The sequence below is a fragment of the Thermogemmatispora sp. genome, assembly GCF_042408735.1.
GTDB lineage: Bacteria > Chloroflexota > Ktedonobacteria > Ktedonobacterales > Ktedonobacteraceae > Thermogemmatispora.
This window is the reverse complement of record NZ_JBHOQV010000014.1, coordinates 1-57671: the sequence shown is the minus strand read 5'-3', so window position 1 is coordinate 57671 and position 57671 is coordinate 1. Positions and strand designations below refer to the sequence as shown.

The 57671-nt window shown below is 62.0% G+C and carries 45 protein-coding genes (1 of these 45 running past the window's edge); 20 read left to right on the top strand and 25 right to left on the bottom strand.

Translation table 11 applies throughout. The features are described 5' to 3' along the window. The 4 genes from dnaK to ACFMO7_RS01065 form a co-directional block, all read right to left on the bottom strand. Positions 1-601, bottom strand: partial view of a molecular chaperone DnaK gene (gene dnaK / locus ACFMO7_RS01080; protein WP_376793692.1) — the start only. 1307 nt of this gene lie to the left of the window's left edge; the window shows 601 of its 1908 coding nt (coding positions 1-601); it begins with the start codon at positions 599-601; the stop codon falls past the left edge of the window. A 269-nt stretch (positions 602-870) separates the two neighbouring features. Further along, positions 871-1440 (bottom strand): nucleotide exchange factor GrpE, encoded by a 570-nt coding sequence (locus ACFMO7_RS01075; protein WP_376793691.1) that lies wholly within the window; start codon positions 1438-1440, stop codon positions 871-873. A 408-nt stretch (positions 1441-1848) separates the two neighbouring features. Next, positions 1849-2451, bottom strand: a complete 603-nt coding sequence (locus ACFMO7_RS01070) for a MerR family transcriptional regulator (protein WP_376793690.1) — start codon at positions 2449-2451, stop codon at positions 1849-1851. Between the two features lie 286 nt (positions 2452-2737). Then, the gene (locus ACFMO7_RS01065; protein ID WP_376793689.1) at positions 2738-3538 is read right to left on the bottom strand and encodes a hypothetical protein; all 801 of its coding nucleotides are present in this window, start codon (positions 3536-3538) and stop codon (positions 2738-2740) included. A 396-nt stretch (positions 3539-3934) separates the two neighbouring features. Between ACFMO7_RS01065 and ACFMO7_RS01060 the strand changes: the two genes are divergently transcribed. The 5 genes from ACFMO7_RS01060 (at position 3935) to ACFMO7_RS01040 (ending at position 10162) form a co-directional block, all read left to right on the top strand. Next, positions 3935-4450 carry a MerR family transcriptional regulator gene (locus ACFMO7_RS01060; protein ID WP_376793688.1) on the top strand — a complete coding sequence of 172 codons (516 nt, stop codon included), beginning with the start codon at positions 3935-3937 and terminating at the stop codon, positions 4448-4450. Positions 4451-4949: 499 nt separating this feature from the next. After that, positions 4950-6305, top strand: a complete 1356-nt coding sequence (locus ACFMO7_RS01055; RefSeq protein ID WP_376793687.1) for an MFS transporter — start codon at positions 4950-4952, stop codon at positions 6303-6305. A gap of 695 nt (positions 6306-7000) precedes the next feature. After that, positions 7001-8176 carry a hypothetical protein gene (locus tag ACFMO7_RS01050; protein ID WP_376793686.1) on the top strand — a complete coding sequence of 392 codons (1176 nt, stop codon included), beginning with the start codon at positions 7001-7003 and terminating at the stop codon, positions 8174-8176. A 247-nt stretch (positions 8177-8423) separates the two neighbouring features. Continuing rightward, positions 8424-9245, top strand: coding sequence for a ligase (locus ACFMO7_RS01045; RefSeq protein WP_376793685.1), 822 nt, complete (start codon positions 8424-8426; stop codon positions 9243-9245). Between the two features lie 65 nt (positions 9246-9310). Next, positions 9311-10162 carry a PIG-L deacetylase family protein gene (locus ACFMO7_RS01040; protein WP_376793684.1) on the top strand — a complete coding sequence of 284 codons (852 nt, stop codon included), beginning with the start codon at positions 9311-9313 and terminating at the stop codon, positions 10160-10162. An 81-nt stretch (positions 10163-10243) separates the two neighbouring features. Here the strand turns inward: ACFMO7_RS01040 and ACFMO7_RS01035 are convergent, their stop codons facing one another. Next, positions 10244-11179, bottom strand: coding sequence for a hypothetical protein (locus ACFMO7_RS01035; RefSeq protein WP_376793683.1), 936 nt, complete (start codon positions 11177-11179; stop codon positions 10244-10246). Positions 11180-11949: 770 nt separating this feature from the next. Here ACFMO7_RS01035 and ACFMO7_RS01030 point away from each other — a divergent pair. Beyond that, positions 11950-13668: a hypothetical protein gene (locus tag ACFMO7_RS01030; RefSeq protein ID WP_376793682.1), complete on the top strand. Its 1719-nt coding sequence runs from the start codon at positions 11950-11952 to the stop codon at positions 13666-13668. Positions 13669-13740: 72 nt separating this feature from the next. Here the strand turns inward: ACFMO7_RS01030 and ACFMO7_RS01025 are convergent, their stop codons facing one another. Further along, the gene (locus ACFMO7_RS01025; protein ID WP_376793681.1) at positions 13741-15369 is read right to left on the bottom strand and encodes a long-chain fatty acid--CoA ligase; all 1629 of its coding nucleotides are present in this window, start codon (positions 15367-15369) and stop codon (positions 13741-13743) included. Between the two features lie 418 nt (positions 15370-15787). Here ACFMO7_RS01025 and ACFMO7_RS01020 point away from each other — a divergent pair, with 418 nt between their 5' ends. Beyond that, complete coding sequence (locus ACFMO7_RS01020) at positions 15788-15994, top strand: general stress protein (RefSeq protein WP_376793680.1); 207 nt, start codon at positions 15788-15790, stop codon at positions 15992-15994. Positions 15995-15998: 4 nt separating this feature from the next. On the opposite strand, the gene ACFMO7_RS01015 is transcribed toward ACFMO7_RS01020, so the two are convergent. Continuing rightward, positions 15999-17396 carry a bifunctional folylpolyglutamate synthase/dihydrofolate synthase gene (locus ACFMO7_RS01015; protein ID WP_376793679.1) on the bottom strand — a complete coding sequence of 466 codons (1398 nt, stop codon included), beginning with the start codon at positions 17394-17396 and terminating at the stop codon, positions 15999-16001. A gap of 48 nt (positions 17397-17444) precedes the next feature. Then, the gene (gene folP, locus ACFMO7_RS01010) at positions 17445-18359 is read right to left on the bottom strand and encodes a dihydropteroate synthase (RefSeq protein WP_376793678.1); all 915 of its coding nucleotides are present in this window, start codon (positions 18357-18359) and stop codon (positions 17445-17447) included. Between the two features lie 392 nt (positions 18360-18751). Between folP and ACFMO7_RS01005 the strand changes: the two genes are divergently transcribed. Both ACFMO7_RS01005 and ACFMO7_RS01000 read left to right on the top strand, forming a co-directional pair. Then, complete coding sequence (locus ACFMO7_RS01005; RefSeq protein ID WP_376793677.1) at positions 18752-19246, top strand: hypothetical protein; 495 nt, start codon at positions 18752-18754, stop codon at positions 19244-19246. 29 nt (positions 19247-19275) lie between these two features. After that, complete coding sequence (locus tag ACFMO7_RS01000; RefSeq protein WP_376793676.1) at positions 19276-20403, top strand: polyprenyl synthetase family protein; 1128 nt, start codon at positions 19276-19278, stop codon at positions 20401-20403. 40 nt (positions 20404-20443) lie between these two features. On the opposite strand, the gene ACFMO7_RS00995 is transcribed toward ACFMO7_RS01000, so the two are convergent. Further along, on the bottom strand, positions 20444-21952 hold the full coding sequence (locus ACFMO7_RS00995) for an EsaB/YukD family protein (RefSeq protein ID WP_376793675.1): 1509 nt from the start codon (positions 21950-21952) through the stop codon (positions 20444-20446). A 326-nt stretch (positions 21953-22278) separates the two neighbouring features. On the opposite strand from ACFMO7_RS00995, the gene ACFMO7_RS00990 reads away from it, so the two are divergent. The 4 genes from ACFMO7_RS00990 (at position 22279) to ligA (ending at position 29992) form a co-directional block, all read left to right on the top strand. Continuing rightward, entirely contained in the window at positions 22279-24090 is a 1812-nt protein-coding gene (locus ACFMO7_RS00990) for a M28 family peptidase (protein WP_376793674.1), read from the top strand. Between the two features lie 52 nt (positions 24091-24142). After that, entirely contained in the window at positions 24143-25789 is a 1647-nt protein-coding gene (locus ACFMO7_RS00985; protein WP_376793673.1) for a putative manganese-dependent inorganic diphosphatase, read from the top strand. Between the two features lie 396 nt (positions 25790-26185). Then, positions 26186-27259 (top strand): phosphatidylserine/phosphatidylglycerophosphate/cardiolipin synthase family protein, encoded by a 1074-nt coding sequence (locus ACFMO7_RS00980; protein WP_376793672.1) that lies wholly within the window; start codon positions 26186-26188, stop codon positions 27257-27259. Positions 27260-27910: 651 nt separating this feature from the next. After that, positions 27911-29992: an NAD-dependent DNA ligase LigA gene (gene ligA / locus ACFMO7_RS00975; protein ID WP_376793671.1), complete on the top strand. Its 2082-nt coding sequence runs from the start codon at positions 27911-27913 to the stop codon at positions 29990-29992. A 172-nt stretch (positions 29993-30164) separates the two neighbouring features. Here the strand turns inward: ligA and glyA are convergent, their stop codons facing one another. Continuing rightward, positions 30165-31457, bottom strand: coding sequence for a serine hydroxymethyltransferase (glyA, locus tag ACFMO7_RS00970; RefSeq protein WP_376793670.1), 1293 nt, complete (start codon positions 31455-31457; stop codon positions 30165-30167). 984 nt (positions 31458-32441) lie between these two features. On the opposite strand from glyA, the gene fusA reads away from it, so the two are divergent. The 3 genes from fusA (at position 32442) to ACFMO7_RS00955 (ending at position 36806) form a co-directional block, all read left to right on the top strand. Beyond that, positions 32442-34499, top strand: coding sequence for an elongation factor G (gene fusA / locus ACFMO7_RS00965; RefSeq protein ID WP_376793669.1), 2058 nt, complete (start codon positions 32442-32444; stop codon positions 34497-34499). Positions 34500-34721: 222 nt separating this feature from the next. Then, positions 34722-35591 (top strand): hypothetical protein, encoded by an 870-nt coding sequence (locus tag ACFMO7_RS00960; RefSeq protein ID WP_376793668.1) that lies wholly within the window; start codon positions 34722-34724, stop codon positions 35589-35591. A gap of 345 nt (positions 35592-35936) precedes the next feature. Then, entirely contained in the window at positions 35937-36806 is an 870-nt protein-coding gene (locus ACFMO7_RS00955; RefSeq protein ID WP_376793667.1) for a hypothetical protein, read from the top strand. On the opposite strand, the gene ACFMO7_RS00950 is transcribed toward ACFMO7_RS00955, so the two are convergent. The 4 genes from ACFMO7_RS00950 to ACFMO7_RS00935 form a co-directional block, all read right to left on the bottom strand. After that, positions 36803-37465 (bottom strand): LON peptidase substrate-binding domain-containing protein, encoded by a 663-nt coding sequence (locus ACFMO7_RS00950; protein ID WP_376793666.1) that lies wholly within the window; start codon positions 37463-37465, stop codon positions 36803-36805. The two genes, ACFMO7_RS00955 and ACFMO7_RS00950, sit on opposite strands and share 4 nt — an antisense overlap. 402 nt (positions 37466-37867) lie before the next feature. Then, positions 37868-40273 carry a cysteine--tRNA ligase gene (cysS, locus tag ACFMO7_RS00945; RefSeq protein WP_376793665.1) on the bottom strand — a complete coding sequence of 802 codons (2406 nt, stop codon included), beginning with the start codon at positions 40271-40273 and terminating at the stop codon, positions 37868-37870. Between the two features lie 242 nt (positions 40274-40515). Next, positions 40516-40995, bottom strand: coding sequence for a GatB/YqeY domain-containing protein (locus ACFMO7_RS00940; protein WP_376793664.1), 480 nt, complete (start codon positions 40993-40995; stop codon positions 40516-40518). Between the two features lie 160 nt (positions 40996-41155). After that, positions 41156-42121, bottom strand: coding sequence for a hypothetical protein (locus ACFMO7_RS00935; protein ID WP_376793663.1), 966 nt, complete (start codon positions 42119-42121; stop codon positions 41156-41158). Positions 42122-42302: 181 nt separating this feature from the next. Between ACFMO7_RS00935 and ACFMO7_RS00930 the strand changes: the two genes are divergently transcribed. The 3 genes from ACFMO7_RS00930 (at position 42303) to ACFMO7_RS00920 (ending at position 46365) form a co-directional block, all read left to right on the top strand. After that, positions 42303-43550 (top strand): MFS transporter, encoded by a 1248-nt coding sequence (locus ACFMO7_RS00930; protein ID WP_376793662.1) that lies wholly within the window; start codon positions 42303-42305, stop codon positions 43548-43550. A 137-nt stretch (positions 43551-43687) separates the two neighbouring features. Further along, positions 43688-45268: an L-glutamate gamma-semialdehyde dehydrogenase gene (pruA, locus tag ACFMO7_RS00925; protein WP_376793661.1), complete on the top strand. Its 1581-nt coding sequence runs from the start codon at positions 43688-43690 to the stop codon at positions 45266-45268. 122 nt (positions 45269-45390) lie between these two features. After that, positions 45391-46365 (top strand): MBL fold metallo-hydrolase, encoded by a 975-nt coding sequence (locus ACFMO7_RS00920; RefSeq protein WP_376793660.1) that lies wholly within the window; start codon positions 45391-45393, stop codon positions 46363-46365. A gap of 156 nt (positions 46366-46521) precedes the next feature. Here ACFMO7_RS00920 and ACFMO7_RS00915 read toward each other — a convergent pair whose 3' ends face one another. Then, on the bottom strand, positions 46522-47355 hold the full coding sequence (locus ACFMO7_RS00915) for a DUF4388 domain-containing protein (RefSeq protein ID WP_376793659.1): 834 nt from the start codon (positions 47353-47355) through the stop codon (positions 46522-46524). Between the two features lie 618 nt (positions 47356-47973). Here ACFMO7_RS00915 and ACFMO7_RS00910 point away from each other — a divergent pair. Next, positions 47974-49281, top strand: a complete 1308-nt coding sequence (locus ACFMO7_RS00910; RefSeq protein WP_376793658.1) for a phospholipase C — start codon at positions 47974-47976, stop codon at positions 49279-49281. A 73-nt stretch (positions 49282-49354) separates the two neighbouring features. Here ACFMO7_RS00910 and ACFMO7_RS00905 read toward each other — a convergent pair whose 3' ends face one another. From ACFMO7_RS00905 to ACFMO7_RS00860, 10 genes are all read right to left on the bottom strand, one after another. Beyond that, positions 49355-49975, bottom strand: a complete 621-nt coding sequence (locus ACFMO7_RS00905; RefSeq protein WP_376793657.1) for an acyltransferase — start codon at positions 49973-49975, stop codon at positions 49355-49357. 122 nt (positions 49976-50097) lie between these two features. Beyond that, positions 50098-50535: a divergent PAP2 family protein gene (locus tag ACFMO7_RS00900; protein ID WP_376793656.1), complete on the bottom strand. Its 438-nt coding sequence runs from the start codon at positions 50533-50535 to the stop codon at positions 50098-50100. Positions 50536-50565: 30 nt separating this feature from the next. Continuing rightward, positions 50566-50811 carry an exodeoxyribonuclease VII small subunit gene (gene xseB / locus ACFMO7_RS00895; RefSeq protein WP_376793655.1) on the bottom strand — a complete coding sequence of 82 codons (246 nt, stop codon included), beginning with the start codon at positions 50809-50811 and terminating at the stop codon, positions 50566-50568. A 221-nt stretch (positions 50812-51032) separates the two neighbouring features. Then, positions 51033-52247 carry an exodeoxyribonuclease VII large subunit gene (xseA, locus tag ACFMO7_RS00890; protein WP_376793654.1) on the bottom strand — a complete coding sequence of 405 codons (1215 nt, stop codon included), beginning with the start codon at positions 52245-52247 and terminating at the stop codon, positions 51033-51035. Between the two features lie 20 nt (positions 52248-52267). Further along, positions 52268-52792, bottom strand: a complete 525-nt coding sequence (locus tag ACFMO7_RS00885) for an acetyl-CoA carboxylase biotin carboxyl carrier protein (protein WP_376793653.1) — start codon at positions 52790-52792, stop codon at positions 52268-52270. Positions 52793-52820: 28 nt separating this feature from the next. After that, entirely contained in the window at positions 52821-53378 is a 558-nt protein-coding gene (gene efp / locus ACFMO7_RS00880) for an elongation factor P (RefSeq protein ID WP_376793652.1), read from the bottom strand. A 13-nt stretch (positions 53379-53391) separates the two neighbouring features. Beyond that, positions 53392-54492, bottom strand: a complete 1101-nt coding sequence (locus ACFMO7_RS00875; RefSeq protein WP_376793651.1) for a M24 family metallopeptidase — start codon at positions 54490-54492, stop codon at positions 53392-53394. Then, positions 54489-54959, bottom strand: coding sequence for a type II 3-dehydroquinate dehydratase (gene aroQ, locus ACFMO7_RS00870; protein WP_376793650.1), 471 nt, complete (start codon positions 54957-54959; stop codon positions 54489-54491). Before aroQ ends, ACFMO7_RS00875 begins: the two co-directional genes overlap by 4 nt. Then, the gene (gene aroB, locus ACFMO7_RS00865; protein ID WP_376793649.1) at positions 54956-56647 is read right to left on the bottom strand and encodes a 3-dehydroquinate synthase; all 1692 of its coding nucleotides are present in this window, start codon (positions 56645-56647) and stop codon (positions 54956-54958) included. The genes aroQ and aroB overlap by 4 nt, the downstream gene beginning before the upstream one ends. Positions 56648-56730: 83 nt before the next feature. Continuing rightward, a partial coding sequence (locus ACFMO7_RS00860; RefSeq protein ID WP_376793648.1) for a hypothetical protein occupies positions 56731-57671 on the bottom strand: 941 nt, incomplete at its 5' end.

The following is a 57671-nucleotide window of genomic DNA, read 5'->3' as shown; positions in this document are numbered from 1 at the left end:
TATCGAAGGTACCACCACCCAGGTCGTAGACCGCGATGATCTCATCCTTTTTCTTGTCCAGACCGTAGGCCAGCGAGGCCGCCGTCGGCTCATTGATGATGCGCAGGACCTCCAGGCCAGCGATCTTACCGGCATCCTTGGTCGCCTGGCGCTGCGAGTCGTTGAAGTAGGCCGGCACCGTAATCACAGCCTGCGTAATCTTCTCGCCCAGCTTCGCCTCGGCATCCAGCTTCAGCTTCTGCAGAATCATGGCCGAGATCTCAGGTGGGCTGTACTCGCGCCCCCCCATGACGACCCGCGCATCGCCGTTGGGCGCCTTCGTAATCTTATAGGGCACCAGCTTCATCGTCCGCTGGACTTCGGGATCATCGTAGCGGCGCCCCATCAAGCGCTTGACAGAATAAATCGTGTTCTCAGGGTTAGTGATCGCCTGGCGCTTGGCAAGCTGCCCCACCAGTCGCTCACCGGTCTTGGTCATCGCCACCACCGAAGGAGTCAGGCGCGAGCCTTCACTATTCTCCAGAACTACCGGCTCGCCGGCCTCCATCACCGCCACCACCGAGTTGGTTGTCCCAAGATCAATGCCGATCACTTTAGCCATCGCTACAATCCCTCCTTCGCGGAGGAGAAAGCGCTCCTCACAAAGCACATTCGTGCTTGAGAGCACCCTCCCCTCACACTACTCATGCTTTCACTTCACTTCGTTCTTTGAACTCTGCCGTCGTCTTGTCTCGCTCGCTCTCTCTCGTCATCCTAACACTGTCGTAGCCATCGTCAGCCAGAGCAGGGCAGGTCTCTGTCAGTACTTGTATCACATATCACAAAAACTGTCAAGTCAATTTACCTAAACCGTCAGATATAGTCAGGCCGTCAGGGAGCAGGTGGAGAGGAAGGAGTGGACGGCGAGCCGGCCACGACCACCTGAGCCGGACGGACGATACGCTCGCCGAGCATATAGCCGGGGCGCACGATTTGCAGGACAGTGCCTTCGGCGGCGCTGGCCTGAGTATCGAGGGCCACGGCCTCGTGCAAGCGCGGATCGAACTGCTCGCCCTGGCGCCCGATCTGACGGATGCCCAACTCGGCCAGCGTACTGGCGAGGCGGCGGGCCACCAGGTGCAGCCCTTGAACCCAGGGCTGGTGAACCAGCTCCGGGGGGGTAGCACTCAGTGCACGCCCCAGATCATCGAGCACGGGCAGCAGGCGCCGCAGAAGAGCGATCTGGGCACTGAGGCTAGCCTCTTCCTGCTCTTGCCCCACACGGCGCCGGTAGTTGATAAAATCGGCCTGTGAGCGACGCAGCATATCCAGGTACTCTTCGGAGCGCCGCTGTTCCGCAGCTAGCTCGCGCTCCAGGCGACTGACCAGCTGCGCTTTATCATCCTCCACCGTCTGCTGCGGCCTGGCTTCCTGCTGTCGCTCCTGCCCTTGATGCCACATTTCCTGCCTCCTCTAGCGCGGAGACGAGGCCGGCGGCGCCCCGGCACCTCCCGGCTGCCACCGACCGGTCGCCTCGCGCATTGTCTGACCTGTAACTTTTAACTCTATCATAGTCCGTCAAATGCTCACTGAGCTGACGGGCCTTTCCTTAGCAGGAGACCAGGAAAATACCAGTCTTCTCTGCTCCTGTCCCGCCACCTCTTTTTTAGTGCCTGAATATCCCTGCCGAGGCTACCGGCTGCCTGCGCCCCAGCCAGCCCCTTGGGCTTGCTCCCTCCTCATCCCCCAGCTCGCTGGGACGAGCGCCGTTCGAGCCGGGCCGACACAGCGTGCGCACTGGCAGGCCGCCAGCCCCTCGCCCCTTGCCTCCCTTTGCCCCTTGCCGCTGATCCCGCCTCGACCCAGAGGCTAGCGTTCGCTGGCGGGATCAGCCTCAGCAGGGCGCTGGCCGGCTTGCGATAGCCTGATGCGAGTAAGGGGCTGCGACGGCGAGGATCGCCCTGCCGCATCGGGCTGATCGTCCACTGCCTCCTGTACGCCGCGCTGCTCGCTCTCGCCAGCCTGCTCGCTGAGCGCCCGGCGTACCTCGATGCGTACTCCAGCACTCTCTCCGATCTCGCCCAGCCCCAGCACTTCGAAAAGCCGACGCATCTCGCGCAATGCATTCTCAGCACGCATCTGCGCTTCTCGCGCCTCCTGTATCTCCTGCTGAAGAACGCGGACATGCTTGCGGATCTGCATGATATAGCGAATGCCGACCGCGTTCACTCCTTGCTCATATAACTCGGCCACCTCTTCCAGGATAGCCAGATCACTATCGGAGTAGAGGCGATTCTTGCCGCTTTGACGCGCCGGCTCCAGGAGGCCCGCTTTTTCTAGCTCTCCTCCATAGCGTCGCAACATGTGCGGAGGTAGCCCCAGTAGCTCCGAGACGACCCCAATAGTGTATTTGTGGATCGTGTCCCTCGGCTCACCTGGGACTCTCGCAGTTGGCCTGGATCGTCGCTTCATGCCAAGCCTCCTTCCTCAACGACCTCTGACCTGGCCCGCTGTGCCACGCTGCGCTCTCTCTGCTTCCACGCGCCGCCTCCGGTCCCCTCTCCCCTCTCCACCACCATCCTACCACCGCTTCGCTCGGGTCACGTCCGCGGTCGCGTGCTCCCCACTCCCGGGCTCTACCCATAGCATATCTTTTTTGACAATTTTTGTCAAGTGATTTGCCCAAAAATCAAAGGAGCAGCGAGGAGGGGAGCGACCCAGGTCTGTCTGGAGCAGAGACGGTCGAGAGGCCGGCTCTCTAGGACTTGAGCAGCCGTTCCAGGAGCGCCATCTGGGCGCCGAACCTGGCGAGGCGCTTCTTCTTGAGATTCTCGCGCAGAATCCAGGCGATATCTTTGTCATTCCAGGCGGCACAGGCCCGCATGAGCGCGAAGCCCTCGTCTGGGGCAGCGGCGGTTACAACGCTGAGGCTGTAGCCCAGGGTCTGGCGGAGAGCGCGAAAGGCCGCCTGACGACGCTCTGCTGGGGCCAGCCGGCGCAAGCGCTCCAGAACCTGACGCTGAATGCTGAGGGCTGCCGTCAGAAGCTCCCTCTCCATCAGCAGCGTTGGCTCGGCCAGAGCGGCGACAGCGGCCCGCTGCTGAAGGAGGCCGCCCTCGCTGGCCAGACGAGTGAGCTGGGCCAGGGTCTCGGCCCCAGCAACCGGCAGGAGCTGTTGATAAGCCAGAACCACCCCTTCACGGATACGCCAGCAAGGGGAGAGGGCCTGCTCTTCCAGGACAGCTAAGGCCCACCTTCGCCAGTCCGGCCAGGCCGCCGCACAGACACCCAGGGCAATGAGGCCGCAGAGGACCGTGAATTCGGCAGGGGTGTTGCTCTGGATGTCTTCGCGTTCCGTGCTCAGCAGATAGGTCAGGAGTTTTTCGACAGCCTGAGGGTCAGTACGAAGACGGAGAGCGAGTAGGTGCGCCAGATCATAGGCCAGCGACAGGTTGGCTCGTGGCCCCGGCAGGCGACTCTGCTCTCGCAGATAGAACTCGAGCAGCCGGGGCTGGCCACGCAGGGCTTTCTCAATCAGTGGTTCGAGTGTATCTTGCATACTGTTGCGTTCCTTTGTCCACACGGTTAAGGTCATTGCCCTGATTGTAACACAGAGTCACTGCTCTCTCTAGCTGCTCTTCACAAGACTCCGCGTTTGCTGGTCTCCCTTTCCTTAAGCCCGAGCTCCAGCCCCGGCTGCGCTCGCCTCGCGGCTCCACTGGGACCGCCCGCCTGAGACCTCTCCCTTCTTCGGCAGCCGGCACTTCCCTTAACCTTGACGTAAACGGTAAGCCTGTGCTAGAATAGCAGTGGGTATCCGGCTCAGATGGAGTCGACAGGTGAGGTGAGCTGGTTCGCCCGACGAAGGTTGCTGGCATGGGCCAGGCGGCACCGCTGCCCGATGGCAGCCGCCCGTTGTCTCGTTCTATTCGCTCGCTGGGAGGTCGCGTCAGCGATGGCTATGGCAGATGTGGAATGTTCAGGACAGCAGATTGCTGAACCTGGCGCGGGCAGACGACGCTTCTCTCCTCTTCTTACGATTGAGCAGGTGGCTTCGCGCACCGGCCTGACAAAACGTACGCTGCGCTACTACGAGGAGCTGGGCTTGCTGCGTCCGACCGGGCGCAGCGACGGGAATTACCGCCTCTATAGCGAGGGCGATGTGGAGCGCGTGGAGCGCATCAAGGAGCTGCGCGACCTGCTGGGCTTCTCGCTGGCCGAGATCCGCGCCTTCCTGGAGGCCGACGATGAGCGCGAGCAGCTCCGCGAGGCCCTCCGCCAGGAGAGCGATGTCGAGGCGCGTCTCGCCCAGCTTGAACGCTGCGATGCCTTGATTCAGCGCCAGTTGCAGCTGATCGAGCAGAAGATTGCTGGGCTGGAACAGCTGCGCGCCAGCCTGCAGGCCAGACTGGCACGCCACGCTCAACGCCGCGCCGAGCTGCTTCAGCAACTGCCAGCCCCCGAGCAGTAGACGAGACGCTCCTGGCTCCCGTTTTGCTCTAACTTTTATTATATAGGAATATTACTATTCATTAATTAATTTAGCCTGTTTCAGGGGGCAGACCTATCCCTGAGCGTAGGCAGGTCAGGGGCACGGCCACCTGACGGATGCTTGCAGGTGCAGGGGCACATGAGGTCCCCGGCATAGTGTTTCCTTCCCGAAGGAGATGTGGATCGGAGACCTGGGCAAGGGCACGCTGCCCGGCGTGGTCTATGCCAGCGATCGGGGTTCCGATCCACATCTTCTCCTTTCGTAGCAGGTCTCGCCTGATGGGTGCTGGCCTTGTCTCGTGCTGGCGGCTCTCCGCCCTGCAGCCTTCCTTCGGGCTGGCGGGCCTGGAGCACCGTGTCCTCTGGCCCGCTTCTCTCAGCAGGATAGCCTTTCTGCTCTCCACCTCCCCTGTCTATCTTTCTTTGAACGCCGTTCTCTGCTGAGTTGATTTTCTTCAAAGAAGGGATGTGTTAGCAAGATGCGTGTTTCTTCGGAGGCAGAGGCGACCTTAGCGCCGTCTGCTGTGGCAGAAGAGGTCTCTACAGCTAAGACCACTGCTGTTCCTCAACCAATATCATCACAAAAAAGTGTCTTTCGAGCTTTCCGCGCTCTGCGCCATCGTAATTTCCGTCTTTTCTGGCTCGGTCAGCTTATTTCCTTGATCGGGACCTGGATGCAGACAACGGCTCAAGCCTGGCTGGTGCTGGAGTTGGCTCACGATGCCTGGCTGCTAGGAGTGGTTGGGGCCCTTCAGTTTCTGCCTGTGCTCTTTTTCGCTCTCTTCGGAGGCATTATTGCAGATCGGCTGCCTAAAAAGCGGATTCTGGTGCTGACGCAATCGTCAGCCGCCGTGCAGGCTTTTCTGATGTGGGTCCTGGTAGCCAGCGGCACGGTTCAGATCTGGCATGTGCTGGTGTTGGCGCTGCTGTTGGGGATTACGAACGCGCTCGATATGCCGACCCGCCAGGCCTTCGTAGTGGAGATGGTGGGGCGCGAGGATCTGCCTAACGCGGTGGCCTTGAACTCATCGCTGTTTAATATGGCGCGTGTGCTAGGCCCTGGTCTTGGCGGCCTGCTGATCGCTCGCCTGGGAGTGGCTCCCCTTTTCCTGCTGAACGCCATCAGCTTCTTGCCGGTGATCATGGGCATTGCAATGATCGACTCTCGCTATCTCTACGCGCAGGCTCGCCTGCCGCTGGACGGGCAAGGGCGACCCGGCCCTCTGCAGAGCCTGCGGGAGGGATTGGCCTATGTGGCCCATACGCCGTCTGTCTTGCTGGTGATTGTAGTGGTGGGCCTGGTCTCTCTCTTCGGCATTAATTTCAATGTTTCACTGCCGCTCTTTGCTACCGATGTGCTCCATGCTGGACCGGCAGGCTTCGGCTTCATTTCTTCGGCCTTCGGGATCGGCTCGCTGCTTTCCGCGCTGTGGCTGGCTTGGGCCAATCGGCGGCCCACCCTTCGCAGCCTCCTTATGAGCGGGATCGCTTTCAGTATCCTGGAGGCAGCTTTTGCGCTCTCACCCTGGTATCTGCCTTCTCTGATTCTGATCGCTTTGACTGGCTTTACGCAGATCGCTTTCTCTGCTCTGGCCAATACAACGTTACAGGCCGTGACGCCGGACCACCTGCGCGGGCGGGTGATGAGCGTCTATATGATGGTCTTCGCCGGTAGCTCGCCACTTGGCAATCTCTATACCGGCGCTCTGGCCGCCCTTTTCGGCGCTCCTGTGGCTGTTCTGGCTGGGGCCATTCCTAGCCTGCTCGCCGCTCTGGCTGGCTGGTTCTTGCGAGGCCCCGCCGAGCGGGATTTAAAAGAGTCTCTCCACTTCTAAAGCTCTTTGCCACGTCGACCTCGGCGGGTATGGGCTTATGCTCAGGCCGTGGCCGGTCAGGTCGGTCGCCCCTCCGGAATGACGGGTGGACCACAGGGCCGACCGGCCCGCCTCTCCTCTCTCCGGGCTTAGCCAGCGGCGCTCTCCCTGAGAAACCTGGGTCGCGGCTCTGGTTCGCTGTCGAAGTGGCAGAGGGCTTGCCGCGCAGTCTTGATCAGCCTGCACAGGAGTATCTTCTTCCTTCATGCCCCCTTTACCTCCTATTCTACCTGAGATCCGGAGATGATGGGCCAGGGTTAACAGGTTGCAAGCGATCAATCTAGCAGCTATACTTCCCATGGAGGTGAAGGTCCCGCGTCGAATACCCAGTGAGAAGGACAGGGTTTGTCTTCGATGAGAGATGGAAGGAGGCTTCTGGCCTCGAGTGAACACAGAGAGTTCTCTTCAAGCGTCGGTCCTCTAGCGAACGCTTCCCATCCAGGTCTTCGCAGGAAGAACAATCCCGCCCAGACCGGGCGCGGCGGCTCACCGCAGCGGGTTCAAGTTGGCCACCGGCTCTGTCTACGGCCTTGTAGAGACCATCGGGGATATCCTCGCTTGCCTGCAGGCAGGTTGCCAGAGACGAGCGGCAACAGCTCCTTTCAACGGTGACGAGCGGAGACGCTGGCAGGGATCAGGAGAAGGAGGGACAGCCTATGCCTGCACTCCGGCAACCCGAGGAAGTTTCTGTCAGGGAGCGCCAGCAAAGGGAACAATTACGCGCTATGCGCCATCTTCGTCCAGGGACCGCCCTGCTGCACCTGGAAAGTCCTCTGGCACAAAGCTTGTTTGAGGCCTTGCTCCGGCTCTCGGATGAGCACGACCCTTTGTCCTGGCTGCAACAGGAAGGCGCCTCTGATGCCGCCCTTCTGACACTGAGCCTGACACTCGATCTGGCAATCGAGTTACACCACACTGCCCGGCAATTACCGCCCTACGGGTTATTCGGGGAAGACGCAGAGCGGGTGGTAGGCGAGGTACGCGCTGAACAGATGGCTCTCTTTGGAGAGCTTCCCCTTATTCCCGAGCACGAATTTGCTCTTGTACCACAAACCGCTTCTCTGGAGCGCGCAAAAGGGCCAGCCCTCCTGGAATCGTTTGCCAGATTGCAAGCTCAATGTCATCTAGCGCCTGAAGTGGCCCCCGAGCGCTCAGTCAGAGAACCCGATCGGCAATCGTTGCTGGCAGATCTTTTACGCCTCCCTGAAGCTCTTAATCCTCTAGAGTGGCTCCAAAGGGAGCGGAGCCGGTTATGCGCGCAGGAGGCGTTGGCCTACTGCCTCGATCAGGTCTCCCCGCTCCAGATCTTTCGCCAGGAGCAACCGAGAACGCTTCTTTCATTCTCGCCGAAGCGGCATTTTCGACTGAAGCAGCTTTCAGGACAGATCAGCAGAGTCGACCTGTTCGAGAACGGTTTTGCTATTCATCTGACGGCCCGTATTTATGCGCAGGATGCCTGGCATCGCAGGCAACAGCCGCTTCGCCCCTTAGAGGAGAACCGGTCTCCTTCAGAGCCGGAACTTTCCCCTGTCTCTCCTCTAGCGTGGTGGGAAGGCTTTGAGCGGATCACCGATAACGAGGGCTATCATTACCTTTCTCAGGTTGCTGATTACGAGATCTCGAACCAGCTCTGGTGGTGGCGGGAGCGCCTGACTCTGCTCTGCTACCCGGCCCCTGGGAAGGCACAGGAGCTTATTCTGCAGTCAGAGCCTGCGGCACTGGCCATGTACAGGATAGGGGCACTGAGCCGCACACTCATACCGGTGCCAGGCCCAACACTCGGTCCTCTGACAGTAGTCTTACGGCTGCCGCGCTCACAAACAACCTCTTGAGTGAGTGCCCGCTTATATTCGTCGGGGCTTCCCACCAGGCAGGCCCACTTTATCGCCGGCCTGTGCCCTCCTGGCAGTCTGGGAAGATCTTTGCCAGCGGGATGAGTTTCACTATATAGTAGCTAGAAAGATGGGAGGCGCGCTTCTCCCGGCTGCCTGACATCTGCCAGGCAGGAGCATCGGCCCGGGCCGGCTGGGTTCAGGCGCGCAGCCATCGAAAAAGATGCGAGGGAGTCGTACCACTTCTATGGCCCTTAGCCCTGCCGCTCTCCCCTGGCGCCTGCTCCCGCTGACCGTCGCCGACCAGCAGCTCCACCTGAACTACGGGCAGCAGCTGTTGGATGGCAGCCAGCCGCCTCAGCCACCGACGCTCTATTGGTCGCAGGCCGATCGTCCAGGTCTAGTACTGGGTCTCTCTCAGAAGGTCGCCCAATTGAACCGCGAGGCCCTGCAGCGCCTGGCGCTACCCCTCTACCAGCGTCAGGCAGGCGGCACTGCGGTGCTGGTCGGCCCCCATCTGCTGGCGCTGGACGTCTTTCTGCCCCCAGGGCATCCCTTTATTTTGCCAGATGTGGTGGAGTCCTATCGTTGGCTCGGAGAAACCTGGGTGGCGGCCCTGGCCCGCTTAGGGATCACCACCCGCCTCGTGTTGCCGACGGAGGCCCGCGCGCAGCAGGCCCTCCTCAAAGAGCCGGCAACCGCTCAGCGCGAGGCCCTGCTACGCCGCGCCTGCTATGGATCGCTCTCCCCTTACGAGGTGGTGGCGTTCGACCAGCGCAAGGTAGTGGGGCTGACGATGATCCGCCGCCGCACAGGGAGTCTGCTGCAGTGCGGGCTGCTGCTGCGCTGGGAAGTTGAGCCGCTCGCCCTGGTTTTGGGGCTGACCGACACGGAGCAGGCAGTGCTGCGTAGCGAGCTGCCGCAGCGGGCCGTAGGACTGGAGACCCTGGCAGGTCGCAGCTTCGCGGTCGCCGAGGTGATCACGGCTTTTGAGGAGGCGCTGCTGGCCCGCCCCTTCCCCTCTCGCCATGCCCAGGAAAAGCGCTCCACTTCTCCCGCTGAGACTTGACGAGAGGCCGCCCCCGGGCCTATACTAGGCAAACTCCATGAGTATACTAGCAGAGGTTTTGTGCTATGGCAGATAGGAATGCACCAGGAGCAATTGAGGTTCTGAAGGTTCCTGACTACGAGGCGATGGTCATCGGGGCCCATCCCGACGACGCCGATTTTGCCGCGGCGGGGACCAGCGCCCTCTGGGCTCGCCAGGGGAAGAAGGTCGTCTGGGTCATTATGACTGACGGCACTGAGGGCACTGAAGTGCCTGGCATGATAGACAGCGAGCTGATGGTGATCCGTGAGCAGGAGCAGCGACTGGCCTGCGAGGTGCTGGGAGTGCAGGCGGTAGAGTTCTTGCGCTTCCGGGACGGTCATCTGGTGAATAACGAAGAGACGCGCAAGGCCGTGGTGCGCCTGATTCGCAAGTATCGACCGCGCATCGTGATCACTCACGACCCGACGCAGCACATTTTTGCGCCCGACCCCGATGAGGAGCCGGACGAGACGGCCTATCTCAACCATCCTGATCACCGCGCCACGGGCAACATCGTGCTCGATGCCATCTTTCCAGCAGCCGTCAATCCTCATGCTTACCGCGAGCTACTGGTCGAAGGCTTCCTTCCCTACCAGGTCCATGAGCTGTACCTCTTCAACAGCGAGCACGATAACACCTATATTGACATCAGCGAGACGATCGAGCTGAAGGCCCGGGGCCTGCAATGCCACGTCAGCCAGTTTGGTCCCCAGGCCAACCTGTTAGAGGGAGTGAAGCGCTGGGCCGCCGAGACGGCTCGTGAAGCTCAGCAGAAGAAAGGTCTGCAGATGCAGTATGCGGAGGGTTTTCGCCGCATCAAGCTCTATATCCCTGGTAAGGAGAAAGGGGGTCAGCAGCCCGCCTCAGAAGCCCAGCAGCAACAAGCAACGCACTAGAGACCATTCTTGAGGACGGCGAACAACAGCCAGCCAGGGAAAGCCCTGAGAGAGTGGGGGGAGCCTGACGCGACGGGATGTTCAGGAAGCTTGTGGCGTCAGCACGGCGTAGAAGCCGCCCCAGAGCTGGAGGAAGCGCGAGCGGGCCATCGCGGTGTAGTTAAGGCGCGAGGAATCGACCAGAAAGACCGTACTGGCATTGCCGCCGCGCACCACCAGCAGATGACCACCGGGGAAACGGTCCGGCGGGAAGCTGACAATCACCGGGCGTCCGCTATTGGCAATGGCCAGCATCTGGTCGAGCGAAAGGTTGTGCCCCCAGAGCGTGGTGAAGTGAAAGCGAGCGGCGGTACGCGCGATGCCCACTTCTTCCAGCAAACCCTGGTCGGGTGTGATCTCGTGAAGGGCAGACTCTACTTTCAGGATATCGGCGATGCGATAGCGATGGCCATAGGCGTTGATGACCACCGTCATAGCTGCGGCGGAGCAAGCGGAATAGGCCCAGGTCTGATACTGAGCCTGCGAATCATACTGGGCAGGGTCAAGCTGATTAATGCGCATCAGGTGACTGGAGGCATCGTAGTGAGCAGTGGAGGCGGGTGAGTTAGCGGTCACGGTGGCCGCCGGCTCAGCGGTCCACAGATAGGGAAGCACAAATCCCACGCCGCGGGAGAGCAAGAGCTGCGAGCCAAGAAAGATGACGATCAGCAGCGAAATCAGGCCGACGAGAATGACCTTCCAGGGAATCTCTCGCCAGGGGAGGGGACCTGCCCCATAGACGCGCTCAGGAGCCACCGAGAGCGAGAGAGCGCCCGCGCTACGTCTTCGCGGTTGAGCCACGGTTGCCATCTGGCCCTGGCGAGCCCGTAAGCGGGGAGTGCCCGGAGCACGCAGCGGACGCGCCACAACGGCCGGACGTTGCCGTTTTCCTGCCAGGAAGGGACGGGCGGACAGGTAGAGGCCGCACAGCGAGACGGTCAAGGCGACCACAAAGAGCATGAACACGAGCATGGGCATCGATACAGGCTCCTCAGCATCGCCAGGCAGCCACCTCTCTGGACGGCTGACGCGCAGCGCTGCACTGCGCGCCATTTTCCTGGCAGTGAGTATGATCTGGCCAACAGTCTGGCTAGAAGGAAGTATAGCATAGCTCGCGCCGGTCGGACAAGGCGTATTCTGAAGAAGGGACAGGCTGCCGCCTTTTTTCTACACCAGCGCCTCCGCGGACGGCGACAGCCTCCGACGGAGGCCAGGGCAGGTGACTCCATAACGATGTGCCGCCGGGGACCCCTGGCTTCATCCAGGGAGGAAGGCGGCTCCCTCCTGAGGCTCCGTATGGGGTTGACACCGCCGTCTCTCTGGTGGGATCCTGGTCCTTGTGAGGCCAACGGCACTGACCAGCGGTCAGCAACAGCTTCACCTCACCTCGCGAGAGGGGAAGCAGGTCACCCCAGCCCAAGCGCTGGCTGTACCCTCCTAGGGGGCAGTGGGCTGCCGTCAACCAGCCCCGAAGCCCGGGCCGACGAGGCTATGGGCAGGCCCCTGACTCAAGCCAGGGGCCGTTGACAACTCAGCCCAGAACTGTGGCTATCTTCGCTCCGCGACCTGGCTCTCTCCTCCTCAGATCGTCCCCTCGCCTCCCCCATTTTTCTCCCCCCACCGAGGAAGGAAGAGCCTCCTGTGATATGATCAGTTGAGAAAGCTGCCATGAACATCAAGCGGAACGAGACAAACCAGGACCGGAACCGCTCGCGAGGAGTGGCAGCCACTAGCAGGAGCGCTTGACGATGGCCATACTGGCTGGCTGGCTCAGCAAGCAACCTGTTCCTGAGAGGGTGATCGAGGAGCGGCTGCTGCGCATGGCCGCAGTCTTGGAGCAGCATGGTGGCGAGCGAGCGCTAGTGCTGCAGCCTGGCGCAGGTCTGGTCACCTTCGCCCAGCCGTTCGCCGGGCTGACCGCTCAGCAGAAGACAGCACTTTTGGACTGGCTGCCCGGCCAGCAGACCTTTGTATATCGCCGTCCGCTTGTAGGCTGGCATCCCCTCTATTATGCGCGCGACTGGCCGGAGGAGGGAGACCTGCTCTTCGCGAGCGAGATCAAGGCACTTCTGGCGGCGGGCCTGCCCTGCCGCCTCTTTCCACCGGCTCTGGAGGTGATACGGCGTTATGGCTTTCTGCCGGCGCCCTGGACAGCCTTTACCGGCATTGAGGTGGTTCCTGCTGGCTCTCTTCTGCGCTGGCAGCAGGGGCGCACGCTCGTCAGCGAGCTTCATGACTATCGCCTGGAGATTATCGGAGCAACCGGGGAGGGCCGGCAGGCAGAGCCAGGTCCGGGTCCAGACGCTCCCCCCCTGAGCGAGCTGGACGCGGCGCTTCGTGCGCAGTGCGAGCGTCTGTTGTCTTTGCCAACCGCTCCCCTGCTGGTGCTGACCGCCGGCACAGGAGCGGCAGCCCTCTGCGCGGAGCTGTTAGCCCATTGTGCTCAGTCCCTCCGGGAGAGTCCCCACTTCTTGCAGATCGCCACCCTGGGTTTTCCGGGGCAGCGTCGGGCCTACGCGCCGGCGGAAGCGCTGGCGGAGCGCCTCGAGGCAGATTTTCTGGCGGTTCGCGGCGTCGATGCTCCAGAATACTGGCTGGCAACGCTGAGCGCCCTGGAAGCTCCTTGCTCGCAGAGCTTTCCGCTGGCCTTACACCAGGTACTGCACACGGCAGGCAGCGAAAGCGGCGCCCGCCTGGCCCTGATTGGTCTGGGAGCACGCCCTCTGCTGGCACCTCCTCCCCCACTACCAGATCGGGAGCACGCCGAGCTGCTACTTGCCTACAGCACGCTCCTGCAAGGCCCAGCCCCCAGCTCGCGCTCGCAGCCGTCTGAAGAGGTCCAGCTATGGACGCCGGAGGTCGCCCGTCGACTGGCCGAAGGCCCCAGATGGGAAGAGACCCGTCACGCCCGGCGCCTGGTCCACAAAGCCCTCCAACTCCCCCAGTCCTGGCAGCGCTGGCGCTATCTCGACCTGCATTTGCGCCTGCCCGACCTGCTCCTGCAGAGTGCCCAGCAGCTAGCCGCTTTTGATCGCCTGACACTGGTAGCCCCCTTTGTCCTGCCGGAGCTGCTGGAAACGCTAGCGGTCCTGCCACCAGGCAGCGAGCAGCCGACCAGAAGCGCCAGCCCGGGGCAGCCACCCGATCCGCTCTCGCTGGCGACCTTGCTCGCCGACTACTCCCAATCCGCGGAGCGAGCAAGCTGGCCGGCGACGGCTCTCCTCAGCGCCCCGGTGCGCTCGCTGGCTGCAGAAACAGTCAGGGAGAGAGAGATGCCGCTGAGCAGCATCGGGCAGGACCTCCTAGCCGAGACCCTGGCGCCAGCGGCTCTCGCGCAGACAGGCATCTTCACCGCCGAGACCGTCGAGAGGCTAAAAAAGCGTTCCCGCAGCGGTAGAGTGCCGCGGGAACTGGTGCTGGTCTTCACAACACAGCTGCTCTGTAAGCTCTTTGGAGCCACGCTTTAGGGCCGGAGCCTGGGTCTATTTATTTTAGTTAGATGTAGCCAGTAAGCAGCCTCGCAGTCGGCCACTTATCTGCTACGCCTGGCCCGCCAGGCGTGACTCGTACTGCGCCCGCAAGACTTTCTTATCGAACTTGCCCACGCTGGTCTTGGGAATAGCCTCTACGAAGACCACCTCATCCGGCAGCCACCACTTGGCGACCTTTGGGCGCAGAAACTCGAGGATCTCCTCGGCGCTTACCTGGCCGGCAAACTCAGGTTTAGGTACAACACAGGCGATCGGGCGCTCGGACCACTTTGGATGAGGTACACCCACGACACAGGCCTCTAAGACCTTGGGATGCCCCATAATCAGATTCTCCAGCTCGACCGAAGAAATCCATTCTCCACCGGACTTCACCAGGTCCTTGGTGCGGTCAACGAGCTGGATCATGCCATCGGCATCGACGACAGCCACGTCGCCCGTGCGCAGCCAGCCATCGACGAACTTCTCGCCGGAAGCCGCATCCTTATAGTAAGCTCGCGCCACCCACGGGCCGCGAACCTGCAGCTCCCCAAAGGTCTGGCCATCCCAGGGCACTTCTTCGCCGCTTTCGATGTTGACCACGCGGAAGTCCACGCCAGGCACAACCGTGCCCTGCTTGGCGCGAATGCGGAACTGCTCTTCGGCAGGCAGGCTCTGCTGATAGCTGCGCAGGCGTGCCACGGAGGCCAGCGGCGAAGTCTCCGTCATCCCCCAGGCGTGAATAATGGTGATGTTCTTGCGTGCCAGCCCCTCGATCAGAGACTGGGGAACCGCCGAGCCGCCACTGATAATGGCCCGCAAGGCGGAGAAATCAAATTGCTCTTTCTCTAGAACATTGAGCAGGCCGATCCAGATCGTAGGCACTCCGGCGGCCAGCGTCACACGCTCCTTCTCCATTAGCTGAGCGATGCGCAGGGGATCAAGGAAGCGTCCCGGCATCACAATGCTTGATCCCATCATGACACCCGCATGCGGAAAGCCCCAGGCATTGGCGTGGAACATCGGCACGACCGGCAGAACACGATCTTGCTCACAAAGACCGGGGCCGTCGGCCAGACCAACCCCCATCGAGTGCAGGAAGATGGAGCGATGGCTATAGACCACACCTTTGGGATTGCCCGTTGTACCGGAGGTATAGCACATGGCAGCCGCCGTATTCTCGTCTAGCTCGGGCCAGGCATAGCTCGCCGGCTGCGTGGCGATGAAGTCCTCGTAGTCAACCACGGGATGCAGCTTCTGAGGCTGATAGGGCGGCTTCCCCATCACCACATAGAGCTTGACGCTCGGCAGGCGATCTGCAATCTGCTCCAGGGCCGGCACCAGGTCGCCATCGACAAAGATCACGCGATCCTCTGCGTCGTTGATAATGTAGACCAACTGCTCGGGGAAAAGGCGGATATTGAGCGTGTGCAGGACCGCCCCATAGCACGGAATGGCAAAATACAGCTCCAGATGGCGATAGGTATTCCAGGCAAAGGTCGCCACACGGTCGCCCTGAGCAACACCCGCTTCCTTGAGGGCGTTCGCCACCTGCATGGTGCGCTTGCCCCAATCGGCATAGGTATAGCGATGGAGCCCATCCTCCGTCTGCGTCACGACCTCCTTGCGATAGAACAGGCGAGTGGCCCGATTGAAGGCGTGTTGCAACGTTAGCGGGTAGTTCATCATCAAGCCTTGCATGTGCGCATCTCCTGTCGTGGATCAAGCGTTACGACATCGTAGCGGGGCGGGGCATGGGCCGGGACCGCAACGCCCTGCTCTACAGTATTGTACGTTGCAGCCGGCCTTTTCTTCCAGAGCGACAGCCCCCTTCTTGCCAGGCCTGCTGGCCGGTCCGGCTCAATCTCTCACAAAACGTTGACAGTCTTAAAGACCGCTGAGAATTTTGGTGATTTCCATAGTTTTGCTTGCCCGAACATTTGAGCTTCTGTTATCCTGGTATACAGAAGAGCCAATACAGCGCGCTTGGCTGCTGTCGCTACCCGAGGCAGAGGCGCAATGGCGGCGGATACAAGGGGGAAGACCAGCATAGGGGCTGACACCAGCAAGCGGCAGCTATATAGAAGGGCTTGGCGTAGATCGAGCAGAGGAGCTAACCATGACGATAGGGAAAACGGGGCGTCCGCGCGGGCTGGCCGCGCTCAGCCCCGAGCGTCGACGCGAGATCGCCAGCAAAGGGGGCCGCACCTCGCAATCGCGCGGCACGGCCCACCAGTGGACAGCAGAGGAGGCCTCGGCGGCTGGCAAGAAGGGCAGCGCCCGCTACGCCCGCCGGCGCGCCGAGCTGGAAGGGAAGGCCAGCTAGCTCCCTAGCCAGGGTGATCAATGCCTTCAATGGTCGCCGCCACCTGCCGGTTGCCCCGGTCCGCTGCCCAGCGCAGCACTTCGCCGGCCAGGTAGAGCGAGCCGGCGGCGCAGACGGCATCGTCGGCTCGCGCCAGCCGTAGTGCCAGATCCATCGCCTGGCGGCTGGTCCCTGCCCGATAGAGAGGCACCTGGGGAGCGTGCAGGCTGAACTGGTCGGCAATTTCCTCGACAGGCAGCGAGCGCGGATTTGCAACGGTCGTGATGACTACGGCGTCAACAGCGGCCAGAGCCTGCACCATCCCCGCAATGTCTTTGTTGCGCAGGGTCGAGAGGACGACAATCAGGCGGCGGAACTGGAAGGTGGCCCGTAGGGATTCAACGAGGCGCTGCATCGATTCGGCAGTATGGGCTCCGTCTACCACGACCAGCGGCTGCCGCCCAATGATCTCCAGGCGAGCTGACCAGTAGACCGAGCGCAAGCCTGAGCGAAGGGCCTCCTCACTCCACTGAACCCCTTTAAGGCGCAGCGCCTCCAGCGTGGCAATCGCCGCGGTAGCATTCTCGAGCTGGTGCTGGCCCAGGAGCGATAGCTCCAGCCCCCGGTAGCTATGGGTGGGAGTCTCAACACTAAAGCGCTGCCTCTCCGTGGTGCGCTCGTCTAGCCTGTAACGGTAACGCAGCGGTGGCAGGCGGCCAGCCTGGACCTCCTCCTGCGCTGGATCGCCTTCCGCCGGCCCGACGCGGATGAGTTCAGCTCGCTGCCGCTCACTGACAGCGGCGATGGCCAGCAAAGCCTCCGGTGCCTGGGCCGAGGTGACCACCGTGCCCTGGGGCTTAATAATGCCGGCCTTCTCGGTGGCGATCTTGGTCAGCGTATCGCCCAAAACCTCCATATGATCGAAGCCAATGGAGGTAATGACCGAGACCAGGGGCAGGGTGACATTGGTGGCATCGAGCCGCCCTCCCAGGCCAACCTCGATCACGGCATGCTCGACCCCCTGGCGAGCAAAATAGAGAAAGGCCAGGGCTGTCGCGACCTCAAAGGTGATATAGGGACCAAAACGCCCCTCCCGCTCAATGCGCTCGACGGCGGCACGCAGCTCAGGCACCAGCCTGGCTACATCCTCTTCGCTGATGAGCCGCCCGTTGACGCGAATACGCTCGCGAAAGGTATGCAGGTCCGGCTGCGTGTAGAGTCCGGTACGCAGGCCCGCCTCGCGCAGAACCCGTTCGATGATGGCCGCCGTTGAGCCTTTCCCTTTCGTGCCCGCTATGAGAGTGCAGCTGTAGGCCTGGTGTGGATTGCCAACGGCCTCTAATAGACAGCGCTCGCGAGGCAGATTCTCGTTGCGGTCGCGCACGTAGCCACCGCCTCGCTCGTAGTCACTGAGGCTGTACAAGTATGCAAGAGCTTCCTGATAGTTCACGTCGATCGCTACGCCTTTCTCTCAAGAATTTGGAAGAGAAAAGGCACCGCGTACGATGGCATCGCTCATCTTGACGACGCGCATCATCTCCCGCACGTCGTGCACGCGGACGATATCGGCCCCCTGAGCAATGCCAAGCGCCACAGTCGCGGCAGTGCCTTCAACGCGCTCGTGAGGCGGAAGTCCGCCCAGCACCAGGCCGATGGTCGATTTGCGCGACGTGCCCAACAGCAGAGGACGTCCCAGGCTGCGCAGCTCACTCAGGCGCCTCAGCAGGATAAGATTCTCTTCGGGAGTGGTGCCAAAGCCGATACCCGGATCGATAATGATGCGCTCCCAGGCCACTCCCGCAGCCAGGGCGATCTCGATGCTGCCCGCCAGAAAGCGCAGGACATCGCTGACGATCTCGCGTTTGTGAAAGCCACGCATGTTGGCCATGAGGATAACGGGGACGCCGCGTTCGGCAGCCAGCGCTGCCATCTCAGGGTCGGCGCGCAGGCCCCAGATGTCGTTGATCACGTTGGCCCCGGCCTCCAACGCCTGGCGCGCGACCTCGGCTCGATAGGTGTCGATGGAAATAATGATTTCTTCGGGCAAGGCGGCCCGCAAGGCCCGAATCACCGGCAAGACTCGCTCTTGTTCCTCCGCAGGCGAAATCGGCGAGGCGCCTGGGCGCGTCGATTCGCCCCCGACGTCGATGAAGGTTGCCCCTTGCGCCACAAACTCTTGAGCCTGCGCGACAGCGCGCTGCACTACCTGGTCGCGCACGGCGGGATCACTTAAGGCACCTGCGCCCGTGGCAAGCAAGCCGTCGCCGGCAAAGGAGTCGGGGGTCACGTTAACGATGCCCATTACGTAGGTGCGCTGGCCCCATTCGAGGCGATAGCGATCCCAGATCGTCGGTGGCAAGGTTGTCGCTAGTGCTGCTACGGACATGGCTGGCTGCCCTCACACAATCCTTTCTCTTCTCTCAGTATCCTTCCTCGGGCGGATACCTGGCTGATAGCCTGATGCCTATACTATCTTATCCTCTGGCGGCATCAGGCTGCAAACGTAGTGTGACCGCCTGCCTGCCCTGCCAGTTCGAGAAGTCGCTCCCAGACAGGCACAAGCCCTGGCCCTCGCCTGCCGCCCCCCCGCCAGGTCATCCCGGTTACGATGCGGCACAGGTAGGCCCCTCATGCTATACTACACAGAGAGATAGAGATATTGCTCTCCTAGCCAGGCCAGTCGGCCAGCCAAACCAACTACCCGTGCTTCAGCAGGTAACTCGCTGATCACGCCGCTTGACTATTCAACTATAAGAAAGAGCAGAGGAAGCAGAGACGATGGAAGACCCCATTACGACGCGCCGACGCCAACAGACGCTCAGTTTGTCGCGCCGCTGCCGCGAGTGCGACCAGGAGGCGCTGGGGCGCTGCCCCGACTGCCACCGCAGCTTCTGCCAGGAGCATTTTCCGAAGCAGCAGCACTCGCCCTGCGCCGAGCGCCAGCTCCGCCTCGCCGAGATCCAGGTCTGTTATGTCTGTGGCGTCCCGGTCTATCCAGACCAGTGGTCAATCTCCCGAACTTCTCATTTTATCGATCAATACCGTTGTAAAGGTTGTGGACGTTACATCTGCGAAGAATTACATACAAGAAAGAAAGACGAAGATGTCGTTATTGTCCGCGAGGGACTGCGTGGCCATCGCTACCAATACACGATTCGCTACTGCGATCTCTGTGCCCCCCTCTCCTACGTGGGCGGCCTCAAGGGGCTGGCGCGCTGGGTGACACTGCTGGGGACCATCGCGGCTCTTGTCTTTTTTCACTTTCACCCCTAAGATAGGGAAAAAGTTTTCTGTGGAGAAGCATGGCCATCTCACCTACCGTTCAAGCAACCCTCCAGCGTTATCGCGAGGAGATTCAGGCCGCACTCCGGGAGGCCGTGGCCCGCGCCACGGCCTCTCTTGGGGAAGGAACTAGCAGTCTCCTGCAGGGTTACTATGGCCAGATGCGCTATCATCTGGGCTGGGTCGACGCGGAGCTTCGCCCCATCGCGGCCCAGACAGGCAAGCTCCTGCGCCCTACCCTGCTGCTCCTCTCCTACGAAGCTGCTGGGGCCTGGGGAGAGCTTCCCCAGGAGGATGAGCCGCGTCGCTATCTCCGGCGGGCCTTGCCGGCGGCGGCGGCCATCGAGCTAACCCATAATTTCACTCTCATCCACGATGACATCGAGGATGAGGACAGCGAGCGTCATCACCGCCCGACAGTTTGGAAGCTCTGGGGTGTGCCTCAGGCCATCAACGCCGGCGATGGCCTGTTCGCTCTCAGCCGCCTCTCCCTCTGGGGTGTGCTGGAGGCCGGGGTTGACCCCGCCCTTGCCGCCCGCCTGGCCGCGCTCCTCGACCGCACCTGTCTGACGATTGCCGAGGGTCAGTACCTGGACATGCTCTTTGAGACGCGCGTAGATGTCTCGGTCGAGGCTTACATCGAAATGATTCGACGCAAAACCGCTGCCTTGATGGCCTGCGCGGCCGAAATGGGGGCTTTGCTGGGCACACGGGACGAGGAGATCGTCGAGCGCCTGCGCCATTTCGGCGAGGCTCTTGGCCTGGCCTTCCAGGTTCGCGACGATCTGCTGGGCGTCTGGGCCAGTCTCGACGAGTTAGGAAAAAATCCCGCTGGCGATATCTATCGGCGCAAAAAAAGCCTGCCGGTCCTCCACGCCCTGGCTCACGCGCAAGCGCTGGACCGCGAGCGGCTGCTTGCTCTCTATCAGCAAAGCACGCCTCTCAGCGAAGAGCAGGTGAACGAGATTCTGGCCATTTTTGGCCGCACGGAGACCCGCCCTGCCTGTCAGGCTTTCCTGGCCGAGCAATGTCGCCGGGCGCGGGCCGCCCTGGAGGCAGTGCCCGCCCCATCTAGCCCGCTCGCCAGGCGCGCACGGAGCGATCTGGAGGCTTTTGTGGCCTTTGTCGAAGCGGCCAGCCACAACTAGGGTTCCGCGTCCTGGGAGCGAGCCGTGGCCGCCCCTCCGCTTACATGAGCTGCCAGAGAGTGACCCGATTCCCCGCCGCCGTGGCGATGCTACGCCCGTCGGCCGACCAGTGCAGGGAGAGTACCGGCGCCCCCACCCGGACACTCAAGAGCGGGGTCTGACCGCCGGCCGGATACCAGACGGCCAGCAGGCCATCGTTGCCGCCGCTGGCCAGCAACCTGCCATCGGGCGACCAGGCCAGCGCCCGTAACGGCTGCGTGTGCAGGCGTAGGCGCTGCGGTCCGTCGACGCACTGGGTGCCAAAAGCGCCTGTCCGTTGCTGCTGGCACGTCAGACCGTTCCAGAGGCGAATCTGACCGTCGTCGCCTCCGACAGCCAGTTGCATGCCCGTGGGAGCGAAGGCCAGGGTACGCAGGGTAAGCTGACCGTCCAGATAGTAGCCATGCACCTCTTGGGCGTTATCGGCCCGCCAGACACGCACCAGTCCTCCGGTGGAGGCAGTGGCAATCGTCAGGCCATCCGCCGCCCAGGAGGCGCCTTCCAGTGGACTGGTGTGGCGCCTGAATACCTGCAGGGGGCGCCAGAGCTTGCCGTCCCAGACAATGGCCAGCTTATCGAGGCTGGCCGAGACCAGGCGTGCCTGCCCATGTGGTGCCCAGGCTACAGCGGTTACGGTAGCGGCGTGTTGTCTCAACGGCTGCGTGAGTGGTGTGCCATTGTAGGGGTCGAGAAACTGCACTGCCGGACCGGCCCCCAAGGCAAGCTGTGTTCCATCCGGCGACCAGGCCAGGGTACGCACGGCAGCATTGATGGCAAAGGTATGCTGGACCTGCCCTTGAGTGTTCCAGACCAGTAGCTGCCCATCAAGCGAGCCACTGGCCAGCAACTTTCCATCAGGCGACCAGGTCAGCGCTCGCACGGTCTGTCGGTGCTGAGTGAAGACGAGAGCGGCCCGCGCGCTGGTGGGCAAGGGTGCCGTGGTCGGCGTTGGCATCTGCCTGGGTACGGCGGTCGCCGCAGGTCTGGTCTGTGGCAGAAGCATTGTCAGCCACCCTGCCAGGAGGCCAGAGCGATAGGCAGCGTAGCCCGCGCTTGCTCCCGCTGCCCCCAGCGCCGTCAGGCCGAGCAGGCTCAGGGCCAAGCGGCGCGAGCGCTTTCTTCCCACCGCTTGCCCGCCACTCTTAGAGGTCCGAGCCTCCTCCACCTCCAGCGCCGGTAAGGCCGTGGCATCGGTCAGCGTCACCGCATCGTGCAGCCCGTCCTCTACCGGCACCCTCCGGCCAGCAATGGGCTTGACAACGTAGGGCTGCAGCCGTAAGCACTCGCCCGCTTTCACTCCGGCAGCCTCCAGGCTCAACTCGCGCGGCAACTCGCTTCCACTCTGCGCCCGGCTCAAACGATAGCTCAGACGGTTGCCAGCACTATCCTCCTGTGGCAGCCTCAGCACCTTGACCAGGGCCGGCACCAACGACCAGAGCGGCGCATCGCCCGAAACCTCGACTGGATACCGCAATCCAGAGAGGCTGTCTTCTATGATGACCTCTAGCATGCTTGTCTCCCCTCTTCTGAGGATCTCTCCGCCCGTCTACGGCTTCTCTGGGGGGAATCCACGAACAAGCATGCTGCTCTTTGTGCGAGCTGGCGGTTTCCACCCAAAATGGCTATCGTCAGGAAGGGGATAAGTAAGCGTCCTTTTCTAGAGGAGGGAATGAGAGCCTGATGTTGCCGGTTCTCCGAAGAGGAAGAGCCTGGCAGCAGGGCAAGCAGGCCCAAGCAAGCGCAACGGGCTTAGAGTCAGGGCGCAGGAAGGCGGCGATCCTGTCGGCTCCAATCCTCTCCTGTGCTCAGCTAGCAGGTATCACGCGGAGGGAATCTATGCAACTACCAGCCAGGTCAGGTTTCCAGGCGTCAGGCGCTCGCCAGGCCGCCATCAGCCAATGGCTGCTCCTGGTCCTTCTCCTGCTTGGTCCGCTCTGGTTCGGCAGTCCACCGTCTCCAGCCAGGGCCGGCGCAGGCCGCCCCGAGACAGCCAGCTTTCCCACTGTAGACAGCAACTATATTTATCAGCAGCTTGCCTACCTGGCAACGCATTTCCTGCGACGCGAGGCCGGCTATGACCGCAACTTACCGCCCACTATCAACGGCCATGATGAATTTGCCGCTTACTGGAGCGCGGAAATGCTGCGCAATCTGGCCGGTTTCGATCCGCAAGTGACGCGCATGCCCTTCGCCATCCGAGGCTGGCTCAATCGTCCAGCCACGGTGCCCGCCTTCAATGTCGAGGTGAGCATCCCCGGCCTTTCGCATCCCGAGCAGATCGTTCTCATCGGCTGCCACTACGACGGCATGGCCTTCTCAACACAATCTGCCTATGACGACGCCAGCGGCTGCGCCATTGAGCTGGGCATTGCCCGCGCGTTGGCCAGCTACTGGCGCGAGCACGGGCTTTATCCGGCTCGCACGCTCCGCTTCCTCCTCTTCGATGCCGAAGAGCAGGGACTGTACGGCTCTTTCCAGGCCGTCAACGAGGCCATGAACGGCGATCTGGGGAACATCATCGCTATGATCAACGAGGAACAGAGCGGCATCGCCTACCCTGTGCGCTATCTTGGCCAGGCCGCCAATCCCTTTTTCCCTCTCTATGTCGACCTCTCCCCCTTGACGAGCAACCGCCTCTATCCAGAGCAGAGCGCCCTCCCGGGGGAGCAACGCCAGCGCATTCGCCAGTTGAGGGATCTGCTAGACCAGGCTGTCCCAGCGGTCTTCGCCGAACTCTACGCGGAGGGCTATCAGATGTTATCTTACCACGGGCAGCAGCAACAGGATATTTTCGAACCGATCTTCACTCCCGACCAGCAGCGAGAAGTGATTCGTGAGGACGATCGCCTTGGGAGCAGTGATCAGGTACCTTTCACGCTGGCGGGGATAGCCTGTGCGACTCTGGTCGGCAACTCCAGCTACTACAGCACAGCTGCCACGCCGGGATACCCCTATGACCAGCCGGAAGATACCGTTCAGCTGATGAACACGTTCGCCGACGGCAGCTCACAGCAATCTCAGGCTCTGACCTTAGCCCTGACCCTGCCAGCCATGCTCACAACCTGGCTCCTCAATCAGCCCACGCTCCTGGGGGCCTCACCCGGCGATGGTCGCCCACTGACAGCTATCGGCGACCTTGGCAGGGCCAAGCCCGGCCAGCCTCTGACCATCGAAGCTCAGACCGCTCTGCTGCCCGGCTCCCATTCGTCAGGCCAGAGCTTCAGCTACCATTGGGATTTCGGGGACGGCGAGCAGGCCATCGGCCAGCGTGTCAGCCATGTCTATCGCCAGGCGGGAGAGTATCAGCTCAGGCTTACAGTGACAGCGGCCAACGGAGCCCAGCGCCTTATCAGTAAGAGGCTCCTCGTGAGCCGCCAGCCACCGGGCTACGCCAATCCCTATGCGCGCTCCCTCGATAACGGTATGCCGTCCGGCAATCCTGGCATCAGGCTGCCTCAGCCAGATAACCGACTCAGCGACCGCGTCACTACCGTCGCCCAGGCCAGTGCCAGCACGACCGTCCCCTCAACAAGCATGGTCAATCCCACTGCGCTCACCATCGGCGTAGCTACCGGCCTGATCCTGCTTTTTGTTATACTGATAGGCGTACTACTGTTCATCTCTCGCAGCCAAGGCCGCGACCGCTAGCACGGCGGTGCTCATTCCAAGAGGGGACGCCGGCCTGGAGGAAGCAGCAAGCATGGGACAGCCAATCTACGTCATTGGACATAAACAGTCAGATCTCGACTCGATCGCCTCGGCCTACGCTTACGCGCGCCTGCTACAGGCTCAGGGGGAGGAGGCCGTCCCCGCGCGGCATGGCCCCATTAAACCCGAGGTACACTTTGTCTTAGAGCGCTATGGCGTTGAGCCCCCAGAGGCCCTGGAAGACGTTTATCTGCAGGTGCGCGACGTTATGCGGCGCGGCGTCATCAGTATCCACGTCGATCAACCCTTGCTGGAAGCCGGGCGCCTGCTGCAGGAGCACAACCGGCGGGCCATGCCTGTGATCGACGACGAGGGCCGCGTCCAGGGGATCATCGCCGTCGAAGATCTGGCCAAGCTCTTTTTCAAGGACCTCGATCCGCAGGCGGTCAATCGCGTCCCCCTGGAACGCGACAACCTGGTGCGCGTTCTCCACGGGCGAGTGCTCGTCGAGGGACGGCGCAAGTTGGGCAACCGCATCCTGGTAGGCGCCATGCAGGCAGCCACCATGCGCGAATACCTAGAGCCAGGCTGTCTGGTCGTCCTGGGAGACCGCGAAGATGCCCAACTGGCCGCTATCGAGGCCGGCGCCGCCGCCCTGGTCATCACCGGCGACTTACTGGTCTCCGAGCGCACCCTGGCCGCGGCCCGCAAACAGGGCGTGCTCGTCATCAGCACCGCCTATCACACCTTCACCGCGGTGCGCCTCATCAACCTGAGCATGAAGACCAGCGAGATTATGAATCGCGACTTCGATTCCTGCAGGCCGGAAGACCTGATGAGCGAAGTCCAGCCGCTGCTGGCCCGTCACCGCTCGCTTCCGGTGCTGGACGAAGAAGGGCGGCTGGTCGGTTACCTCTCGCGCACCGATATGCTCAACGCGCGCCCGAGGCGTATTGTGCTTGTCGATCACAACGAACGCGCCCAGGCTGTCGATGGCATCGAGGAGGCCGATCTGCTGGCCATCATCGACCACCACCGCATCGCCGACGTCCACACGAGCAAGCCCATCATGTTCCGGGCCGAGCCGGTAGGCTGCACGGGCACCATCATTGTCAGCCTGTATCACGAGGCCGGGGTACCCATTTCCCGCGAGGCCGCCGGCCTGCTGCTGGCCGGTCTCCTCTACGATACCCTGATCCTCCGCTCACCAACGACAACCGAGCGCGACGAGCAGGTGGCCGCCGAGCTGGCCAGGCTGACAGGCGAGGACCTTGAAGCCTACGGGCAGGCTATCTTTGCCGCAGCAGCCTCCGATCTGGCCGAGCGCAGCCCCGAGGCTCTCCTCACCGCCGATTTCAAGGAGTATCCCGTCGGCGGCCTGCGCTTCGCCATCGGCACCGTTGAGACGGCCACCCCGCAGCTGATCGAGGAACGCAGTCCGGAGCTGCTGGAAACCATGCGTCGGCTCTCTCAGGAGCGCGGCTATGGCGTCTTCCTTTTCATGATCGTCGATATCATTAATATGCGCTGCCGACTGCTGATTCAGGGTGGCGAGCAGGCAGTGGCTAGCGCGCTTGGAGCGCCGCTCGGATCCGACGGGCATTCCATCGAGGTCGAGGGGCTGGTCTCGCGTAAGAAGCAGCTCGTCCCCTTGCTGGGGCGTATCCGGAGCCTCCTTCAGGAGCGGGCTCGCTCCTAGTGTCATTGCGCCTCTGCGCGAGCAAGAGCCAGTCCCTTCAGAGCCAACCAACCGATCGACCGACCGGAGAGAGAGGCCCAACCAGGCGAGGCGGGTCTAGCCCTCGCAGCCTCCTCTTTCCGGTTCGGTTCTATTATCTTTGTTGTTGGCTGACCGGACCCAGTCGCTTCGGAAGCGCCGCTGGCGTACCTGGTAGGCTCAGGTTCAGGTCGACCCCATTCCGCGCGCCATCGTCAACCGGCAGACCTGCCCTTGACGCTCCTTTGGTTCCCAAGACGTGCTTATCTAGAGAGGACTACTCTTGCGCTGTCTGCCTGTAGCCTGAGCAGGATATGATAAGGCTGGAGAGGCTAACACCAGCCTCTATTCTGAGGATCATGGAACGGAGTCGCTTCGATGAGGATGAACAGGTACGCCGAACGCACCACTGCTCTCTGGCAGAAGGGCCTTTTTCCCTTGCTCTTCTGTCTCCTCTTGCTCTTGAGCGCCTGCAACGTCGACATTACTGCCGGCGGGAGCACCCTGGTGGCCTCGCCGACCGTTGCCGTTGGCAGCGGGGCTCAGCAAGGGCTGCAAGTCTTTGTTGAGCCAGATGCCGGAACAGGCGTCATTACAAACGCCATCAACGGCGCCCGCCGCTCGGTCTGGCTCGAACTCTATCTATTGACCAACCGGAGCGTCATCAACGCCCTTGAGGAGGCAGCTAACCGCGGTCTCGATGTGCGCGTGATGCTGGAGACCCATCCCTACGGCGGCGGTTCGATCTCCCCGACGGAAACAATGGATCGCCTGAGGGCAGCCGGGGTCAAAGTCAAGGCGACTAGCCCGGCCTTCACCCTGACCCATGAGAAAGGCATGATCATCGACGGGACCACGGCCTATATCATGACCTGCAACCTGACGAACGCCGCCCTCGGCGTCGGCAGTACCAAAAACCGCGAATATGGCATCATCGACACCAACCCCGCCGATGTCAAGGCCGTCAGCGCTATCTTCGAGGCTGACTGGAACCGCACCCAGGTCTCTCTCGACAATCCCAACCTGGTTGTCAGTCCCATCAACTCGCGCAGCATCCTTGAATCGCTGATCAAAAGCGCTCACAAATCGCTGCTCATCGAAGCGGAGGAGCTGGTCGACGACTCCATCGAGCAAGAGCTGGCCGCTGCAGCTCAGCGGGGTGTCACAGTGCAGATGATTCTGCCCTATCAGAGTGGCTCCTCCGATAGCAACCGCAGCGGCATCGCGACTATCAAGCGCGGAGGCGCCCAGGTGCGCGAAGATAAGCAGCTCTATATGCACGCCAAAATGATGATTGTCGACGGTGAGAAAGCCTTCGTTGGCTCCGAGAACTTCTCGAGCCAATCGCTCGATCACAACCGTGAGCTAGGTATTGTCCTTTCCGATCAGCACATCCTTAGTGTTCTTCAGCAGACCTTTGCCCAGGACTGGAGCAGCTCGCGGAGCGTTTGACACTTCTCGTTCCTTCCTTCAGCGCTGAGCACCGCCTTCAGCGGAGCAGGGGAAAGAACAACACAACGGCCGGCCTCTCATTCCCTTTGCCATGGCGTCCAGGAGCGTGGAACCTAACCTGCTTGAGCGCAGTCAGGTCAGGCCAGTCCCCAAAGTGCGCCCTGGAAGGCGTGCCGTCTATGCAGCCAGGCAGGATCTCTCTCTGCCTGGCTTTTCCCTGCCCTAATCCTAATGTGGCCCAGCCGCTCCAGGGAGAGAGAGAGCTGCCCCCCACCCTCTCCCCATTTGCCGCTATGTGATACGATAGGAAAGCACGTTCTGTCGTCCCCTGCCGTTCAGCAGCGCTGACAGGGAGTCGACCAGCGGAGCCATACATCTCAGCGGCATCAACCGGTGGGAGAGGTGGGCTAGCCCAGGGGCAATGCCCCTCTCGGGAAAGGGAGCCAGACCTGAAAGTCCCTCATCTGACGGGTGGCCCAGAACGTGCCCATCCTGCCTCAGCAGCGGCGGCTGGGCAGGGCTGGCGGACAACAGAAGACAGGCAGAGAGATCAGAGATTTCCTTCTTCTTTTCCCGTCTCGGCCCTTCTCAAAAGAACAAGACAAGTGGGGAGGCATTCCAGCGAGATCTTTTTTCGGGGAGGCAAGCGTGATGGCCGATCAGCTATTTGAACCCGAACAGGAACAGACCGGCGTCGAGCCTGGCCAGGAGGCGACGGGCAAAGCCAGCGAGAGCGAAGAGCTGGCCGCGCGCGTAGCAGAGCTGCGCCGTCGTATAGAAGAGGCCAATTATCAATACTACGTTCTCGACAATCCAACCTTAACCGACGCAGAATACGACCAGCTAATGCAGGAGCTGCGGCGCATCGAGGAGGAGCACCCCGAGCTGCAAACGCCCGACTCGCCGACGCAGCGAGTCGGCGGGGCGCCGCTTCCCGAAGTGCGGCAGCATCGCCACCCCGTCCCCATGCTCAGCCTGGCCAACGCGCGCAGCGAAGAAGAGCTACTGGCCTGGCAACGACGGGCGCAGAACATCTTGCCCAACGCCACCTTTGAGTATGTCTGCGAGCTGAAGATCGACGGGCTGGCCATGGCCCTGACCTACGAACAGGGGCGGCTAAGCGTGGGGGCCACGCGCGGCGATGGCCTCATCGGCGAGGATTGGACCCCCAACGTGCGGACCATTCGCTGCATTCCTCAGCGCCTGCGCGATCCCAACCCCCCGCCGCGAGTTGAGGTACGTGGCGAGATCTACATGACCATCGAGAGCTTTGAGCAGCTCAACGCCTCGCTGACGCGCGAGAAACTCTTCGCCAATCCGCGCAACGCCGCCGCCGGCTCCCTGCGCCAGAAAGACCCGCGCATCACTGCCGAGCGCAACCTGGACTTCTTTGGCTACCAGATCGGCTACCTCGAGGGCCGCGACCTGAGCACCCACTGGGAGGCCTTGCAACTCATCGCCGAATGGGGCTTCCCGGTCAATCCCCACAACCGACGGGCCCGCGATCTCGACGAAGTACTGGAGTACTGCCGCGAGTGGGAGCAGAAGCGCTTCGACCTGCCCTACGAGATCGACGGCGTTGTCATCAAGATCAACGACCTGGCCCAGCAGCAGGAACTTGGCTATGTGGGACGAGAGCCGCGCTGGGCGATCGCCTTCAAATATCCCCCTATCCAGGTCGCCACACGCCTGCTCGATATCCGCATCAACATCGGACGCACTGGCTCGGTCAATCCCTGGGCCATGCTGGAGCCGGTCAATATCCGCGGCGTCACCGTCTCGCGGGCCACCCTGCACAATGAGCAGGACATTCAGCGCAAGGACCTGCGCGTTGGCGACTGGGTCATCGTCCAGCGGGCCGGCGAAGTCATCCCTCAGGTGGTCAAACCTATCGTCGAGCGGCGCACCGGCGAAGAACGCCCCTATACTCCCATCGAGCGCTGCCCCGTCTGCGAGACGCCCATCATGCGCCTGCCGGATGAGGCCATCGCCTATTGCCCAAACACGGACTGCCCGGCGCGCCTGCTGGAGAGCGTCATTCACTTCGCCTCGAAAGGGGCGATGGACCTGGAGACGATTGGCGAAAAGCAGTGCGAGCAACTGGTCAAGGCGGGCTACATCAAAACGGTAGCCGACTTCTACGACCTGACGCGCGAGCAACTGCTCAAACTGGAGGGCGTCAAAGAGAAGAGCGCCGACAATATGCTGAAAGCTATCGAGGCGAGCAAGAAGCGTCCCTTCTGGCGACTGCTCTTCGCCCTCAATATCCGCTATATCGGCGAAAAGACGGCCCAGCTGATCGCCGAGCACTTTGGCTCAATGGATCGCCTGCTGACAGCCAGCGAAGAGGAGATCATGGCGATCCCTGGTGTGGGACCCAAGAGCGCGCACAGCCTCTATACCTGGCTGCAGCAGGAGAAGAATCGCCAGCTCATCGAGCGCTTACGCCAGGCCGGCCTCAACATGGCCGTCGAAGAGCGCCCCAGCGGACCGCTGAGCGGTCAGTCTTTCCTGTTCACGGGCAAACTGGCCAAGCTGACACGTGCACAGGCAGAGGAGGCCGTGCGCCAGCTCGGCGGCAGCGTCGCCAGCGGCGTCAGTCGCTCGTTGACCCACCTGATCGTGGGAGAAGACCCCGGTTCCAAGCTCGAGAAGGCCCGGCGAGCCGGCGTCCAGATCCACGATGAAGAGTGGTTCCTCGACCTGCTACGCCAGCATGGTCTCCAGCCCTAGCCTGTCCGGAACGTGCTGCCAGGGGGTCGGCCCGCCGCGGGCCGGGCGAAGGTCCGCACCGCAGGCCGGCCCCCTACGATCAGCCTGGCGGCAATCTGGCCAGCCATTGCCACAAGAGCGTCCCTGGCGCAGCAACACTCCGACAGGCTGCCCCGGTAGCAGCCACGCAGGATCAGCTATAGCGCATCTCCAGATAGCGCGCGCGCAGCCGATGGACAGCCTCACGCACCTGCTGGCCGCGGATCGCATCGTGGATCAGCTGGGCCAGCTCACCCATCGCACGCTCATCCATGCCGAAGCGCGTCATTTCTTGCACCCCGATGCGCAGGCCCGAGGGATTGCGCGGATCAGCATCGCCGGGCAGCATGTTGTAGTTCACGATAATATCGTTGGCCTCCAGGCGTCTGGCCACCTCGACACCGCCGCCCCAGGCCGCCACATTCACGGCGATCATATGGCTGCGCGTGTAGCCAAACTCACGCGCCTCCACCGGCGTGCCCAGCTCATCAAGAGCCTGCCCCAGCGCCTGAGCGTTGCGCACGATTTGAGCAGCATACTCGCGCCCGTAACGCTTCATCTCGCGGATCGCTACCAGCAGGGCCGGCAGCGAGAAGAGGTGATGGTTGCTCGAAGAACCAGGAAAGACCCCTCGATCGGCAGGCGGCCAGTACTTTTTCGCCGTCTCTTCATCCATATTGCCCAGGATCACGCCGCGCTGCGGCCCCGGAAAGGTCTTGTGCGTACTGCCCGTCATCCAGGTGGCTCCTTCCTGCAGCGGAGACTGGAACTGGCCACCGGCGATCAGACCAAGCACGTGGGCACCATCGTAAAGCAGCGGAATGTCCCTGGTTTTGCAGAAGGCCGCCACCTCGGCTACCGGCTCCGGGAACAGGAACAGGCTCTTGCCCATGACCACGATCTGCGGCTTGACGCGATCGATCAGCTCGATGGTCTTCTGCGCGTCAACATGATAGCGGTCCTCGGTGAGGGGCAGATAGTGGAGATTGATAGCTTGCGGCCCACCGACCTTCAAGGACTGCCCGCGTGTCTGAATGCGCCGTCCGAAGACACCAACAGCCCCATGACTGATATGCCCCCCCGCATCGGTCGAGTTGACGACAATCGTATCGCCACCCCGCAGGAAACCGAGGGCGATGGCCGTATTGGCAGCATTGCCACTGATTGGACGCACGTCAGCCTGCCTGGCCCCGAAGAGATCGCAAATCTCCTCTCGCGCCATTCGCTCGATCTCATCAATGTAGCGCGTTCCCTGATAGTAACGATTAACGCGTTCTCCCTCGTTGGGGTGGCCTTCCGCATAGCGCCCCATGAAATCAGAATTCTGGACGCGGCGCACCGCCGGGCTGGGGGTATTCTCACTGGCAATCAGATTAATGCACTGCCTCTGACGCCAGTCCTCTTGCTTGGCAAGAATGGCCTCGATATCACTGATATCAACCGTCATCAGTATCCTTCCTTCCTCCCGCACAGGCAGTTTAGCGTCTAGCAGCCAGCCTGTCAGCCAATCAACCAGTCAGCTTCCCTGCCTGGCCGATGAACTGACCGGCCAGAACAGAAGAGACGCGCCGAGCAATCAAGCAAGCATCAGAAAGAAATACGGCTCGCGCGACAGAAAAAGCGCCGCGACTGGACTCTCTGGCTGTCGCCATACAGCTTTGTTGCGGACCTGCCAGAGCGACCGCTAGCGGCGAGAGCGCCACCAGAGAGCCAGAGGGAGCCAGCAGCGGAACAGCGGATCAGCCGGAGGGACCTGGGGATCCTGGCAGGCTGGCTAGCTGGCAGGCAGGCGAGTGGAGCACGGAAGAGGCAAGAGTGAGTGAGTGGAGCGAGCGGGTCACGGCGCTCTCTCCATCCCCCATGCTGCCATCAAGTGGTCCCTCCCTATCAGACCGGACCAGGCCCAGCACGTCAGATCCAGCCCATCAGACCCGAGCGCCTCTGCGGATATCAAGCGCCTTTCCTTTCTCGGTCAGGCTGAGCGAGCAAAGATGCGCAAGGGAAAACAAGCTGACCACCGAAGCTGATCTCGCGCAACGGCTGGTGGGTTTAGTGTAGCATGGCCCCCGGCATCTGTAAATGGTTGTGGCTGCAAGCCAGACGAGGAGAGACTTGCCAGGTCATTCAGATGCGTCCCCGAGCACGCATTGCTGCAATAAGCTGAACAAAAGATGAGAGAAAGCGAACCCCGATCATCTTCAAACAGGATTGAACAAAGATGGCGATCCTGTTATACTACCTCCGTGGACCGCGACGCCGCGCCTGCCGCCGGTTCTGAGGAGTGTTGCAGGGGGCCGATCCGCTTGAGGATACTGGAATGAAATAACGATACTGAAATGTAAAAGAACACAATATGCATGGAAAGGAGGGGCGGCATTCTGCACCTCGCAGCCAGGAGCGATCCTGGTAGGGGTTCTGCCGCAACGTTTTCATGAAGGTTTACACGGCAGAACAGATTCGCAACGTAGCGCTGATCTCGCATGTAGGAGCGGGCAAGACGTCGCTGGTGGATGCCGCGCTCTACGACAGCGGGGCCGTGACCAGGCAGGGTAAAGTGGATGAGCGGACCTCGGCCGTTGACTACGACCCGGAGGAATTGAAGCGAGGCATGTCCCTCCATGCCAAGCCGGTACCGGTGGAATGGCGGGGTCAGAAGCTGAATCTGATCGACACGCCGGGCTACCCTGACTTCGTGGGCGAAGTCAAAGCAGCGTTGCGTGTGGCCGACGCCGCCTTGATCGTGACAACGGCGGAGAAAGGGGTCGAGGTCGGTACCGAACTCACCTGGCAGTATGCCGATGAGCGCCGGCTACCGCGTATGATCCTGGTCAACAAGCTGGACCGCGAGAATACCTCCTTCGAGCAGACGCTAGAGGCTCTGCGGGCGCGCTTCGGCCTCAAGGTGGTTCCTCTTCAGATCCCCATCGGCAGCCAATCGAACTTCAAGGGAGTGGTCGATCTGGTCTCTGGCCGCGGCTTCACCTTCGAAGGCGGCAATAAGGTTCAGGAGGTCGCTATCCCCCCCGACCTGCAGGAGCAGGTCAAGACCTTCCGCGAGCAACTGATCGAGTCGGCGGTGGAGAACGATGAGGCTCTGATGGATAAGTTCCTCGAAGGCGAGGAGCTGAGCGAGGAGGAGCTGCGCACGCTGGTGCGCCGGGGGACGGTCAGCGGCGAGTTGGTGCCCGTGGTGTGCGCGTCCGCGCTAAGAAACGTTGGGGTGCAGACCGCACTCGATGCGCTTCTCGACTATCTGCCCAGCGCTGCCGAGGCGTTGCCTGATGAGGTCCGCGCTCTGGGCGAGACGCTGGCCCTCTTCGTCTTTAAAACTGCCGCCGCTCAGGTTGGCACGATCTCCCTCTTCCGCGTCTACAGCGGCACCCTGAAAGCCGATAGCCACGTCTTCAATGTCCATACCCACGCCGAGGAGCGCATCGGTCAGTTGATCGTTCCCCGCGGCAAGGCTCAGGAGAATGCCACAGAGATCGCCGCCGGCGACATCGGCGGGGTGGCTAAGCTGGCCAATACCCACACGGGCGATACGCTGGTGGGCAGCAAAGAGATCACCACCGCCCTGGAGCCGATCGAGTTCCCCGAGCCGTGCTTTACGGTGGCCGTTTTCCCTAAGAGCAAGGCCGATCTCGATAAGATGAGCAACGCCTTGACGCGCCTGGTGGAAGAGGACCGCACGCTGCGGGTGACGCGCGATTCCGAAACGGGCGAGACCCGCATTTCAGGTATGGGCGAGACCCATATCCAGGTTGCCGTTGATATGATCAAGCGGCGCTTCGGCATCGATCTCGAGGTGCGCGATATCCACATCCCCTATCGGGAAACGATTCGCAAGAAGGCGCGCGCCAACGGACGCCATAAACGCCAGACGGGCGGACATGGTCAGTTTGGTGACGTCTGGCTAGAGATTGAGCCGCTGCCCATCGGTGGCCCCGATACCTTCATTTTTGAAGATCGCATTGTGGGCGGCGTGGTTCCAAGCCAGTTTGTCCCCGGCGTCGAGAAGGGTGTGCGCGAGTCGCTGAAGCGCGGCTTCATCTCCGGCAACCCGATGGTCTATGTCAAGGTGGCTCTGGTCGATGGCAAGTATCACCCGGTCGACTCCTCCGCCCAGTCGTTCGAGATCGCCGCTTCGATCTGCATGCAGGAGGCCGTGCCCCAGGCCAGCCCGACGATCCTGGAGCCGGTGATGAACGTGACAGTTATCGTGCCCGAGCAGGTGATGGGCGACGTGATGAGCGATATCAATACGAAACGCGGGCGAGTCCTGGGCATGGAACCCCTTGGCAATGGCATGCAGAAGATCAGCGCTCAGGTCCCCCAGGCTGAAATGCTCCATTACGCCACAGACCTGCGCTCCCTCACTCAGGGTCGCGGGACCTTCAAGATGGAGTTCTATCAGTACGAGGAGGTTCCTCCCCAGATCCAGCAGGAGTTGATCGCCCGCTACAAGAAGGAGAGGGGAGAATCAGCCTAACGAACGCTTCCTGCAGGCAGGCGATGGGGTGAACTAAGCGCTGCATCGCTGGCGTTGCACTGACAGAGCGGGGCGCCGCCCTGGCGAGAGAGGTGGGGAGCTACCTATCTACCTATCTCTAAGGAAAGGCTGTTGGCTGCTTCGTCAGTCCAGGGCGGCAGCTCTGCTTTGCTCTCTTTTGTGGTTGAGCTTGAGTCGTTGGGTCCGGTGAAAGGTGCTGCAATGTCTTTGCCTTCTGAGTCTTTCAGACAACTGCAGTCCGAGGTGCTGGAGCTGGATCGCCGGCAGGAATATGCCAGGGCGCAAGCTTTGCTTGAGGAGGACCTACCGTTTTTCTGCGCACCTCTCCCCGGCTTGATCCTCTGGCGTGCCTATCTGACGATCCGCCAGGGGAAGCTCGAGGAGGCGCTGGCGATCTTGGAGGAGGCTGTTGCCCAGGAACTGTGGTTTGGACCAGCCCAGTTGGAGGACGAGAGTCTCAACCCGTTACGCTCGCTGCCCGCCTTTGCCACTGCGACCCAGAGCTGTCAGGAGCGCTACGCGGAGGCTCAGAGCCGCTCGCACCCCGGCATTCTGGTGCCGGAGCCGGACAACCCGGTTCCTCTTCCTGACCCGACTCTCTTCGTGCTACATGGCAATCAGAGTAGTCCCCTGGCCGAGCTGGAGTACTGGCAGCCAATGACGGCCCACGGCTGGCAGGTGGTCCTGCCCTATTCTTCGCAACCGGTCGCTTATGGTCTGGCTGGCTGGAACGAGGAGGCCTGTGCTCTAGAGGAGGTCTGCATCCATTGGGAGCAACAGCAGTGCCGGAAGCGCATCGCTCCAGGCCTGGCGCAGGAGGGAGGTATCCCCGCCATCGGCTTCATCGCGATCTGCCCCACCCTGGAGGCGAACCAGGTCTTTCTGCCTCACAATGCCTGTCGGGTGCGCCTGGGCCTGTTCCTACCGGTTGAGCATGACGAGGGCACTCCCGCCACTCTGGCCACCACCGAGGGCCTGCGCGCCTCCGGCCTAAGCTGCGAGGTGCCACAGGACCCCGGCCTGAGCCATGACTTCCCCCCGGGCTTCGCCGAAGAGCTGCCGGCGTCCTGACGCGCTACTTTCCTCCCAGTCCAAGGTAGCGGTTCCGCCTCCAGCCCACCAGAGGGATAGGCAGCCTGAGCGGGATGACGCCGCACTGCCGTCTTGACTTTTCTGACAACTTTCAATGTTTTTGTCCTTTTTATATATAGGAGTACACAAAAATCTTCTTCTGACCTGAGGCAAGGCAGCAGAATGCGAGGGTTTGGCCCGAGCGGCTTGCTCGTGAAGAAGGCTGCTCTGCGGACTTGACAGCGGACACCAGGATACGTACAATTCCAGAGACAACGAACAGTTCGTGTTCCTTTTTAAGGACGAGAGCAGGGGGCCTGCACCAGAGCTCAGTGAGGTGGCCGTATGCCTTCCAGACCGGTTTTCTCCGCGCCTTCCCTTGCGGAGGTGCTCAAGCAGCTCAGGATCTACCGGCCCAGCGGTCTGCTAACCATTCAACGAGCACGGGGCGCGCCGCCCGATGAGGTTTATATCACGGTTGAGCGGGGCCAACCAACGCTGGTTGTCTGGAACCGCCAGCAGCAGGAAGCCAGTGAGGCCGTGCTGGCCTGGCTGAATTCATGGGGTGAAATTCGTTTTACATTTCAATCCGCTGAGCCGCTTCTGCAGCTTCCCGCCCCTGGCCAGCCGGAGCCACAGGAAGGGGCCGCCGGAGAGGGAGGGAGAAGAACGACCTGGCCACCTCTCTCGCTCCAGAGCGGGCCTCTGCCTGCTGTTGGAGGCCGGAGCAGTGGCCGACAAACGATCTCGCTGCAAGGGCCGCGCGGCGGCAGCAACAACGCGGGCGCAGGCAACAGCGGCGGCGCGAGCCATCCACCTGCCCAGCCTCATGGCCAGGGTCTGCGTCCTGGCCACGTCCAGACCCAGGGCCAGGGACACCCTCAAAACGGTCGCCTGACTCCGCGCTTCGGCGACTCGCTCGTGCTGCCAGCCGTCAAGCCGGCTCAGCCACTCGGCCCACTCCCACCTGAGACTGTCGTCCCTAGCCTGACCACTCTCGGCAAGGAGTATGCGGCCACCGCCGTTCCCCGCTACGATCGTATTGTCTTTCTCCTCATCAATGGCCGGCGGACGCTCGCCGATCTGGCCCAGCTGACCCGGCGCACTCCCGCCGAGGTCTATGCCTCGCTCCAGCGCTTGCAGGAACAGGGGCTGATCCAGCTAACGCTGCCGCCTACCAACGGGCACACCTCTTCCTCCTCTCCACCACGCTAGTTCAAGAAGCTGCGGTCCGGATGAGTCTGCAAATGGACGTTCCGTTGCAGCACTTGCTGGGCGAAAGGAACCTCGCGCCTCAGAATCTCGTTTTCTTCGGCCAGACGCTGCCGGGTCGAGGTCAGCTCCAGCAGGCGCTGTTTCTCTTCATCCTGCATATCAAGCAGATAGGCAATGAGATAGGAAAGCTCCTCTGGATCGCTCGGAAGATGCTCTTTGATCTCCTGCCGGCTACGGGCCTCCAGCAGAATTTCTAGATAGCCGCTGAAGAGATCGAGGGCGCGCTCGGCGTAGGGCTTCAGCAGGTGAGCTGGCTCGCGCGCATCCCGATACAGCTCAACCAGGCCCGAAAGATAGGGTCGCTGATGCCTCAGCTCGCGAATGCGAAAGCGCTCACTACCAACAGCGATGAGATTGTAGCGTCCATCTTCCAGGCGCTCGATCTGCTGAATCTCGGCCAGCGTACCTACGCTGTAGGGTATTTCCTGAAGATGGTGGCTCTCAGGACGCATCAGGACGATGCCAAAGGGGGCCTTTGCTTCAAGACAATGAGCGATCATCAGGCGATAGCGCCGCTCAAAGATATGGAGTGGTACTACTGCGGTCGGGAAGAGGACTAGTTGCAGCGGGAAGAGTGGGATCTCGATGATTCTCTCCACGGGATCTTCTCCTTAGCACACAGGCTCTTGGCGGGGTCGTAGGTGGGCCTGCTCGCTTCCGCCAACGTTCTCTCTCGTGCTTACACCACATGTTAGAGGGGCCGCGCACCGGCCCAGGCGCGATCAGGCGAACGGAGCCGAGGGAGGCCCCTTCCGAAGGCCGCCTCCTCTCTTCTTAGCGTTAGCGGGTGCTCGCCACCCCGAGCAGGTCCGCCGGCCTGAGCAGAGACCATCCTGGCTTTCAGGGCCTGGACCTGGATGGCACTGGGTATAAGCAGCGGCCGGGCCCAGCGGGGGTCTCCAGGACTCCGGTAGCCGGAACCGGGCGAGCCGGGCGAGACCACCTGCCTCACGCGATTCGCTCTCACTCGCTCCTCTCTCACCTCTGAGAAGTCTCTCCGCTCAGAGCGCCTGAGCGGCATGGAAATGAGGATGACAGTGGGCATGGTCGGGCCAGTGCCGATGCTCGTGGCTATGCATAACCCCCGGTGGCGGTAGCTCTGTGGGCGCATGGGTATGGCTGCCATCGAGATGATAGGGATGGTCGTGCCCATACCAGCGCTGAGTTGGGTTCGAGTAGGCCACCAGCAGGCTCTGCCCGTGGTGCCAGCGCGCGCGAAAGACATCGTAATTCTTTTTGCTCTTCGTCCGTCGCTCTTCCTCCGTCAGACTGTACCATTCACGGTGAGGATGCCTGATAAGGCGGGCCGCCACCTCGGGACAGACCACAACCCGATAGCCGGCAGCTTTGAAGAAAAAGCTGTAGTGAACATCGGCCAGGCGATAAAAACGGAACTTTTCGTTGAGCCAGCCGACCTCGTTGAGCAGGGCGCGGCGGAAGGCAAAGAGGTAGCCTTCAATAGCATCTACCTCGGGGCCGCTTGCTTCGCGGAACTCGCGCAGGTCTTCAGTGACCAGGCCGAAGGGGCCGGTTACCCCCACCTGCGGATCGGCCAGCGTTTGCTCCAGAGGCGTCCAGATATCGCCGCTCAGCTCAACCGAGGTATCCAGCCAGACGACGATCGCTCCCTGGCTGGCCCGCATGGTTGCGTTGCGTCCGGCAGCGAAGCCCAGGTTATGATCGGCGAAGAGGACGCGCAGGGCGAGGCGCTCGCCGTTAGCCCCGATCAGCTCGGCGCTCCTGGCCAGCTCCCGCAGATAGGGGAGCGTGTCATCGGTGGAACCGTTCTCGATGATGACTACTTCCAGATTGCGCCCGTTGGCCTGGCGACAGAGACTGCCGAGGCAGCGCTCAAGGTCGGCGCGGTTATTGCGCGCCAGTAAATTGAGCGAGAAGGCATAGCGTGCGGGTTGCTGCGTGGCATCGGGGGAGTCCTGCCAGCGGGAGAGCAGCGCGAATTCCTCGCTGAGGCGCCGAGGGCGGAGCAGCGTCCCCCCTGGCAGATCGCCCACTTTCCAGCCCCGCTGGAGCAAGTGGAGCCGCAAGGCATCGGCACGCTCGTAGTTGCCCTGCTGGCGCAAAACCTCTCGCTCCCGCACCACCGTTGCCAGATCAGCCGGCAAGGTCTGCTGTGAGCGTTGCGGCGTACGACGCTGACGAGGCTGCTCGCTGAGTAGATAGGATCTGAGATCGAAGCCAAGCACACGGTCAAAGTCGAGCAAGAGCTGCAGCTTGGTGGTGGCATCCAGCTCGGGGGCGCGCAGCATGGCGAAGAGCACCGCCATCGCTCGCGGAACATTCAGATCGTTTTCCAGCTCACGGCGGAAGGCCAGGCGCCACGGCTGCCGCTCATCCTCAGGCGGCCTGAGGGCGCGCTCCTGATCGGCCCGCCGCCAGAGATCGTAAGCGCGCTCACGCAGACGCTCGAGGGCGACCTGGGCCGCTTCCAGGGCGCGGAAGGTGAAGTTGAGGCGACTACGGTAGAGAGCGGTCGTGTAGAGATAGCGCAGGGCCAGAGGATCGAAGCCGCGCGCTTCGATCTCGGCACAGGTGTAGTCGTTGCTGACCGATTTGGCCATCTTTTGGCCATCGGCCAGCAGATGCTGGGCATGGACCCAGTAGTTCACGAAAGGCTGACCGCTATAGGCTTCACTCTGGGCAATTTCATCCTCATGATGGGGAAAGATATTGTCGACTCCCCCAGTATGGATATCAAAATGAGGCCCCAGATACTTCATGGCCATCGCCGAGCATTCAATGTGCCAGCCGGGGAAGCCACGCCCCCAGGGGCTTTCCCAGGCCATATCGCGTCCCGGCTCGGCAGGCTTCCACAGCGGGAAATCCTCGGGATGGCGCCGGTCGGCGTCGCTGCCCTCATGAATGCCAATCTGCATATATTCCAGCAGGTTACGCGAGAGCTTGCCGTAGCCGGCGAAGCGCTGAATGTCAAAGTAGACGTAGCCACGAACCTCGTAGGCAAAGCCCTTGCGTAGCAACTCCTGGATGATCTGGATCATCTCAGGAATGTGCTCGCTGGCCCGCGGGAAGACATGGGCGGGCAGGATATTGAGCCTGGCCTCGTCGCGATGAAAAGCCTCGGTATAAAAGCGCGCGATCTCGGCAGAGGTCTTACCTTCCTTGCGAGCCTGGGCCTGAATTTTGTCCTCACCGCGGTCCAATAGCTCATGGCGCATATGTCCGACATCGGTGATATTTTTGACATGGAAGACCTCGAAGCCAAGGTACTCCAGGGTACGGCGCAGCCAGTCGGCCATCGTGAAGGTACGCAGATTCCCGATGTGGATATAGCGGTAGACAGTCGGACCGCAGGAGTACATTTTGATCTTGCCTGGCTCTATGGGCACAATCTCCTCAATGCGTCGCGTGAGTGTATTGTAGATTCTCATCGCCTCGTCACGCTCCCAGCATGCAGCATGCGTCAAACAGAACGACGACGAAGATCTCCAGGAGCCTTCTCCTTCTGCCAGAGACCGACCCGTGGGCCTGGCCCGCTTTCCTCCACACGGAAGCATTATACCCTCAGCCCGCCCCTCTGACCAGGCGAGGAGACAGACAGATCTGGCCATCTTCTGATCTGCACCGGCCCGCCTCCTCGCCCGTCTTGCTTCTCCGCAGGTAGCGCGCCGGCTCAGGCCGTCATCTCCTTCACTATCTGCTGGACCCTGGCACCGGCGGCTTTCCCCTTCAGCTCGCGGGCCGCCAGTGGCATAACTTTGCGGAAGTCGCGCCCCTGCTCCTCAATCAGGCGCGCCACCACGGCGCGAATCTCGTCATCGCTGAGCTGGGCCGCCTGCAGATAGGCTTGCAGAATAGATTTCTCGCGCTGAGCCTTCTCTACGAGATCGCTACGCCCCCCCTTCTCATAGAGCGGGATCGCCTGATCGCGCATCTTGACCTCGCGCTCCAAGACCTGATAGCAGTCAGCCTCAGTCAGCGGCTTGCCATATTCGGGATGCTTGCGATCGGTACGGGCAACTTCTAGATTGTGAATGGCTCCCAGCGCCATGCGCAGGGTGTCGATCTTGAGCTGATCCCGCGCCCGCTGAGCATCCTGAATATCTTTACGCAGTTGTTTTTCAATGGGAAACTCTTCGCGCGTTTGCGCCATGTTACACCCTCCTCTTGTACTCTCAACAATTCTTCGGGCGATCCCCAGTATAGCCCTTTGCAACAGGGCTGTCGAGCCGGGTCAGACAAGCACCAGGACAGAAGGCGGGCGCCATTGGCCAGCCGGCTGGGTCGCTCATTGGCCAGAGCGGTCATCCCCCCTAGAGCAGGCGCCGCCCCGTGAAGAGGAGGCCCTGACGGAGCAGCCACTGACGTCCGACCGGGCTGGCCGCCGTCAGAGCCTCTGCCATCTGCAGGAGCGGCACCTCTCCAGCCGGCAGGCGCAGGCGGAGCAGAAAAGCTGCCTCCCCCTCGCCAGGCCAGGGATCACGCTGCCAGAAGGAGGCATGACTCAGGAAAGGCTGCTCAGCAAGCTGCTCCAGCAGGGCCATCACCTCATACTTTACTGTACTATAAGAAACTTCGTGAGTGGAGAAGAAGAGGGCAAGGGTCTGCGTTCCCAGCTCTGGGGCCGCGCCGGCGAGCAGATCATCGCCGAGCTGATAGACCAGGTGATAGAGAAGGGCGCCGTCCGCCACAGGAGAGGCGCCGGAAGTGATCAGGGACTCTTGCTCTTCCCCGGGCGAGAGATCGCCGCGCAGCGAGGGCGGCCAATCAGCGATGAACTGATTGAGCAGATCGAAGGTGAAGGCGCCGCGCAAGAGAAACCACAGCTCATAGAGCTGCAGCTCAGGCCGCCGGTCCCGCCAGCGCTCCAGCCTACCCCTGGCCCTCCTCAGGGCTGCTGCCAGGTCACTGGCGGCCAGGGCCGGTTTCAGCTCGGGGACAGCCGAGGCAACCAGGGCCGGCCCATCCAGAGCAAAGAGGTCAGCCGATCCCAGGCGCCGGGCAAAGTGACGCAGCTCCGGCAGCAAAGCTGCCGCGACCTGGGCTGGCTGAGCCGTGGTGGCAAGCAGGTCCCGGCGCTGGAGACGCAGCGCCGCCTCTTCCGCATAGCGCCCACAGCGCTCCTCGGTCCACTCCTGCAAGCGCGCAGCCAGCGCAGCGCAGCGTTCACGGAGCGCAGCCAGCCAGGGCAGCAACTCACTCTCTGCGTCCCGAGCCAGCAAGCGGACACAGAGATGGAGAATCGGCACATCCAGTTCCAGGGCGCGATAGATATCCATTCGGTTCCCTCGCTTTTCCTATCATAGTCGCCAATGGCAAGAGCAGCCGGGCCCGGCGGATGGCGGCGCGGACCAGCGTCTCCGATCAAGCCCGGTTGGTCGAATAGCCCTCACGAGGCTATAATAGAAATATCCATCTCTTTTCTGGCAGTCTCTTGCGTCTGGAAAGGTCTTCCCGTTCATGTCTGGCACGACTTCCCTCTCCTCACACCCGGAGCAGCAAGGCATCCGCATCGGAGCATTAGTTGCCCTTTTTCTGGGTCCCGCCTTTGTCTTTGCGAACATGTACACGACGCAGGCCATCCTGCCCGTGCTCAGTCGGGCCTTCAAAGTGGATGCGCCCACAGCGGGCCTGACCATTTCCGTTATCGTGCTGGCGGTAGCCATCGGCTCCCTTTTCTACGGGCCACTCTCCGACCGCATTGGGCGCAAAATCGTCATGGTAGGCAGCAGCCTGCTGATTACCCTACCCACGTTGCTATGCGCCTTTGCGCCTAATTTTACCATCCTGCTCTGCCTGCGTGCCCTACAGGGTCTGCTCATGCCGGGATTGACCAGCGTGGCCATCTCCTACGTCAACGACGAGTTCAGAGGGCGCGAGCGCGGCCTCGCAATGGGCGTCTACGTCAGTGGGCAGACGCTAGGAGGTCTCTTTGCCCGCCTGGGCAGCGCCGCCCTGACTGCCGCCCTGAACTGGCAGGTGGCGCTTTTCTCCTTCAGCCTGCCGACGCTGATCGCCTCTCTTGCAATGTGGCGCTTCCTACCGGACAGCCAGAGCCAGGTCGCAGGGCGCGCCCGCTTCCTGAGCGGAAGCCAGCGGGCCACGATCGTAGGGGACGGCGACCAGCCTGGCACCAACGTTCTGCGCCAGTCCCTCAGCGATATCTGGCAGCACCTGCACAATCGGCATCTTGTAGGAGCCTTTATCATCGGATTTACCCTTTTCTTCGGCTTTGTTGGCACTTTCACCTATTTACCCTACTATCTTAGCGGACCACACTTCGGTCTCTCAACGGTTCAGCTTGGCCTGGTCTACCTGCTCTGGCTGACCGGCCTCTGCTCGCCCATCGCCGGTAGCCTGGCGGAGCGTGTTGGCTCGCGGCGGGCTATTGCTGTCAGCATGAGCGTTGCGGGCGGCGGCCTGCTGGTGACGCTCATTCCCCTGCTCCCACTGGTCATTGTCGGTCTTGGCCTGCTGGCACTGGGTATGTTCTGCACCATTCCCGCCGTCAACCTCTACCTCGGCGAGCAGGCCCACAAAGCCAAAGGGACGGCGGCTTCCCTCTACCTCTCCTGCTACTATTTCGGCGGCAGTCTGGGGGCTGTGCTGCCCGGCGTCGCCCTTGTGCACGGCGGCTGGCCCGGCGTCGCTCTGCTCTGCCTGGGCACCATGCTCATAGCCATCGCCAGCGATCTCCTTCTCTGCTGAGTCGCCTGGTCCCGCCCAGGCTTGTCAGCCAGCCTGTTGGCAGAGCCGTACCCTTCCTTCCCTACCGGGCGAGGCGCTGTGTGGGATACAATAAAGGGGAAAGTACCCGTTGAGAACACGAAGGAGTGTGACCACCTATGGCAATAACCGCAGAGCACGTTCTAGAGCGTGCGCGGACCCCCTTTAGAAATGAGCCGCTCACAGACTTCTCGCGGCCCGAGAATCGTCAGGCCCAGGAAGAGGCCCTGGCCCAGGTGCGCAGCGAGCTAGGCCGCACCTATCCGCTGATCATCGCCGGCCAACACATCCAGAACGCCGAGACCTTCGCCTCCGTCAATCCGGCCCAGCCCGACCAGGTCGTCGGCTATTTCTCGCGTGCCACCTTAGACCAGGTCGACCAGGCTGTACGAGCCGCCGCCGAGGCGTTTGAGCGGTGGAAGCGTGTACCGGCCCACGAACGCGCCAACTATCTTTTCGCCGCCGCTGACCGCCTGCGCGAGCGCCGCTTCCTCTTCAACGCCTGGATGATCTACGAGGTGGCCAAGAGCTGGACCGAGGCCGATGCCGACACCGCCGAAGCCATCGACTTTCTGGAGTTCTACGCCCGAGAGATGCTGCGCCTGGCCGAAGAGCAGCCGCTGGTCCATATTCCCGACGAAGACAACGAGCTGGTCTATATCCCCCTGGGCGTCGGCGCTGTCATTCCGCCCTGGAACTTTCCCGGTGCCATCATGGTTGGCATGACCAGCGCCTCCTTTGTGGCGGGCAATACCGTCGTACTCAAGCCATCGAGTGCCTCGCCTGCCATTGCAGCACAGTTCATGCACATCCTTGAAGAGATCGGCCTGCCGGCAGGGGTCGTCAACTTCCTGACCGGCGCTGGCTCCAGCATCGGCGATGCCCTGGTCTCCCACCCCCTGACGCGCTTCATCGCCTTCACCGGCTCGCGCGAGGTCGGCCTGCGCATCAATGAGCTGGCGGCTAAGACCCAGCCCGGCCAGCGCTGGATCAAGCGCACTATTCTGGAGATGGGCGGCAAAGACGCCATCGTCGTCGACGAGACAGCCGATTTGGAGGCCGCCGCTACCGGCATCGTTGTCTCCGCCTTCGGCTTCCAGGGCCAGAAATGCTCGGCCTGCTCGCGGGCCATCATCGTTGAGAGCGTCTACGACCAGGTCCTGCAGAAAGTAATAGAGAAGGCCAGGCAGCTCAGTGTCGGCGATGTCACCCGACCCGAGACGTTCATGGGGCCAGTGATCGACGCCAACGCCTTCAAAAAGATCACCGACTATATAGAGGTCGGCAAAGGCGAGGGACGCCTCGTGCTGGGAGGAGGCCATCGCGGCCCGGGCTACTTTATCGAGCCGACCATCTTCGCCGACGTCGATCCCCACGCCCGCATTGCCCAGGAAGAGATCTTCGGGCCGGTGCTGGCCTTCATCCGGGCCAGGGACTTCGACGAGGCCCTACACATCGCTAACGATACCGAGTACGGCCTCACAGGCTCCGTCTACACGCGCGACGCGGAACGCATCCAGCGAGCCAAAGAGGAGTTCCACGTCGGCAATCTCTACTTTAATCGCAAGTGCACAGGGGCCCTGGTCGGCGTGCACCCCTTCGGGGGCTTCAACATGTCAGGCACGGACTCCAAAGCCGGGGGCCGCGACTACCTCCTGCTCTTTACGCAGGCCAAGGCGATCTCGGTCAAGAAGCTCTAGCCAGCCAACACTCCCGCCCGCCGAGCCGGGCCAGGCCGGGCCAGTGGAAAAGACGAGCTAAGCCAGCTTGCTGCCGCAGGATAGCGCCAGTGTCGCGGCGCGGCACGAGAGAGGTGTATTACGTGTCTGCAAACTTTCAACCTGTTATCCGCCTACGGAAAGAAAAGCCGGGGACATGGCAGATCTCTCTGCCCTTCCTCGGCGAACATGGGGTCATTGGCACCTACCTCATCACGGATGAGCGCCAGACGGCCCTCATCGATCCAGGACCTACCAGCACCGTTTCAGCTCTGCTGAGCGAATTGCGAGAGGCAGGCTTTGATCCCGCTACCATTACCCATATTCTGCTCACCCATATCCACCTGGACCATGCCGGGGCCACGGGTACCCTGGCTCGCCTACTGCCACAAGCCCAGATCTACGTTCATAGCCGCGGTGCCCCACACCTGATCGACCCATCGAAAGTCATCGCCAGCGCCAGCCGCATCTATGGCGAGCAGATGCACACCCTGTGGGGCGAGGTGGAAGCCGTACCCGCCGAGCGCGTCCATCCCCTTGAAGACGGCAACGTGCTCACCCTGGCCGGGCGCCGGTTAGAGGTTCACTATACCCCGGGGCATGCCGTTCATCACATCGTTTTCTTCGATGTCCACTCCGGGGAACTCTTCGCCGGCGATGCCGCTGGTGTGCGCCTCCAGGACGTCGATTACGTGCGTCCACCCACGCCACCGCCCGATCTCGATCTGGAAGCCTGGTCAGAGAGCCTGAGCCGCATCAGTCGGCTGCGGCCAGACGTCCTCTACCTGGGACATTTTGGACCAACGCGCGACGTCACACGCCACATCGCCAGCCTGCGCGAGCGCCTCATCGCCTGGGGCGAGATCGTGCTGCAGGCCATGCGCCAGGGACAAAGCGAAGACGAGATCCGCGCCCGCCTCATCGCCGAAACCCAGCCCGAGCTGGAACGGGTTGCGCGCGACCCTCAGGCCATCAAGCGCTACGACCTCGCTACCAACTACCCTATGACGGTCCAGGGCTATATGCGCTACTGGCAAAAGAAGCATCCCGAGCGGCTCCAGGGCAGCTCGCTCGGCTAGAACAGACAGGGAAGGCGCGGAAGAAGGGAAGAGAGCAACAAGCGCCACGCCGCCGGGCCAGAGCAGGTCAGAGGGGCTTTCTTTGGCCGCCCACGAAGCGGGACCGCGCGGGACCGCGCGGCGGCGTGGCTTGCTTGCTCCCCTCCCTGACCTGGCTCAGCCGCCGTTAAGGAGCAGGCGGTTATCAACCTGAAAAACTCCCAGGCTCACGAGGGCCGGCGCGATGTCCCCCAGGGCGCGAATAATCAGCTTGTGGGCCTCCACCTCGCCGACAATGGGGGAGCAGAAATACTGACAGATGGCGATCAGGGCTGAGAATCCCTCGAGCAAGTCTTCGCGCGGCATTCGGTCAAGGTGGGACTTATCTGTCACGTAGAGGTAGCCGTTGGGGGAGATTCTCAGGCCAGAGAAGGCCGGGAAAGCGGCAGAACAATCGTCGATGATGTCGCGCAGAACGTTCATAGCCTCCTTGGGTCCGACCAGTTGGGCCACGGCCAGCGAGACCCGCCTGGTGGCCTCAACCAGCAACTGCCACTCCCAGGGCGAGATCAGCTGATTGACCTTGGTACGGGCCACCACCTGGCCCTCGACGATCTGCGGGCGCGGCTGGGCTGCAGGCGGCGGCGTAGACGGAGCCGACCCTGGACGCGGCCCCGTCCCAGAGCCATAACGCGCCTGCAGGAGCGAGAGCCAGCGCTCAAAGCGCTGCTCGTGGGCAGGCGTCACATTCTCACTCTGGACCGTGACGCCACGCTCAAAGCGCAGCGTTGCACGAGTCCAGCTCTGCAAGTCCGCCAGTACAGCATCGACCGCGCCGCGCGTCCCAATCACATGTACCAGCCTGCCATTGCGGAAATAGAGATGAGCCAGCCCCAGGCGCGTATTGTTCCGCACGGTCAGTCGCCCAAAGGCGCGCAGGCGCTTAATACTGCTGATAATACTGGGCAGGTCAGCTAGCGAGCCCTGCCACTGTGCATTGGAGGAAGACATAGTACAACGCCGTTCTCCGAAACTGCCCTAACGATGGACAGGCCACCATCAGTGTTCGGGTGCTGTCCCCGTGACCGTGAGATAGGGCCACGTGCGGGTCACTCACCCATTTGCTCCCATCCTTCCTTCCCCGTCCGTCCACCTGTCCCCTCTCCTCACCATTGCCAACCAGCGGCTCTCGTCCCAGCGCCTTCCTGACCCCGACCGACCTCCGAGTGCCCAGAGCCGCCATGCCCACCTTTGCAGGATGATCCGCAGTAAGCGCATGGCCACCGCGCAGTCCGGCTCAGCTAACGCACCGACAAGGCGAGCCAGCCCACCAGCCGAGCAGGCCCACCCCTTCACTCCTCTTCTCCGATGCGGCGCCTCCCGGCCTGCACTCATTTCCTCCCCCCTTCACCCCACCAGGGCAGGCAAGGCAGCGGCGGCGATTACAAGGTTGCCGAGTGCCAGACCTATTCTAACGTATACTGGACTACTGGTCAAGCGATGCGCGCTTCTGCCCGTCAGTACCACTTCCCACCTTTCTCCCCTTATATTCACAGACATTGTGTTCACTTTTGCTACTCATACCGCTATAATAACAACAGGATGGTTTAGTAGAGCAAAGGAGGCTACATGAACTTTTCACAGCAATTCCTCCGCCGCCAGAGCAGGCGCCAGGCCCTCAAGCGGCTTGGAGCGCTCTCCCTCGGCCTGGGTGCCAGCGCGGGTCTGGGGACGGCGGCCCTGACCGTCGGGGAACGAGCGCTAGCCGCTGCGTCGGCCCCGGGGCCGGCGGAGAACCCGCTTAAACATATTCTGGTCCTCTGCCAGGAAAACCGCTCCTTTGATACCTATTTTGGCTACTACGAGCGAGCTGGGCGCTTCGCCGTACCGGCCAACTACAGCCAGCCCGGCGGAGCAGGCAAGCCAGCCGTCAAGCCCTACCACTTCAGCAGCTACACCAACCGCGACATTCCCCATAGCTGGCAGGCTCTCCACGCCGAGTGGAACGGTGGCAGGATGGACGGCTTCGTCACCACCGACGGACTGGAAGCCCTCGGTTACTATACACGCAGCGACCTGCCCTACTACTATGCGCTGGCCGATGCCTTCACCCTCTGCGGCAACTACTTCTGCTACCAGCTTGGGCCAACCCTTCCGAACCGCCTGGCCCTCTGGAGTGGGACCAGCGGGGGCATCACCAACAATCGCCCCGCACCAGGCTCGCTCGACTGGCCAACCATCGCCGATCTGCTCGACCAGCACGGGATTAGCTGGCAGAGCTATAACCTCAACAGTCACAGCCGGCAACACGTCGGCAACCCCAACGGTTTCAACGGCCTGGCCTATTTCAAACGCTGGATCAAGGATGCCCGGCTCTACGGGAGCGAGGACGACTACTATCAGGCTCTAGCCAATGGGACCCTGCCCCATGTCGTCTTTCTCATCACCAGCAGCGAGGTCAGCGAGCACCCTCCCAGCAACGTGCGCACCGGAGAGAAAAAGGTTGCCGAGGTCATCAATGCGCTCATCGCCTCGCGCTATTGGAACAAGGCGGCTTTCATCCTGACCTATGACGAGAACGGCGGCTACTTCGATCACGTCGCGCCGCCGCAGTTGGACGCCTACGGCCTCGGCATGCGCGTTCCCACTCTCATCGTCTCGCCCTGGGTGAAGCGCGGCTATGTCGCCGGTCAGCTCTACGAACACAGCTCCGTGCTCAAATTCATCGAGCGGACCTTCGGGCTACCCTCGCTGGCCAGCCTCAACCACCAATTCGATCAAGAGACGCCGACAGCTAACAATGAGGCTGCCGCCGGACGCAGCGCGGGACCACCGGCCCCGCCGCGCGACGGGCTGGCCCAGATCGGCGACCTCTACGAGGTCTTTGACTTTAGCCAGGACCCCCACTACTATCCCCCCCTTCCCCCGGCGCCGTGACGTCCACGGCTGCCACTTGACCTTGCGGGGTGAGCAGGGAAGCGCAGCGCACTACCCCGTTGCCTCTCCCTGTTCACCTCCACCCTTCGGGGTGAGCAGGCAGCAGGCAAAGGCGCTGACAGGCCGAACACCAACCGGCGAGCTGTCCTTGCTCCTCACGCAGCTCGCTTAACCGCCGCGCACAGCGACAGACGTAGCCTTGTAGGCGCGCTGGATTGCCGTAGACCAGAGCGTGAGGTGGAACATCGCGCGTGACGACCGAACCAGCCCCCACCAGGGCAAACTCGCCAATGGTCACCCCACAGACGACCACCGTCCGCGCTCCCAGCGAGGCCCCATAGCGCACCACGGTCGGGGTGATCTGCCAGTCCTCGGCTCCTTTGAGGCGTCCATCGGGCGTAATGGCCCGCGGCAGCAGATCGTTGGTAAAGCAGACATGCGGGCCGATAAAGACCCCGTCCTCGATAGTCACTCCCTCAAAGACCGAGACATAGTTTTGGATCTTCACCCTGGCTCCGATGCGTACCCGTGCATCGATATAGACGCCTCTTCCCAGAATGCACTCTTCTCCAATCACTGCCCCCTCACGTACCTGGGCCAAGCCCCAGATGCGCGTACCCGCGCCGATGCGGGCCTCCGGCGAGACCTCTGCCGTCGGATGGATAAAGACAGCTTTCGCTCCTGTATGCTCCATTACCGCGCTCCTCGTGAGATTCCGTCTCTTGATCTGCCGTAGCGCTCGCGCTTCTTCTTTCGCTTCAAGAAGGACCGGAAGCCTTGCCGAGAGGCCGAAGAGAGTCAGCCCTTAACTGAGGCTCAGGCCGTCACCAGCAAGCCAATGGCAATGCCTAACAGGCCCCCAACCAATACCTGTACCGGAGTATGGCCAATCAGCTCGCGCAGACGCTGCTCCCCTATGGGATGACCCTTAAAAGCCTCCTCCAGCATCTGGTTCAACATGCGCGCTTGAATGCTGACAGCGCGCCTCACACCTGCCGCATCGTACATAACGACCCCCGCCAGCACGATGCTGATGGCGAAGCTGATCGAGGAGAGACCCGCCAGACGACCTACCGCCGTGGCCAGCCCCATGACGAGAGCCGAGTGAGCACTGGGCATCCCCCCGGCAGAAACCAGCCGGCGCAGATTCAGACGGCGCTGGGTAACTACCTCTATGAGGGTCTTACTTATCTGGGCCAGGGCCCAGGCCAGCAGGGCCGCCAACAAGGCACGATTCTCTAGCAACGATGCCATCGATACCTGCAACTGCTCGCGCCTTGCCTCCTACTCGATCTCTTCGGCGAGCTGGCTCAGCTCCAGCGGCTGCACCATCGGTACACCCTCGCCGTCAACGGTCAGTTGCCTGACCCGCAGCTCAGCCCGCGCTAAGAGATCGTTGCAGTAATGCACCAGACGCATTCCTCGTTCAAAATACTCAATAGCTTTTTCTAACGGTATTTGCCCGTTTTGCAAGGTAAGAACGGTCTCCTCTAGCTGCTGAAATGCTTCCTCAAAGGTCAATTCTTCCATAGTAGACGCCATCCCACTAGTCTCTCAGGTGAGCCTGCAACAAAGACAGGGTCCGTCTGTTTGTTTATTGGTCTGCCGGTTTCCTCGTCAGCGATCAGAGCGGCTGGGTTTGGGCGCTGGCTGCCGCGGGCGAGGAGGCCGGAGCGGGAGCCGGAGGCCAGAGGGAGCAGGCCGAGAGTGCAGGTTAGCTCAAGCCAGGTCGTGCGGCAGGGGCGACGCACCTAGGGGAGCACCTGAACGGTCACGGAGCCATTGGCGAGCTGGAGCAACAAGCGGTCTCCGGGCTGAACCTGCTCGACGGCGGTCACCAGGGCCTGATCCTCAGCGCGGCGGACAATGGCGTACCCACGAGCAAGCGTCTCCAAAGGAGAGAGTGTTCGCAGATGGCGTGTCATCCCGAGGAGACGTTCGTGCTGCAGGGCGAGAAGGGTCTGCATCCCAACCAGCAGGCGGTCACTAAGATCATCGAGCTGTTGGCGTCGTTGATCCAACTGACCCTGAGGGCTGGCGCGTCGGAGGTCGCGCTCGGCGCGCTGCAAGCGCTCGCGTTGTCCGGCCAGATAGGCCAGGATAGCCGCCTGCAGGCGTCGCTGCCACTCAAGCAGGTCCTGGCGCCAGCCAGCCACATCGGGCACGGCGGCAGTTGCAGCAGCAGTTGGTGTAGAAGCGCGATAGTCGGCCACCAGATCAGCGATGGTCACATCGGTCTCATGGCCGACGCCGCTAATGACAGGGATGCGCGAGCGTGCGATAGCGCGCGCTACCAGCTCATCGTTGAAGGCCCACAGCTCTTCGCGCGAGCCGCCGCCGCGTGCCACAATAATCACCTCTGCTTCGCCGTGCTCGTTCAACAGATCGAGGGCGGCAGCGATCGACGCCGGAGCCTCTTCTCCCTGAACGAGGGCCGGGGCGATCAGCACCTCCGCCAGAGGGTAGCGCGTTCTCAGAACGCGCAGCATGTCCCGCAGGGCCGCCGCCTGAAGGGAAGTCACCACGCCGATGACTGCCGGAGCCGTGGGCAGAGGACGCTTGCGAGCCTCGGCAAAGAGGCCCTCGGCGGCCAGTCGCTCCTTGAGCTGCTCGAAGCGGCGATAGAGGGCGCCCTCTCCCAGAGGCTCGACGTACTCGACATAGAGCTGAAGGCGCCCATGTTGTTCATAGAACGAGACGTAGCCGGCGGCCAGCACGGCCATACCATTGCGCAGCTCAGGCAGGCCAGCCCGCTGGCGGGCATGCTTGAAAAAGACGCATAGCAGCTGGGCGGTCTCGTCCTTGAGGGTGAAATAGCAATGGCCGGAAGCAAGATGAACCTTATAGTCCGAGATTTCTCCCTGGACCCAGATACTGCGCAGCAGTTCATCCTGCTCCAGCAAGTTCTTCAGGTAGTGAACCGCCTCCGAGACTGTCAGCGGCGGCTCGCTGAACGTAGCCGGCATGGGCGCCTCCCGGTCTCCAGCTAGGCCTGGCCGGCGCTATCGATTACCATCAGTGGCTGCCCATACTCGACCGGCTGGCCCTCCTCCACCAGGATCTCCGCTACGCGCCCCGCTACCGACGACTCGACCTCGTTGATCACGTTGAGCGCCTCGACGGTGGCAACAAGCTGGCCCACTTTGACCTGATCGCCGACCTGGACCAGGGGGCGATCTTTGGGCCTGGCCCAGGCGTGGAAGATTCCGACCCAGGGAGAGACAATCGTATGGCGCGTCTCGGCGGGAGTGGCCGGCAGCTCTTCGGTGGCCGCCTCCTCTTCATCCAGCATTTCGGCTGCCGCCAGACCATCGGCGCCGCTCAGACGGGCCTTGCGCAGGGCCAGGCGCAGACCCGCCGTTGGGGCCCGCAGCTCCAGCTCACTCACATCACTGTTATCCAGTAGCTGGACCAGACGCTTGATCTGCTCTACCGTCAGCTCTTCAGCGCTATAAGAACCGTTCTCCAGAGCGGCACGGCTGCCCCCCCGGCGTGATCCTTTGGTTTCCATTCTCCTGGTCCTCCCCCGTGCCGGCACGCTAGGCGCGTTCAACGTACTCACCAGTTGTCGTATTGACGCGGATCAGGTCGCCGATATTGACAAAGAGCGGTACCTGCACCACCAGGCCCGTCTCGGTCGTGGCCGGCTTGGAGCCGCCGGTCGCCGTATCGCCCTTGACGCCCGGCTCCGTATAGGTGACGCGCAGCACTACCTTCTCGGGCAACTCGACGGAGATCGGTCTGCCCTCGTGCATCATGATATCCAGCTCCATATTGTCGGTCAGATAGAGCCGGGCCTCGCCGAGCTGATCTTCGGTCAGGACGATATCCTCGTAGGTGGTAGTATCCATGAAATGGTACTGATCGCCATCCTGGTACTGGTACATCACATGCACCCGGTCCAGGAAGACGCGCTTAAATTTCTCGCCGGCATCAAAGGTTCGCTCGACGATGGCGCCCGTGCGCAGATTGCGCAGCTTCAGGCGGACCGTTGCACCGCCGCGCCCAAGCTTGATATGTTGCCAGTCGAGAATGGTATAGAGCTGTCCATCTAGCTCCAGAGAAAGGCCCTTCTTCAGGTCGCCAGTCGAAATCATCTCCACACACTCCCTATTGCGGAATGATCAGATCGAGCGGTGAGCGCGTCAGCACCTCCGCCCCATCTTCCAGCACCAAGACACTATCCTCGATGCGCAAGCCACTCCAGCCGGGTAGGTAGACCCCTGGCTCTACGGTGACCACAGCGCCCGCGGGCAAGAGGGCATCTTCGGGGGCCCGCTGAGAGAGCATTGGCCCCTCGTGAATCTCCAGGCCCACCCCGTGGCCAGTGCTGTGGATATAGTATTCAGCCAGTCCGTAGCGCGCCAGGACATCCCGTGCCAGGCTGTCGGCCTGGCGCCCGGAGAGGCCGGCGCGCAGCCCCTGCTCACAGGTACGCATCGCCTCCAGCACAGCCTCATACAGGGTGCGCATACGCTCTTCGCGTGGTTCTCCCAGGCAGACGGTGCGCGTCATATCGGCACAGTAGCCTTGATAGCGCGCCCCCATATCGATCGTAATCAGTTCGCCCGCCTCGATGGGGCGTTCGCTGGCACGTGCATGGGGCATCGAGCCGTGGGGACCTGCCGCCACGATCGGCGCAAAGGCCGGCCCATCTGCTCCCAGGGCGATCATCGTGCGAATAATCTCCCACTGCACTTCTCGCTCGGTCAGCCCGGGACGCAACCAGGTCCGCAGGTGGGCAAAGGTCTCGTCAGTGATGGCCACCGCCTTGCGCAGCCGCTCCAGCTCCTGCGCCGATTTGACCTGGCGCAGCCGACCGACAATCGTTGCCTCCAGCGGCTGCAGCGCACAGTATCCCTCCGTATTGCGGCAAAGCCTGGCATAGGCGCTGTAGCTGAGAGCCTCAGCTTCGAAGCCGAGACGCTTCCAGCCATGCTGGCGCGCCTGAGCTGCCACCGCTTCAGCATAGTCGTGCCGCTCGGGCACCAAGACCTGGCAGCCTACCGCCTCTTTCTCCGCTACCTCGCGGTAGAGGGTTGTGGTAATCAGCAGACACTGCTCCTGAGCGACAAGGAGCCAGGCCGCCTCGGCCTCATCTTCCAGCCAGCCACTAAGATACGAGCGGTTGTGAGGCTGCGTAATCAAACAGGCATCGAGTTCCTGCTGGCGCAGCCACTCACGCACCGCAGCGATGCTCTCCTCTTTCATGTATCTTCCTCTTTCAGGCGAGAGTCCTCTTCGGCAATGATCTCGAGCAAGGCCCGCAGGGCCAGCTCGTAGCCACGCCAACCGAGACCGGTGATCTGGCCCCGACAAACCGCCGCCGTCAGCGAGTGATGGCGGAAAGGTTCCCGCGCGTAAATATTGCTCAGGTGAACCTCGATAACGGGAACCGTGAGAGCTGCCAGAGCATCGCGCAGGGCCAGCGAGTAGTGAGTCAAGGCCCCCGGGTTGATAATGACGCCAGCGGCCTGCTCTCCCTGCTCCTGGAGAAAATCGATCAGCGCCCCCTCGTGATTCGACTGGAAATCTAGCAAGGTGACGGCGTGCTCGGCGGCCAGGCGGCGCAAGCGCTCGATGATCCAGGGCAAAGTGACCGTACCGTAGATGGCCGGTTCGCGTTTTCCCAGGCGATTCAAGTTTGGTCCATTGATCACCAGGATTGTGCGCGTCATGCCTCTTCCTGCTTCCCTCCGGCGCGGGTGGCACTCTCGCCTGCAAAGAGGGAGTGCACTACCTTGCTGACCAGCTCATCGGGCAGAGTGGTCTGGAAAACCTCGCCGATTCGACGAGGCATAATCCAGCGCACCTGCCTGTGAGCCACCTTCTTATCGAGCTGGATGGCTGCCAGCAGAGCCGTGGCCAGCGGCTCTCCATGATAGGCAGTGGGCAATCCCAGGGCGGCCAGCAGCGCGCGCTGGCGCTCGGCCTCCTCACGAGTCAGAAAGCCTGCCCGGCAGGCCAGTTCAGCCGCGGCCACCATGCCCAACGCTACCGCTTCCCCATGCAGCCACTCACCATAGCCAGCGACATTCTCCAGGGCATGGCCGAGCGTGTGACCATAGTTGAGGATCGCTCTTCGCCCCTGCTCGCGTTCATCTTCCTCAATCACGGCGGCCTTGAGCGCAATACAGCGCGCGACGATCTGCGCCAACAGAGAGGCCGGGGGCAGGGAGAAGTCGCGCAGAGCTGCCGCATGGGTTTCTAGCAACGTAAAGAGTTCTGTGTCGAGTATCATACCATACTTGACAACCTCTGCCCAGCCCTCAGTGCGCTCGCGCTGCGGCAGCGTCAGCAGCGTCGCCGGATCGGCCAACACCAGGCGAGGCTGATAAAAAGCTCCAATGAGGTTTTTACCCCGCGGATGATTGATACCCGTTTTGCCGCCGATGGCCGCATCAACCTGGGCCAGTAAGGAGGTTGGCAGCTGCACCAGGGGCACCCCCCGCAGGTAGGTGGCGGCAGCAAAGCCCACCAGATCGCCGACCACCCCCCCACCCAGGGCCAGCAAGGCTTCACGACGCTCCGCTCGCTGCTCGACAAGCCAGTCGTAAATGGCGCTCAGCTGCTCCAGCGACTTACTGCCTTCGCCCGCCGGCAGCACATAGCTGCTGGCGCTCCAGCCAGCGCGCTCCAGGGTACGCAGCAAAGGCGGACCGTAGAGGTCGTAGACATGCTGGTCGCTGAGGAGAAAAACCCGCCTTGGGAGATTTAAGTCAGCCAGATAGGACGGCAGGCGCCCCAGTCCTCCCCAATCAACAATTGCTGCATAGCCATCTCCAGCTCGAATATGGCGTTCAAGCTTTTCCTCCCCCTCGAGAGCGCCCAGAGCAATGAGAGCGGCCAAAGCCGCACGCACGACCTGCTCGGGGCTTTTTCCGTCGGTTGAGCAACAGGCTTCGGCCTCCGCATAGAGCGCCTGGCGCTCGGCCAGCAAACGGCGCAGGGCCGCCAGAGGGTCATCGCCGGCCAGCAGGGGACGAATCTCGGGAGAGAGGCCAGCCTGACGCGCCGCCACGTCCTGCTGCCGCAGGCGTTCAAGAGCCGTCTCTGGCTCGACACTCAGGAAGATTCTGACTCCCCGCTCAGCCAGCAGGCGGCGATTGTCGGCATCGAGGACGATCCCCCCGCCAGTGGCGACAATGGCTCCAGGGCTGGCAGCGGCCTCCTGTAAAGCCCGCTTCTCTCGCGCCCGGAAAGCGCCCTCTCCCTCCTCTCGGAAGATGGAGGCGATGCGCTTCCCACAGCTTTGCTCCACCAGCAGATCAGTGTCAATGAAGGGCCGTCCCAAGCGCTCCGCCAGCAGGCGCCCAACGGTCGTCTTGCCGCTCCCAGACAGCCCAATCAAAAAGACGTTTCGCATGCGCATTATTCTACCATGAGCCTGGCGGTCAGCCCAGCAACCGCCGGGCCTCCGTCCTCCCTCCTCAGTCGTACTTTTTTATTTTAGTAAAGCTCTTCGCTGTGGACTGGCGTATCCAGAATAGCCAGTAAGCTGAAGGTCGAGGTATCGACGATCTTGAGATAGTTATCTTGCTCTTGGGCCAGCCCCTCGCGCACAAAAGCCTGAAGGCGATTATCGTAGAGCTTCAGTGTTGGCTGGAAGTGAAAGGCATACTGCTCGAGGCGTCCCGTTTGGCGATTAAGGACCAGGATGTCGTCGCCAGTCGCACAGGTCGCCTCTGCCCCACAGCTCGTATGGTCGATGAAGGAGCCGATCAGAACCTGCCAGTCCTGATTCCAGCTTGCTACAGTATATTGATGGGTCAACTCTCCTTGACGATCAAAGGCGATGAAGGTGCTCTCAGCCCGCAGCGGGTCATAGAGCATGAGGCCCTCGGCGGCACCGCCAAAGTGGCCCGTGTAGAGAATTCCCCCGCTGCTCCACTGGCTGTAGCTCTGGCGAGCCTGGACCTGGAGATTGCGATTGAGCAGCAAGAGCTGGGCCTGACCGGCGATTGGATCGTAGAGCAAGAGCTGAGCCTGCCCAAGGCCACAAAAGTCGCCGCTGTAGACCTGCCAGTTACCATCCAGATCGGTCACAGCCTGGTTATGGGCGACTTGCAGGCGGGCGTTGAAGCTGATCAGACGCGCCTGGCCGTTCAGACGATCGTAGAGGAACAGGCCATCCTGCTGGGCGCTGACGAATCTCCCGATATAAATCTCCCAGGAGTCTTGAGAGAGCAGGTAGCGCTGGAGTTGCCTGATGCCGAATGTGCTGGTGAAGTCGACCAGGAGCACATTGGGAACCAACTGGGACTGGCTACTCTGGCTACCGCCGAGATCGTTGCCGCCGCCATCACTGGGATTCAAGCCCAGGGCCAGGACCCCCGCCTCGCCAGAGGCCAGCTTGTGGGTAACCGTTCCCGCTGGGGCGGTAGGGGTGA

Bases quoted from the DNA above. Each gene is read 5' to 3' on its own strand.
- pruA (WP_376793661.1), top strand. From the start codon at position 43,688: ATGGCAATAACCGCAGAGCACGTTCTAGAGCGTGCGCGGACCCCCTTT.
- ACFMO7_RS00980 (WP_376793672.1), top strand. From the start codon at position 26,186: ATGAGGATGAACAGGTACGCCGAACGCACCACTGCTCTCTGGCAGAAG.
- ACFMO7_RS00900 (WP_376793656.1), bottom strand. From the start codon at position 50,535: ATGGCATCGTTGCTAGAGAATCGTGCCTTGTTGGCGGCCCTGCTGGCC.
- cysS (WP_376793665.1), bottom strand. From the start codon at position 40,273: ATGAGAATCTACAATACACTCACGCGACGCATTGAGGAGATTGTGCCC.
- fusA (WP_376793669.1), top strand. From the start codon at position 32,442: ATGAAGGTTTACACGGCAGAACAGATTCGCAACGTAGCGCTGATCTCG.
- ACFMO7_RS01000 (WP_376793676.1), top strand. From the start codon at position 19,276: ATGGCCATCTCACCTACCGTTCAAGCAACCCTCCAGCGTTATCGCGAG.
- efp (WP_376793652.1), bottom strand. From the start codon at position 53,378: ATGATTTCGACTGGCGACCTGAAGAAGGGCCTTTCTCTGGAGCTAGAT.
- folP (WP_376793678.1), bottom strand. From the start codon at position 18,359: ATGTCCGTAGCAGCACTAGCGACAACCTTGCCACCGACGATCTGGGAT.
- ACFMO7_RS01065 (WP_376793689.1), bottom strand. From the start codon at position 3,538: ATGCAAGATACACTCGAACCACTGATTGAGAAAGCCCTGCGTGGCCAG.
- ACFMO7_RS01035 (WP_376793683.1), bottom strand. From the start codon at position 11,179: ATGCCCATGCTCGTGTTCATGCTCTTTGTGGTCGCCTTGACCGTCTCG.
- aroB (WP_376793649.1), bottom strand. From the start codon at position 56,647: ATGCGAAACGTCTTTTTGATTGGGCTGTCTGGGAGCGGCAAGACGACC.
- ligA (WP_376793671.1), top strand. From the start codon at position 27,911: ATGGCCGATCAGCTATTTGAACCCGAACAGGAACAGACCGGCGTCGAG.
- ACFMO7_RS01045 (WP_376793685.1), top strand. From the start codon at position 8,424: ATGGCCCTTAGCCCTGCCGCTCTCCCCTGGCGCCTGCTCCCGCTGACC.
- ACFMO7_RS00995 (WP_376793675.1), bottom strand. From the start codon at position 21,952: ATGCTAGAGGTCATCATAGAAGACAGCCTCTCTGGATTGCGGTATCCA.
- ACFMO7_RS00910 (WP_376793658.1), top strand. From the start codon at position 47,974: ATGAACTTTTCACAGCAATTCCTCCGCCGCCAGAGCAGGCGCCAGGCC.
- ACFMO7_RS00935 (WP_376793663.1), bottom strand. From the start codon at position 42,121: ATGGATATCTATCGCGCCCTGGAACTGGATGTGCCGATTCTCCATCTC.
- ACFMO7_RS00875 (WP_376793651.1), bottom strand. From the start codon at position 54,492: ATGAAAGAGGAGAGCATCGCTGCGGTGCGTGAGTGGCTGCGCCAGCAG.
- ACFMO7_RS00905 (WP_376793657.1), bottom strand. From the start codon at position 49,975: ATGGAGCATACAGGAGCGAAAGCTGTCTTTATCCATCCGACGGCAGAG.
- ACFMO7_RS00960 (WP_376793668.1), top strand. From the start codon at position 34,722: ATGTCTTTGCCTTCTGAGTCTTTCAGACAACTGCAGTCCGAGGTGCTG.
- ACFMO7_RS00940 (WP_376793664.1), bottom strand. From the start codon at position 40,995: ATGGCGCAAACGCGCGAAGAGTTTCCCATTGAAAAACAACTGCGTAAA.
- glyA (WP_376793670.1), bottom strand. From the start codon at position 31,457: ATGACGGTTGATATCAGTGATATCGAGGCCATTCTTGCCAAGCAAGAG.
- xseA (WP_376793654.1), bottom strand. From the start codon at position 52,247: ATGCCGGCTACGTTCAGCGAGCCGCCGCTGACAGTCTCGGAGGCGGTT.
- ACFMO7_RS00985 (WP_376793673.1), top strand. From the start codon at position 24,143: ATGGGACAGCCAATCTACGTCATTGGACATAAACAGTCAGATCTCGAC.
- ACFMO7_RS01020 (WP_376793680.1), top strand. From the start codon at position 15,788: ATGACGATAGGGAAAACGGGGCGTCCGCGCGGGCTGGCCGCGCTCAGC.
- ACFMO7_RS01055 (WP_376793687.1), top strand. From the start codon at position 4,950: ATGCGTGTTTCTTCGGAGGCAGAGGCGACCTTAGCGCCGTCTGCTGTG.
- ACFMO7_RS01025 (WP_376793681.1), bottom strand. From the start codon at position 15,369: ATGCAAGGCTTGATGATGAACTACCCGCTAACGTTGCAACACGCCTTC.
- xseB (WP_376793655.1), bottom strand. From the start codon at position 50,811: ATGGAAGAATTGACCTTTGAGGAAGCATTTCAGCAGCTAGAGGAGACC.
- ACFMO7_RS00885 (WP_376793653.1), bottom strand. From the start codon at position 52,792: ATGGAAACCAAAGGATCACGCCGGGGGGGCAGCCGTGCCGCTCTGGAG.
- ACFMO7_RS01070 (WP_376793690.1), bottom strand. From the start codon at position 2,451: ATGAAGCGACGATCCAGGCCAACTGCGAGAGTCCCAGGTGAGCCGAGG.
- ACFMO7_RS00915 (WP_376793659.1), bottom strand. From the start codon at position 47,355: ATGTCTTCCTCCAATGCACAGTGGCAGGGCTCGCTAGCTGACCTGCCC.
- ACFMO7_RS01060 (WP_376793688.1), top strand. From the start codon at position 3,935: ATGGCTATGGCAGATGTGGAATGTTCAGGACAGCAGATTGCTGAACCT.
- aroQ (WP_376793650.1), bottom strand. From the start codon at position 54,959: ATGACGCGCACAATCCTGGTGATCAATGGACCAAACTTGAATCGCCTG.
- ACFMO7_RS00930 (WP_376793662.1), top strand. From the start codon at position 42,303: ATGTCTGGCACGACTTCCCTCTCCTCACACCCGGAGCAGCAAGGCATC.
- ACFMO7_RS01005 (WP_376793677.1), top strand. From the start codon at position 18,752: ATGGAAGACCCCATTACGACGCGCCGACGCCAACAGACGCTCAGTTTG.
- ACFMO7_RS01040 (WP_376793684.1), top strand. From the start codon at position 9,311: ATGGCAGATAGGAATGCACCAGGAGCAATTGAGGTTCTGAAGGTTCCT.
- ACFMO7_RS01050 (WP_376793686.1), top strand. From the start codon at position 7,001: ATGCCTGCACTCCGGCAACCCGAGGAAGTTTCTGTCAGGGAGCGCCAG.
- ACFMO7_RS01030 (WP_376793682.1), top strand. From the start codon at position 11,950: ATGGCCATACTGGCTGGCTGGCTCAGCAAGCAACCTGTTCCTGAGAGG.
- ACFMO7_RS00955 (WP_376793667.1), top strand. From the start codon at position 35,937: ATGCCTTCCAGACCGGTTTTCTCCGCGCCTTCCCTTGCGGAGGTGCTC.
- ACFMO7_RS00990 (WP_376793674.1), top strand. From the start codon at position 22,279: ATGCAACTACCAGCCAGGTCAGGTTTCCAGGCGTCAGGCGCTCGCCAG.
- ACFMO7_RS01075 (WP_376793691.1), bottom strand. From the start codon at position 1,440: ATGTGGCATCAAGGGCAGGAGCGACAGCAGGAAGCCAGGCCGCAGCAG.